Raw genomic sequence first — 56,821 nt, 5'->3', positions numbered from 1 at the left:
TCGCGGCGTAGCGGGTTCTTTCGGGGGACACGACGAAAAGGAGCAGACTTTAAATCAGCTTCTGGCCGAATTGGATGGATTTGATTCTCGCTCGGGCGTGGTGATTCTGGCTGCCACGAATCGCCCAGAGGTGTTGGATCCCGCGCTTTTGCGGGCCGGCCGATTTGATCGCCAGGTTTTGGTGGATCGCCCGGACCGAACAGGGCGGGAGCAGATTCTGCGGGTGCACTTAAAGAAGATCAAGGCGGATGAAGCTTTGAATATCGAACATCTGGCACATCTGACTTCGGGATTTACAGGAGCAGACATTGCCAACCTGATCAACGAGGCCGCCATGGTGGCGACTCGTCGCAAGGCCGAAACTGTCAGCGAAAAAGACTTTGTTGCGGCGATCGAAAGAATCGTGGCAGGCCTTGAAAAGAAAAGTCGTTTGCTGAATGAAAAAGAAAAAGCCATTGTGGCTCACCATGAAATGGGCCATGCCATTATGGCCTGCCTTTTCCCGGGCGTGGATAAGGTGCAAAAGATTTCAATCATCCCCCGAGGTTTGGGTTCTTTGGGATACACTATGCAGCGCCCGACAGAAGATCGGTATCTCATGACCCGACCAGAGCTCTTGGACAAGATATGTGTTCTTTTGGGCGGACGAGTCGCTGAAGAGCTGATCTTTGGAGAAGTTTCCACAGGGGCCTCGGATGACCTGGTTCGAGTGACCAACATCGCTGAAGCGCTCGTTACTCGCTATGGGATGAGTGAGGTTTTGGGCAATATCGTTTTTGAACAGCCCACGGGAAATTTTCTTGAAGTACCCGGAGCAGGCTATCGAAACCGCACCTACAGTGAAGAAAGTGCCACCGAGATTGATCAGGAGATTCGTCAGATTGTGGCGGCCTGTGCCTTGCGAACACGGGAATCTCTGGCGGCGAACTTAAAGATTCTCAAAAAAGGGGCCGCCCAACTTCTTGAAAAGGAAACTTTGGGTGAACTCGAAATCGAACTTCTGATGCGCGACCTGGTGGTTAAAAACGCCGCGGCCCCCCAAGGGCGGGACTTATCGGTTTTGCGTTGAGCCAACAGTATATCTGCCAGGCGCCTCGATGGTAAAAGATATCCATGTCGAAAAACCTCACCAAAGAACAAACCCGCATCCTCTGGCTTGCATCCCAAGGCCTCACGGAACCTAAACCCTTCGGTCAAGGCCCCAAAGCCACCGTTAAAGCCATCAAGCACTTGGGTTATGTTCAGATCGACACCATCAACGTGATCGAGCGGTCCCATCACCACATCTTGTTTTCGCGCATCCCGGACTACAAGCGCTCGCACCTGCACCAGGCGCAAAGCAAAGATAAGACGATCTTCGAGTATTGGACCCACGCCCTGGCGTACATTGCCACTGATGATTTTAAATACGTCATCAACGACATGAACCGCCGCAAGGCGAATCCTTCCGAATGGTATTCCTCTGTCACCGAAAAAGATGTGAAGGGGATTTTAGCCACTATCAAAAAACAAGGCCCCATCAGCATTCGCGATGTGACCGATGACGTGTTGGTTGAAAAAAATCACGCCTGGGCCAGTAAAAAGCCTTCAAAGAAATTCCTGCAATGCGGATTTAACGGCGGGGACTTGGTCATCGCCGAACGCCTAGGCATGCTTAAAAAGTACGACCTGACTGACCGTCACTTCGCGTGGGACAAGCGCCCGAAGGCCGCGACGCCGGCCGAAGTGTGCGAATACTACATTGACCGGGCCTTACGATCCCAAGGCGTTATCAGCCTTGATTCCGCAGCCTATATGACCAAAGCTCCATTCAAGAAAGAAATCCTGAAACGCATCGAAGCCCGGGTCAAAAAGGGGAGCTTGGTCCCTGTCCAAATAAAAGGCCTTGAAAAAGAAGCCTTCTGGATCGAAGCCGAAACGCTAGACAGCGAAATGCCCGAAGCCAACGACATGACCCACATCCTGTCGCCGTTTGACCCACTGGTCATTCAGCGCAAGCGCTTTCACATGTTCTTTGATTATGATCACCGCTTTGAAGCCTACGTCCCGAAGGAAAAACGCAAGTACGGCTATTTCGCCTTGCCGGTGATCATCGGGGATCAGGCCGTGGCTGTCATTGATCTCAAGACCGATCGCCAAAACCAAGAGCTTCTGATTCAACAATGGAGCTGGTTGGGTAAACACAAATCCAAGGCCAATAAAGAGAAAATCGAAAAAGAGCTTCATCGGTTCGAGAAGTTCCAGCTCGGAAAATAGCCTGTCCCGTCCGTCCTTTTTCTCGGACGGCTTCCGGATTTTCAGACGTTCTGGGGCTTAAAACGAAATAAAGCTGTCCTCAGGCCCCAATGACGGGGTCTTCACCTTGCAAAAGGGTCTTCCTGAAAAAAAGAGGAGACCCCATGAAGTCATTCATTCTGTTTGCCGCCACCATCCTTGCCGCGACGTCGGCTCGTGCCACCGGCCGATGTTCTATGGAAAATATATCCGTTCAACAAGCTCGCGACCGAGTTGCTTGGCTTAAACGCTGTATCGATGAAAACAACGGCGTCTTTCTGAACTTCACCCATGAAAACGCCAAATACTTTGGAGGCATGGTCAGAGCCAACGCCGTCATGATAGTCACAACAGCCAACTATCCGATTTTTGGTAATGAAGAACAGAACTGGGCGCCGGGGAAGTTGTGCCAAGTTCCCGATGGCGTGCGATTTATTGCCGTTTGTGAAACGTCGATAACCGAAAAGATCGTGATGCCCAATCCATTTACGCCACAGCCTGAAAAGAAGCCAGAACCCAAACCGCAGCGTCCTCCCAGAGATATTTGTCCCCCTCGCCTGTGTCAGTAAAAGGAGTATCAAATGAAAGCACTCATTCTTAACACCACTATTTTGCTGGCAGCCACTTCTGCCAAGGCCTCCTTCGAAAGATGCACGGTGGAACAATTGACGGTGGCTCAAGTAAAGTCTCGCATCGCCTGGTTGAATCGCTGTATCCAGGAAAACAACGGCTCTTTCCTGGAGCTCACCAAAGACAGCGCCCAGTACTTCAGTGTCAAGGAAGCAGGGACTGAATCCGAGTCGACCGCCACCGTGAACTATCCGGTCTTTGGAGACGAGGAACGCAATTGGGCGCCCGGGGAATTGTGCTTGGCCCCCGAGGACGTCAGGTTTATCGCGGTTTGCCAGTGGTCCGTGACTGTAAAGGTGGCTCCTGCTCCGGTGCCAGCTCCTCCGCCGCCTGCGCCGGCCCCAGAGCCAGTATCTTTTCCCAAAGAAGAACGGCCCCGAGCAGATATTTGTGTTCGTCTAAACTGTTAATGGAGAACTTATGAAGTCACTTATTTTTACAGCCACAATCTTACTTGCGACGGCTTCCGCCAACGCCTCTTTTGAAAGATGTTCCGTCGAAAAGTTGACGGTTCCCCAGATCCAATCCCGCATTGCCTGGTTGAATCGTTGTATTGATCAAAATAACGGTCAGTTCTTCGATTTTACCAAAGACCGCGCCCAATACTTCGGCGTGAAAACAGAGAAAACTTCCACAGAGTCGACCACCACGGTGAATTATCCGGTCTTTGGTGATGAAGAGCGAAACTGGGCTCCCGGTGAAGTCTGCCGAGTCCCCGAGGGTGTCAAGTTCGTGGCGGTTTGCCAGTGGTCGCTGACTGAAAAGTTGGCTCCGCCGCCCCAGCCACCACCGCCCAAAAAAGAAAAAGGATACTATCCACCGCCTAAACGCCACGAAGTCTGTCGAGTTCAAACCTGCTAATAAAATTTAACGGAGAATATATGAAAACGAATTTACTGAAAAAAATCAAACTAGGCATGGCCGCGGCCCTGATTACGGGCGCAGCTCCAGCCTCTGCGGAAACAATCACCAAACTTTCAGAACAGGGCTTTCTGGGTTCAGGTTTTGATTCCGCGACTCAAACCTTCAAAGTGCCTTGCGTGACGGGAACCCTTGCCTACGTGGGCAGTTCCAACGGCTATGTCGGCGTTGAAGCGGGTGTCAGTCAAGAACGCCTGCTGACAGAGTTGGGGATGGCGATCGGGGCGGATATCTCGTTGGATATTATCTCTGCTGGTGGGGCTGCAAACTTCACGGGCAGCACCGCCAACACCTCCAACTCGGTTTCTGCGGCCTACGTTATCAGTGCGGCCGGGAAAAACGCCGTTTTGCAGAACCTGACGCTCACCCAAGCCGGCAAAGATGCGGTCAGCAAAGGCAACGTCAAACAAGTTTGCGGTGACAGCTACATCCGCTCTTTGGCTTTGGAAGCAAAGCTTTTGATCAACGTGAAGTTCACTTTCACTTCCAGCGACTTGAAAGCCAACTTCCAGTCTGATGCAAATGCCAACATCATGGATATTATCAAGCTAAACGGCCGCATGAACGCGGCTGTTCAAAAATACGGCCGCGACGTGAAATTCACGGTTACCGCAGTTCAAGTGGGTGGAGATGTTTCAAAACTGGCTAATATTCTAAAGGGCGTTGAGACCTCTGAAGAAAAGATCAAAAAAGGCGTCACCGCCCAGATCTTTAAGTGCGATATCGAAAAGTACGAAGCGTGCTATGAGGCGATCTCTCAGATGATCAATTATGCGACTGAAGAGGGTGGTTTTTCGTCCCAGTTGAACAACATGACTTATCAGCCTCAGAAGTCTGACGGTCCGGCGTGGATGCAGTATGGTTACACCAGCTATGCCAACTCTGAAGCTCAGGAACTCAGCAGTGAAGTCACTGAAATCGGCGAAGACATCAAACAAAAAAGAAGATCCCTGGTGCGCCAGTACTTGAAGCTGAGCGCTGACTTGGGTCGCACTCAAGATTTACTGGATATCAGCATCGAGCATTCTGAAGAAAAAGCGCGTCTTCAAGCCCTTCAGACCGTGATTCGTGATAACTTTGACGTTGTTCAAAACGCGATCAAGATTTGCCGTGAAAATCCGGATTCTTGCGTGAATGCCTTTGTCAGTATGACTGAAAATCTAAAGTTCTATGATTCTCGTGAAATCACGAAAATGATGACCTTTGAAGACTATTGCGGCCTTTCCGACGAGACCTCGGTGACGAAGGAAACCGTCAAGGCGATCCGGGCAGCGGCAAAGGTGTCTGAAAAAATGAACTGTTCCCAGGCGTTCCGTTACCTGCAGGATCTTCATAAGTTGAATCTGGCCAACACCAAGATTTCTTCCTTGGAACCTTTGCGGGGCCTGAAGTCCCTGACGTCTTTGGATATTTCCGACAACGAAATATTCATGTTGGACGGAATTGAAAACTTGAAAAGCTTGGAGGTTTTGAACATGCACCACAACCGTGTGATCAATATCGACAAACTGAAAGAGCTGCCTAATCTGTCCCATGTGAACTTTGCCAATAACAACGTCAGCAATCTGTCGGCTTTGGCGTCCATGAGACTGATCTCTATTCGCGCTTACGGAAATCCACTGTCTGATAAATGGAATCATGAACAGCATGGCATTCAGAACCATGTTGTTACTAACAACCGTGCGTGCGACCTGCTACGCCAGACGATGCATCATCAGGGTGTGGATATCCGTCAGGCCGAAGCGCTGAACACGGCGCCGATCTTTAAGGTGCCTGGTCAGTTCGGCAACTCGAATGTGGAAGGCTGGTATAGCTGTGACATGGCTGTGGCGGCGGTGAAGACTGAACCAGACTTCTGGAAAAACTTGGCTCAATAGGACGATTTATGAAAGCTCAGGCACTTCTTGTGAAAATTCTAGCATTATCGCTTGCGGGGGTGTCCTTGCCAGCGTGGGGGCAGACGGTGCCCCGCGCGGAACAAGAGGCCTGGGCTTTGGGAACGGGTTATGACACCAAAACCAAAGAACCCCGCGCGCGCTGCCTCAAAGGACGGGTTCATTACCGGGGCCTGTCCGAAGGCCAACTGCAACTGACGACAAATTTGTCCTTGAACGGGATCAAATCGTCCCTGAGTGGCAAAGTCTCTGCCGAAATCGATGCCGTCGTATTAGGCGGCAGTGCTTCGGCTTATACGTCGACGTCCTACGAAGACGGCGCGATGGCGGGTTCCACCGGTTTTAAATATGAAATGCGCGGTAAAACGGCTGCGTTGATTGACTATGAGCTGACCGAAATTGGCAAAAACGCCCTGGCATTGAATGACCCCCAGGCTTTTGAAGAAATCTGTGGCAACAGTTTTCTGGATAGTGCTGACATGGGTGGGGTGCTGTTAGTTCATAATCGCCTGGATTTGTCTAAAAAGTACTTTCGTAACCAAATCGACATTAAAACCGAAGTCTGCGTGTTGGGAATTTGTAAATCGGATTCGGTGACAGTTGTGAATCAAAAGTTGCATGAAAACACTCTGATCACGACAACGGCCACGCAACTTGGTGGAAATAAAAGTCGCCTGCCGAAATTTGAAATTAAAAGCTGCCGGGTCGACAATGTTGAGCCCTGCCGGGATATCGTGAATCAAATTTTGGACTATGTGAAGGGCCCCGAGGGTTTTGCGGCCCAAATGGCATCTTTGGAATACAACGAAGCCAAGCTTGAGGAGTCTCCGATATTGCAATACAACCTGGATTCCTATATTCGAACCGGTCTGCTGCCATCTTATTGGAATTTAAGTGAGACCAGCGGCACAGACCCGGAACTTCTCGAAGAGCTTATCGAAGTCCAATCCTCCGTTCTTAAAAGGCAAGCAAGGGCCGAAATCCTGCTGGCGAATGCAGAGCTGGAAGTTAATCACCAACGCTCGGTTCAGCAGTATTTGAACTTTGCCAAGAGTGCCTCACGCAAGATCGCAGTTTCCATGAACCGCTGTCAGAAAACTCGGTCCTGTATTTTGGAAATTCGTGATGCCAAGAACCTTTATCAGCAATTGGTTGGACAAGACATGGTCCTTGAATTGCAAGATTCCGAGATGTTTAAAAGCGCGAGGTAAGGACCGGCTATGAAATATCTAAAATTGTTTCCAGTCTTTCTGGCATTTCAAATTCTGATCGGCTGTGGTCCGCAGTCGCGCAATCATCATATTGATTTTGACTATGATCAGGCCTTTTTGACGGAAACCCGTCGCAACATCCCTGACAATCTGGCTTTGGGGCGCAGCTACAACGTTTTGACCGGGGAAGTGGGGCGCGAGTGCGCAACCGGAAGCAAAGCCCCTCAAGGAGAGCTGGTTCTGAAAAACAGCCTGAATCGCAACCTGACTCCGGATCAAATTTATGAGTTGTTAGGATTTAACCAAGGGCACTATCCCAATCAGAAAACATTCTTTTCTGGCAGTTCCGTTGACAGGTTTTTGCTGCCGCCAAAAGAATCTTTTCGTCGGGTGTTCTTTTATAGCCTTTCTTTGCGGGGTCTTTCCGTCCATTTGGCAAGTGCTTATCTGAATGATTCCAATTGCCCGCAAGCCTATATCGAAAGTCAAAATCTGGGCGCCGATATTTTGGTAAAGGTGGACATGTACTTTCAAAGCCGTCAGGCGGCTGAGCTTTTTGAAAGCCAGGCCGATGGCAGTTCGCTTAAATCCTTGTTCCGTGTTTTGCAGCAACATAAAACCTTGGATGGATTTATGGTGTCTGCCCTGCAGTGGGGTGGGGATCCTCAACAGTTTATTGCATTTACCGCCCATGAACTTGACGGGCTGGCTCAGTGTAATATGCAGGCGGATTTAAACGCCTGTGCAAAGATTTATGAATCACTGACAAGCTATGCTCTGAACAAAAAAACCGGTTTGCTTCATCAGGTCCTGACCGGTGGAGCTTCGTCTTCGATTGTTTCCTTTGACTGGAAAGAACTAAAAAGTCCGCTATTCACCCCACAGGAAGAACAGACCCTGCAAAAGTTGAAAGTCCTTTCAGAAGAATATCACAAGCTGCAAGTGACCTCAGGGCAAATGGAAAGCTGGCAGAGCATCGTGTCCGTTCCTGGTGCTTATCGTGAGATGTGGGACAAATCCAAAGAAAACATCAATCAAGACAAGATTCAGATCGAGGATCAGGTCCTTGCTTGTTTTCAAAACCTGCAGACTTGTGATATCAACCTCAGGCAAAGTGTCGTGGCCTTTCCAAAGGTTCCGACTTTTATGTACTGGTGTCAAAACTCCAACGACAAAGTATTTCAAGCCTTGACGGATAAGTTTGCGGGAAGTTGTGCGGCGGCCTTTCAATACCTGAATGAAAGCCCACGGGTGGATCTGTCAAAAATGGAAATCGAACATCTGGATTTTCTGGAAAACCTGCCCGAAAAAGAAGTCATCAATCTAAAACGAAATAATATCTCAGATCTCACGGCGCTGCAGACAGTTCCCGGAGTCGGAACTTTGGATCTTTCAGAAAACTCGGTCGGGGACTGGGAAGCTGTTGCGGCGATTCGGGGGCTCAAGAATCTGGTGGTGAGCGAAAGTGACTTCTTGCTTTCCGTAGCAGCAGAAAAGTGCCCGGACTATAAAGTTTGGGCTCGCGGAAAAATCCTTGAGCCCCCATGTGCTAATTAAAGACGGATGCCTTCCGCAGCAACAGCTTCTTTTACGGAAGCGCGCTCTGCCACTTTAGTCATCAGACCTTGGATCGCCTTGTGGTTCGTGGTGTCCACATTCACAAGGTTGGTCCAGCGAAGAACGTTGTAAGCATAAGCATCCACAACCGAGAAGTTATCACCCAAAATGTAGGCGTTGTTTTGCAGGTGCTGATCCAATACGCCCAGACGCAATTGGACTTTTGCTTGGATCGCCGCTTTTGTTTCGTCGTTCATGTGTGCCGAGTTGAAAAGGGAACCAAGACCTTTGTGCACTTCTGTTGCGATGAAGTTCAGCCATTCCATCGCTTTGTAGCGTTCCATGGTGCCGAACTTAGGCAAAAGATTTTTCTCTGGAGCTTGGTCTGCGATCCATTGCAGAATCACCGCACCTTCCGTCATCAAATGACCGTTCGGAAGTTGCAGGGCAGGGATGTAGCCTTTTGGGTTTACTTTTCTGTAGTCGCCGCCAGCGTACTCTTTGTTTTTCAGGTCCACTTTTACAAGTTCGAAGTTCATGCCCGCTTCACGCAAGGCGATTTGAGAAGCCAGGGCACAGGCACCAGGAGAATAAAACAGATTCATTTTCAGATTCCTTTGCATAATAAATGCGTTTAAGCGTCAAATGTACCACTTACTGTTACATAAGGGCTTCCATTATTGCAACAATAATAGTAACATTAACGCTCCATCGATCCTTCAAAGGAGCATTCTTGAATACTCACTCACTTTTTCAGCCCTTCCAGTTTAAAGGACTCAGCCTTAAAAATCGCATCGTCATGGCGCCGATGACGCGTCAAAAATCTCCGAACGGTGTGCCGACAGAAGACGTCGCGAAGTATTATCAACGTCGTGCTGAAGGGGACGTCGGTCTGATTCTGTCTGAAGGGACCGTGATCAATCGCCCGGCTTCTTCCAATGAAAAAGACGTTCCGCACTTCTACGGTGAAAAACCCCTGACTCAGTGGAAAGAGGTGATCACTGCGGTTCACCAAGCTGGCGGCAAGATGGCGCCCCAGATCTGGCATATGGGAAAAATGAAACCCAGCGGATCGGGCTGGTTGCCCGCAGCACCCTTTGAAGGACCGGCCGAGATGACTGTGGAAGACATTCAAAACACCATCAACGCCTATGCACAAGCGGCTCTGGATGCAAAGAATCTGGGTTTTGACACCGTTGAGCTGCACGGAGCTCACGGCTATCTGATTGATCAATTCTTCTGGCCGGGAATGAACACTCGCACGGATCGCTTTGGTGGAAACACGATCGCCGCAAGAAATACCTTTGCCGTGGAAGTGGTGAAAGCCGTTCGCGCGAAAGTCGGCCCGGATTTCCCGGTGATCCTGCGCTTGTCTCAGTGGAAACAACAAGATTATAACGCCAAGGTCGCAACGACGCCGAAAGAGATGGAAGAATGGCTGTTGCCACTTTCTGAAGCGGGCGTGGATATTTTCCACTGCTCTCAAAGAAGATTCTGGGAGCCTGAGTTTGCGGATTCTGATTTGAACTTCGCGGGCTGGGCCAAGAAAATCACCGGCAAACCAACAATCACGGTCGGCTCTATCGGTCTGAGTGGTGGAGACTTCTTAAACAGCTTCCGTGGGCAGGGTGCCGAGGTCGGGGGCCTTGACGAATTGACCCGCAGATTGGATCGCGGGGACTTTGACCTGGTGGCTGTCGGCCGTGCGCTGCTCAGTGATCCGCAGTGGGTGAAGAAAGTAAAAGACGCCCGCACGGCAGAGCTGAAAGGCTTTAATCCGGCGGACCTTGCCGTTCTGACATAGGTTCTGGGCTTTGACATGCGAGCTCTTTCCGGTATGCTGACAGCAGCCAGGGAGCCGCATGACCAAGACTGAAGAAAAAATCAGAAGACTTTGCCCGGAAGTGGTGGCATCGGGCTTGGATCCGGTGTTCTTAAGCCAGATGCTGGATACGCGTTTTCTGGGGAACTTTTCGCTCTTTTCGGCGGCGGCGGATATTTTTCTGTACGAATATGCCGAGGAGCTTGAAGAGCTTCAGAATCTGATTGAAAATCTGGATCGCAAGAAAGCCTTTGCCGCGGCTCACAAGATCAAAGGGGCGATCTCGAATTTTCACCGCCCTGATGTTGCTGAAACGGCGCGAATTTTAGAGATCCACACCGATGACTGGAGTCATGAGCAGTTGAAAGCGCAGTTTGCGGTTCTTCAGGTGCAGATCCAGGAATTTGCGTTTGAATTAAAAATTCTAATGAGATCTTTTGAAGAGATTCAGGACCTGCCATGAAGCCATTAAACATTCTTGTGGCCGAAGATAACACCGTCAATCAACTGATCGTTCGTGGCATGCTGGTAAAGCTGGGTCATAACATCACCATGGTGGAAAACGGCAAACTGGCGGTTGAAAAACTTCAGACCTCTGAAATTGATTTGATCCTGATGGATTGCCACATGCCCGAGATGGACGGGTTCCTGGCCACGCAGACCATCCGTGCAAATCCCAAATTCAAAAATCTGCCCATCATCGCCATGACCGCCACCGAAATTGCTGAAGAAAAGGACCGCTGCGTGCAAGTGGGAATGAATGACTTCCTGGCAAAACCTCTGACCATGGCGACGGTCGAAGCTGTTCTGCGAAAATACATGAAAGTATAAGAGTCTCATTTTGAGGCGCCTTGGATGGATCAGTCTTTGCTTTTCTGAAAGCAAGGGCCTTACAAAATGCGTGAGATGCATTTTGTGCGTTTCCATCGTCTAAGGGATGTATGGTGCGTGCCCTAAAAGGGAAGACCATGCAAAAAGCCTTTGTGCTGATAGCGATTTTCATTGTGATGTTGACGTCGGGCCCGGTCCGAGCGGTCAACCTTTGTCAGGATGTTCTTTTTGATATTCCGGGTTTTCAGATCAAAGAAGCAGTGCTGAACAATCTACCGGTTTCCTTCCGCGCGGTTCCCTATAACTCACGGATGTATAAGGCCGAGCAGATTTTAGGCAATACCCAAGATGTGCTGCTGGGGTTTTCCGAATACGGTCATGCCTATGTGGTGGCTAACAAACTGCGCTTGGACGGGGATATTATCGGTCGGCAAACACAAGTTCGAGCGACAGATTTGCTGGATGCCGGTATCATCATCCGCATTCATTCTACAGCTATAGATCGGGTGAAACTGAAAGCCTTCAACGACAAGAACGGTTTGTCCTGCAGCAAGACGGCGTGCAAGGCGTTGGCAAAGACGGCGGGCCTTTACGTGGGGGGCAGCCGCACGGGATACTTTTCGCCCTACAAAATGCTGAATTCGATTTTGAAAAATGGAATCAAAGACGAGGATGGAAACAAAGTTCCTTTTGACGTCTATTATGTCGGTAACAAGTCCTTGAATGAAAGCGCCGCTCTTCTTGAAAAATCAGATGCCCGCATTACCAAAGAGATCGCAGTCAAGGGCGGGGTTATTTTGACAGGGACCTCGGTCACCGCCGTCACGCTGCTTTATGCTCTCGGTGTTCTTTAATTAAGTTATTGCCACTATCCGCTCCGGGGTTTGTGTTTCGTGGAATTCACGAGGCATAATCAAACCTCGTAGGAGCCTCTATGAATCAATTTATCTCTTGTTTGATAACAGGTGTTTTAATTGTTTTATCCTCGGTGTCTGCGCGGGCGGGGCAGGGGCCCTTGCCGTTGCCTGAAAAGGGATACAAAGTTTTTTCGCGCATTCAGTTTGTCGATCTGACAACTGAGCATCCAATACGCGACAGGGCGTTCGGGGACACGCTGGAGGTCAGCTTTAAATCGCAATTGGATCAGCTTTATCGCCTGCACAATCCCCCGGTTCGTCATTTACAATTCGTGGAGCGCCTGCCTCAGGCGGACTGTGATCTTCTTATCCGCGGCACCTATACACTGCGGGCTTTTGGCAATCGCGGGATGCATGCCACCGTCATGGTGGAAAATATCCGAACGGGTGAAACACAAAGTTTTGAAGCTGCCGGCGACGCCTTTGAAGTCACTGAAAGTTTGGCTTTGGATGTTTTCCATGAATTTCAGAAAACCCGGTTCCCCGTCGAGGCCAGGGTGTCGGGTCGAAACCTGACATTGTTGTTTAAGGGCGCGATTTATCGGCCCGCCGCCTCGAAGATTGCGGAACTTTACCGTCAGAGCCTTGTCGCCTGTGAAATGCGTGGGGGTCGTGTCAGCACCGAGAAAGAGCTGGTCGCCATTTCCACACTGGGGGATTACGGTGGCGGTGTTTCTGTTGGAAATGCGGGTGTGAGCAGTGACTACTGGTCCGTGGAAGCGGGGCGGGTTTATGTGGCGCCGTGGAGTCAATCCACCAGCGCCACCAGCTTAAATCCCACAGAGCAGTTGAATTATCTTTGCGTGCGATAGTCATTCAGGGGTTGAATCGACTCCGGAGCCATAAAGTTTTAGCAAGATGTTGCCTTCACTGGTTCCGATGTACATCTCGCCATAGTGCTCGCCCAGTGTTTTGGGTGTGAAGTACAAGTCGACCACACAGTACTTGTCCGGATCAACGGTGTCACCGCAGTTGGTTGTCGCCGCATACATTTCCCCGAAGATCGTCAGTTCATTGATTGTCAGCGGTTTGTCGCTGGGGGCGTTCAGTCCGATCTCCACCCAGACGGTTTCTTCCAGGTTGGCTTCGCCGAATTCAATACTCAGATAGCTGATGTCCTGCGGAGTGGGTAAGACGGTTTCTGCGGCGAAGGTAGGAAAGGCCATAAAGGTTGCCATTAAGAAGGCGCCAAGGGTTCTCATAACTCCTCCTGTTTTGTAGCCTTATTCTAAGCCCGGGCTCGTCATTTCGCAGTATGCAAGCAAACAGCGGTCTGGTACATTTTCCGGATCGAGGTTTGGTTTGGTCGGGTCATTAAAATATTTTGAGCTTTGGGCATTAAAGTTCAGTGCCTTTTTAGCGGGAAGTTTCTTCTGTTTTTTTCTGCAGTCCCAGTTTCAAATTCGCGCCGTTGTGGCGGCTGCTTTGACCGGATTTCTGGGGACCTTCATCCCGGACACCAAACGCATTGAAAAGACTCACGTTCACGCCACCATTTATATGGGGGCCTTTATCGCCATGGGTTCACGGGTGGTGGAGGCGGGGCCGTGGCAGATTCTGTGGGTGTCGATGCTGGGCTCTACGATCTATTTCCTGATCAGTCCTTATTTTAAAGGCATGGGCGGGCGTCTGGGGTTGATCGCCTTTATTTCATCTTTGCTGGGATGGGCGATGAGGCACTGGCTATGATGATCTTTCTGGTGATGCTGCTGTCGTTTTTGGGAGCAGAACTGACTTTTTTCTTTATTCATCGCTATCACGTCCCGACTGTGCGAGCGTCCAGTGGCCTGACGCTGGTCTTTGCCGGGTTTTTAGCCCTGCTCAATCTTCCCTTTGTCGGGGTTTTGCAGGCGGCCTTTTTCGGTGCCACCTTCGTCGGGATGACGGATCGGTCCCGCATGGGCTGGAAGCGGGTCTTTCTGGCCAGTCAGATCTATGGTCTGATCTATTTCTTTTTGATTCCGTTTGCCAGGGGGTTCGGCGGAGGTTTGGGAGCCGCCGCATTTGTTTCCATCGCGACGGTTTATTCTGCCGACAAGCTCTTGAGGAAGGCCCGATCGTCGGGTACCGTTAAGTGATGACTTCTTTTGTAAATCAAATTGCCTGGATCGAAGAAAACTTCAAAGAACTTAAACCTTCAGCCGAAGTTTTTCTGGATATGAAATACGCCACCAACGACAACTTTATGAATGTGGATATTTATAAGGGTTTTGATCGTTGTTTTGTTTCTCCGCTGGCCTATGAGATGTTCATGAAGGCCTGTGCGGTTTTGCGGGAAAAACATCCGGATTTGCAGTTTCTTATTTGGGATGCCCTTCGCCCGCGAAGTATTCAGGCACAGTTCTATGATCATCTGGCGGGAACGCCGTTTCAGAACTATGTTGCGGCTCCATATCCGGGTTCGCTTCACAATTTTGGCATGGCGATGGATCTAAGTCTGCAAACCAAAGCGGGAGTGGCGCTGGACATGGGCACCGGATTTGATGACTTCCGGGATTTGGCCCAGCCCAAATTAGAACAGCAGTTTTTGAAATCCGGCGAGTTGACGAAAGAGCAGTTGCAAAACCGTCTGCTGCTGCGAGGCCTGATGGAAGATCAGGGATTCAAAGTGCTGGAACATGAATGGTGGCATTTTAATGCCCTTCCCAAAGATCAAGTGCACGGCAAGCATCCGGTGCTGGAATAGGCTGCCGCAAAAGAAACGAAAACGGGAACCGTCCTTGGGTCCCGTTTTTTATTTCTGAAGAGGGTTCTTGTTTACGGATTTCTGAAAGAATTCAGAATTGTCAGCAGGGAGGTCAGATTGTCAGAAACTCCGCTCATCACGCGCATATTGTTGGCACTTTGTGGAGCGGTGATCACAATCTGGATTTCACAGTTGTTGAATCCGCGGTTGGTGACAGTGTAAATGCCAGATTCTTTGAAGTCCGTTGCGCCGCGAAGATCCAGCTCGTAGTTGCTCGGATCACGCACAATCACATCACGTCCACATTCAGGATTGGCAGAGAAGATCACTTTTTTTCCATCAGCAATCTTGATATCCATCACCGCGGTCATCATTCCAGACAATTTCAGAGAGCACATGCCTGAAGCCAGTTCTGCATCCGTGCAACGATTGTAGTCTTTCATTTCAATCTTTTCAGTGGGAGCACTGCCGTTTTGCAACGCCGTCAGCAAAGCACTTAAATTGTCTGCGTGAGCAGAAGTAGCGAAAGTGGAAGATACGATCATCATCAGGGCAGCGATTTGTTTTTTCATTTGAAACTCCTTAGTGTTTTTATTTTGCCGGCATCAGCGCCAGCGTTATGCAGATCTATAAAGCACCGGACGTGCCAGCCCGGTTTAGGGCTGGAAGTGCGTTTATTTTGATCTGACAAGGAGTCTGTCGGGAACCCGGCAGGCGATTCTGCCGGGGAATCGGTGGCTGCCGAAAGCCCGGCAGGGGGATTGGGACCCTGGAAGGACGGACTTTTTAAGAATAAAGCGGCTTGTAAGCGCCCTGGCGCAGATTGATGCCGTATTCCAGATAGGCTTTCATCGCGCAGGCCATTTGCGACCAGCCCATGCAGTTTTTGTATGAGCTGCTGATGCCCGCTTCATCTTCTTTCCAGCCGGTTTCATAGATCTTCACTTTGGCTTCTTTGTCATTCAAAGCTTCAAAAACAAACTCTGTCTTGGTGTTGTAGCCACCGGCTTCGGCCTCCCATTCGATCACAATCAGCTTGTCCTGGATGACTTGTTTCACCGGCACAGGGAAAGGACCCGGGAAGTCAGCAAATTCCCACTGCACGGTGGTGCCCTCTTTCAAGGGGGCTGAGGCGCCTGCGGTCGTGAAGTAGGCGCTGAGTTTTTTCGGATTGTAAACGGCATCAAATACTTCATTCACGGGCTTTTGAATGATGATTGAGACTTCAAACTTGGGAATCATGGTGACCTCCGGTATTTGCTGGAAGCCAAATTCTATCGAAGATTTCTTGGTAAAAGAAGCATTTGCCGCCAAAGGTGTGTGAATATTCACGGACAAACTGATTCCCCGAGGTGGCCGGAAAATCTAAAATGGAACCATGAAATCACTGCTGGGAATTATTCTATTTCTGTGTTTGTTCACGTTAAACGCTTTCGCGTTAGAACCGGCAATCAACATCGTCACTTATCATCCGCTGGGGTTTCGGGTGGATGACACCGAGCAAGGACAGCGGGTGCGTCGCCTGCTGGAAAAGATTCAGCAGTTGGGCGTCAAGGTTCTGATATTGAATGTCCGGGGACACATGATCACTGGAAAGGGCAGCGAGATCAACTCGGTGATTCCCGAATCCCTGCGCCCGGAGGAAGAGTTTCACATTCGCGCTTTAGCAGCTTACGCAAAACAAATGGGAATGGAGGTGGCTTTCAGACCCATATTGTTGGTCGTAGGACCGAAGGGGGAATTTCCTTACACCGAAAAAGGGGTCACTTGGTGGCATGGCAATATCGAGCCCAAAGATCCGGTCAGTTGGTTTAATAATTACTTCAAGTTTCATGAACGTTATATGATGTTAGCTGCCAGTGTCGGAGCTAAATGGTATTCGGTGGGCGCGGAAATGCATTCCATGACTTCCGGGTTGGGCAGTCGAAAGCCCAAGTGGCGATTTGGTTTTCCGGATAAATGGGTGACTTTTGTTAATGCCGCCAAAGAACGCCTGCATCCCCACGGCGTCGCTGTCACCTACGGAGCCAACTTCACCGATCAGTTCGTTCTGGAAAACGCCAAACGCACCTGGGGTGGGGAGCTGGAACAATGGCGCCATGATATCACCTTTAAACCCAAGAGCAGCAAAGAGACTCTTCATCAGAACAACATGCGTGAACTGTGGCGGTCTTTGGATTTTCTGGGTTTGGATTTTTATCGTTCTTTGGGAAAGAAAACGTCAAAGTATCCTGAAGCCTTCGAGGATCTGGCCAATCATTTGACGGTCCAGACGCGGGGGTTCGCCCAGCAAATTCAAAAAAGTGTTGAGCAGATCGCTCAGGCCACCGGCGTATCCAAAGAAGTCGGGTTGCAGGAAGTCGGCTATCGCAGTGTGGAAAAGTGTTTTGTTTCTCCTTATCACTATGAAGGGGGCACCGAGCCTATCAACTACATGCACCAGGCCGCCGCGTGGGAGGCTTTGCTGCGGGCCTCTGCAGAGTTTGGCCTTTACGGTGTCGGTATATGGCAGGTGCTGGTGGATGAAGACACGGACTTGCTGGAAAACCGGGGTTTTTCACCCTTGGGAAAACAACCCGTCAGTGAAGTCTTTCGTCGTCACTTTATAATTCAGTGATTCCAGTCGGCCAAAATACTCCAAGCCCGGCGATCCTCGATCTGGCTGTGATCATAGACATCGATTCCATAACCCAGGTCACGAATGGCCCACAGGGTTCGCTGGAACTCTTGCAGGGTCGGTTGCACCATGCTGTCCTGACCATACCAAGGTGAAATCTCAACATGCAGAATTGGCAGACTGCGACCGGCGACAAAACGGACAAAGTCCAACGAGGCTCGACGGGTCCATTCGGGAGTAAAAACAGCGCCGCCGTATTCTCCGGCCCATTGCTGCCATAAAAATTCGCCGACAATGATGTCGATCTTTTCAAGGCCCTGCAGATTTAAAACACTGTCAAAATCAAAACCCACTTGATCGCGGATTTGTTCAGAACTCATCAGGCGCCCGTTGGCATGGGCGGGCCAGGTATGCACCACTGCCGAGAGGATACCGTGTTCATGGGCCACTTTGGACATGATAGCCACAAGATCCGTTAAACCCTGAGCTCGGAATTTCAGCCAGGTCCCGTCACCAAGGAGCGCTTGAGGATAACGTCGTTTGAATTCGGCATTTGCGGCTGGGTTGTAGTCGGGCTCAGCCGTCCAGAAGCAGTCCACAGTGGGTTCAACGGCTTCGATCGCGTGCAGGTCCGGAAACTTCTGCAACAGATCGTGAACGTAGCCTTTGAACCACGCGCGATAGGCGGGATGCCAAGCGGAAAGATGGTGCGTGCGGGCGAAGGGCTTGTAATCAAGGCCATTGCGCATTTTGGAACGCCAGTCGGGATGCTCTTCCCAGAGTTTCTTAAAGTCATTGACGGGAATGACGGCAACGACTTTCAAACCTTGTGCGCGGGCGGTGTTATAGACCTCCAGAAAAACATTGTCTTCACCCAGATGTTCTTCAACTTCGGTGAAAGGATAAGTGGTGCGATAAAAGGACCCATGCAGGGGGCTGTAAGCATATAAAAACAGTGTGTTGGCGCCGGCATGTTGGGCCTGACTCACCACACGTCGGGCGATCGCCTCAATGGTCAGATTCGGATAAAGGCGGCTGAAGTAAGCCGGATCCACGCGCAAGCCCCGCATCGAAACATTTTGGGCGGAGGCGCTGAGAGCACTCAGGCCTACGAGCAAAGCTGTCAAAAGGGAGGCAAGGATTTTCATGTTTCACCTTAAAGTTTGTCGGCCAAAACTTCGAGAATGCGTTCTGAGGCTTTCCCGTCACCAAATGGATTTTTGGCCTGAGACATGCGCTCAAAGATTTCAGGCGTATCCAGCACCTGGGTTGCGGTGTCGTAGAAAGCCTTTTCCTGCAGGGGAATCAGCATCGAGGTGCCAGCCGCAATGGCTTCGGGCCGTTCGGTCTTTTCCCGCGCCACCAGAATGGGTTTTCCCAAAGATGGAGCTTCTTCCTGAACGCCGCCAGAGTCCGTGATGATCTTGTGGGCTTTTTCCATCAGATACACAAACGGGACATAGTCGATCGGTTCGCACAACCAGATTTTGCTTTCGCCCGGATTTACCGGAAGGCCTTTGTCTATCCACCGGGCCCGATCGCCGAAAATTTTGCGTGCCGAAGCGCGCACCTGCGGATTCATGTGCAGCGGGATCAGAATTTCGACATCCGGCCGTTCTGACAGGGCCACCAGTCCCTTCATGACTTCTTCCATGGGCGCACCAAAAGATTCGCGGCGATGAACCGTGACCAGAATCAGTTTTTTTAAAGGATCCAGGAATGAAAATCTTTCGTTCAATTCCTGATTATAGATATCTGACTTTTGCAGACGTTTGCGCACCTCAAACAAAGTGTCGATCCCAGTGTTACCTGTCACATAGATATCATCTGAAGGATAGTGCTCTTTCAAAAGATTTTCCCGTGAGGTTTCCGTCGGGGCGAAGTGGAACTTCGCCAGCAGGCCCGTGGCCTTGCGATTGAACTCTTCCGGGAACGGAGAGTTGATATCGCCGGAACGAAGTCCGGCTTCCACGTGGATGATCGGAATGCGATGATAGAAGGCGACCAGGCCTGCGATAAAGCAAGTCGTGGTGTCACCTTGGACCAGAATTCCATCCACCTTGTGATTCGACAGATAGTCATGCAGACCCTTCATCACGGATGTTGAAATGTCTGCAAGGCTTTGCCCTGGTCTCATCAAATCCAAATCGAAGTCCGGCTCGATCTGAAAGAAGTTCAGAAGAGGTCTAAGCATTTCCCGGTGTTGCCCGGTTGAGCCAACGATCACACGAAAGCGTGGATCGCGTTTGGCTTGCAGAATCAGCGGGGCCAGTTTCACAGCTTCAGGTCTTGTTCCAAATACGACGAGTAGTGTTTTCATGCGTTCAACCGTAGTGGCGCAGATTATTCGTTGGCAACTCCTATATACTTACAAGAGTTTAACTCTTCATTGTCGCGAAATTCATTTACCGTCTACTTCCCACGAACTCTTTGCGAAGGAATTGCGGATGACGTTTCGTTATATATGTTCACTTATTGTAATTGCATCTCTTTGTTGTGCATCTGCAAACGCCGATGAAGCTACGGATGTACTGGCTGAAAAAATGGTGATGAGTGCGAAGCCTGCCCCAAAGGGCTTTGTCGAGCTGTATTCCGAGAGCAGTTATTTCTATGACTACGACGTCGTCACCGACACACGCCTTCGCTATTACCATCCGGTCGCCGAGATTCTTTCGGCGAAGATCGCGGCCTATCTGGGAGCCAATGTTCAGTATCAGTCCTCGGGCGCAAAAGCGAAGTACTATGACAACACGGTGAATCCTCATCTGGGATTGCAGCTTCGTCCGGTCGAGTGGGCAAGCATCGGGGCCCAGGTGGGCTATCGCACGGTGATCGGCAATGACGAACAGCCCGCGGCGACGACGTGGGATCCACGCATGGTGGCTGCGGCAGGATATTTCTTTAATTGGCCGGTTCCCAAAGTTTTCACGGATGTTTATGGTGAGGCGTCCTATGTCCCACGTCTTTCCTCAACGCCAGTGTCAATTGCCTGGGTGAAGCAGGGCTATCGCTGGTCCCCTTTGAGCAAACTTAAAGTGGATGCCTATGGAGAGTTCTATGCGCGCGAAAGCCGCAGTGCGGATCTGGGCCCCACCATGACAGAGTGGCGTATCGGCGGGCGCACTGGATGGTTTGAAAACTCCTGGAATATGTCGGCGTTGATTTTCCATCCCCTGGAAAAACACACTCATAGTGGCGAGCTCGAGGGTTTGCTGGTCGTCGGGGGAATCTTCTGATGCAGTGGACTTGGGAATATCATGATGCTTTTTCTGTCTTGACGTGGCTAGTGGTGGTCGCGACAGCGGTGTTTATTCTGGATGATCTTTTTATTGATCTGGTGGCTTTGGTTCGCAGACTGAAGCCCGGGCGGCTTGATCAGTCGGATTTGCAGGTGATGAAGGCGATTGAACAAAAGAACATCGCCATCATGATCGCCAATTGGAAAGAGGCCGAAGTCATTGGCCCGATGATCCGCGGAAATGTGCAGGGAATTGAATATCAGAATTATAAGTTCTTTCTGGGTGTTTACCCCAACGACACCGCGACATGGGAAGAGGCCCGTAAACTTGAGCGCCTGTTTCCGGATAAAGTTGTCGTAGTTGTAAACACCCAGGCGGGACCGACCTCCAAAGGTCAAATGTTGAACGAGATCGCCCGGCAGATTCTTCAGTCCGAGAAGGTGACCGGGCAGGCAATGGATTTGTTCCTGCTTCAGGACTCAGAGGATGTCTTGCATCCGCACGCGTTTACCCTGATGAACTATCATAGCCGCGAGGCGGACTTCATTCAGATACCGGTGTTTTCTTTTGATGTGCCTAAGTCATCCTTGGTCGGGGGAATCTATATTGATGAATTCAGCGAATCGCACACGAAGGATCTTTTGGTGCGCCAAGAGCTGGGAGCGGCGATCCCGTCCGCCGGAGTCGGGACTTGCATGGCGCGAAACCTGGTCATGGGTATGATGGCGCGGCAGAACGGGCAGCTTTTAAAAGAAGATACTTTGACTGAAGACTATCACTTGGGAATTATCGCCAAACCCATGGGCTTTAAAAGTCGGTTCGTTTGTGCTGAATGGGTGAAGTCAGATGGGCAGAAAGAATTCATAGCCACCCGGGAATACTTTCCCCATCACTTTATGGCCAGCGTCCGGCAAAAATCCCGTTGGACCCTGGGGATCGCCTATCAGGGCTTTCACAATCTTCAGTGGAGCGGATCTTTGATAGACAAGTATTTCCTGCTGCGCGATCGGAAGGGTCCGGCTAACAGCATTCTGGTTGTATTGTCGATTCTGATATTGTTGGGGATGCTGGCCCTGCGTCTGCAAGGGGAGGCGATGCCAAGTCTGCTGCAAAGTCCGTTTTTTTCGGCCCTGTTGATGTTTAATGCGGTGGCCATGGGTCTTCGCATTGTGCAAAGAATGCGTGCGGTGCTACGGGTGAACGATTTCAGTCAGGCCCTGATGGTGCCGGTGCGCTGGGTGCTGGCAAATGTTGTCAATCTTTTGGCGTCACTGAAAGCTCACCGCATGTTCAAACAAAGTCAAAAAACCGGCGAGCGCCCGGTGTGGATCAAAACCGAACACAAGATGCCGGCTCACTTTGGTGTGGAAGGTGGGGCACCGATGCCATCAGCCCCCATGGCGGATGTTGAACTGGGTTGATCAGTTTAAAAGGCCGTCGATGATATCGGCGGTTTTTTTCTGACTGGAAGTCAGGAAACTGACATATTCATCGGTTGGCCGGCTATGAGTGGTGTCTGCCACGGTTTTGGCAATCACAAAAGGAACCTGCGCTTTTTCACAAAGATACGCAATAGAACAAGCCTCCATATCGACCAGCAAAGCATCAGCAAAAGTGCGCTTCAGTAATTCTTTGCGAACCGTTCCGCCGACAAACTCAGATCCCGACAAAACAGTGCCATGATGAACTTTGTAAGGTCCGCCTTTCAGAAGACCGCCGATCTTTTGATTCCATTGCGCTGAAGCTTTGATCTTCAGTGATTTGCGTTTTTCTGGTGGTAAGGATAGATGCAGTTCCCCACTGGCCATGTACTCCAACCCATGATCGGAAGAACAGATGGCGTCGTGCTGGATCACGTCCGTGGCGATGCAAATATCACCCAGCTTCAGTGCAGGGTCGATGGCTCCGCCCAATCCCAGCAGCATGACGACATCGAATTTATAATTGCTTAGAAACGACGTCAGAACTGAACTGGCATTGATGGGGCCGATGCCGGTCTGGGCGATAAGAATTTCTGATTCATTTTTTTGCAGCTTCCACACCGGAACCGCAAAAGGGGCCAAAGAAGTTTCAGACGTTGCTGGCAGGCCCGCAACGTCTTTAAGTTCTTCTTTCATGGCGGTCAGAATCAGAATTTTGACCATTAAGCCTTCTTGACGAACTCGGACTTCAAATTCATGGCGCCAAAGCCATCAATCTTGCACGCGATGTCGTGACCGTCACCACCGGATTGCAAGCGGATGTTTTTCACTTTGGTTCCGACTTTAACAACCGACGAAGAACCTTTGATTTTCAGGTCCTTGATCACCACCACGGTGTCGCCATCCTGAAGAATGTTGCCATTGGCGTCTTTGATAACCCCGTCATCGCTTGCTTCTTCAGCCGGGGCTTCGGCGGCGTGGGCGCTCCATTCGTGGGCGCATTCAGGGCAGACCCACAGGTTGCCGTCTTGATAGATATGTTCGGAATTGCATTTTGGACATTTGGATGCAGTACTCATAGGTCAGTTAAAACATATCAAAGCCGCAGAAGCTAGTACTTCGCGGTGATATTTTTAATCGTTCCGTCTTTGCGCATGGATTCCAAGGCGTTATTCAGGGCCGTGATAACAGATTCAGGAGTGCTGGGGTGAAAGGCCAGCCAGTAATCGGTGGCGTACAAGTAAGCCAGCTTCTTGTATTTGACGTTCCACTTTGCCTCATAGGACTTTTGGCTTCCGGTTGTCACGATGTCCAGGGGGATGCGGCCTTTCCTGAAAGCTTGCATGCGTTCGTCTTCTTCGCGATAGATCGTGATTTTAAAACCGTGCTTTTGCAAAAATTCAATAGGTGCATCGCCATATTGCCCCGCGACCGCATAAGACTTGAAAGTCTTAAAATCCGGGTGGGGCTCGAAGTGTGCGCTTTGCAGGCTTGCCAGATGGACTTCGTCTTTGACAATGGGGCCAACCCATTTAAAAAGCTTTTCACGTTCCTCAGTGCGGGAAGTGGAATAGACAAAGTGTTTTGGCTTTTCCAGAGCGGCTTTATACGCTCGGGCCCAAGGCCAAACGGTGAAAGTGGCTTTCAGCTTCGCGCGTTTAAAGGCTTCTTTCGCGACTTCGGTGGCCGAGCCTTTGACTTCGCCATTTTCCTGATAGTTGAAGGGAACAAAGTCCTCGGTCAACCCCTGATAGACAACCTCCCGGCCCTTGTGGCTGATAAACGGGGATTGAGCCTGCGCGACAGGTGTCGCAAAAAGGGCAGCAGCTAATAAAAACCTGGAAAGCTTCATTTGCTGACGGCTTTAAAACGGGCCAGCGGGGCCATGCGCGCTTTGTTCAAACTGAGATTGTCTCCATCCACGGTGTAGTTATCCACTCCTTGCAGAACTTCGGCGAAATTGTCTTCCGTCGGCATTTTTACGCAGAACTTTTTGGTGGAGGCGAGTTTAGAAATAAAAAGACGCTGCCCCGGAGTTTCTTCATAAGCTCCGGTGAAGCTGTTGCAGCCGTCGCTGCCGTTGACGCGGTTGTCGCCGCCATTGAACTGGATATAGACTTTCTGGGAATCGGCATTTGCGTATTTCACCGGTTGTCCCATCAGTTCGACAAGCTCCCAGCGGATGTCTTTGAAGTTGCCAGCAGGAGCCTGGTTGTTTTGCATGCTGATCTCCTCAGAGGTTGTTTCGCTGTGGGCACAGCCCCACATGGACAGACAGATCAAGGACAACAAGGTGATTTTATTCAAGGCAGATTCCTTTCTGACTCGGTGACATCTTTCATTTCATCGGTGGTGATGTCTTTGGAAAATAAATCCAAAGCTGACTGACCGACCTGTTTTGTATCATAGCGTGTATACCAGCCGACGGCAACGGCCCCGGCTACCGGGATCCAGCGCGAGATGCTTGCCCCCAGCATTCTTTGGGTGACTCGCAGGCCCAGTCTTTCACAGAGTCTTTGCACCATGCGAAGACGGGTTTTACGCAGGACATAGCGCTCACCCACGCGCACGACGATGTCGCGGAAAAGCTGGCTTGCGCCGTGCTTGAACAGACAAAACAACAAGGCTTCTCTGGTCAAAAATCCTGTTTTGCCATGGATGGCCGCAATATCAGAAACCATCTGGGCCTGGATTCTCCAGATCAAAAGCAAATCCGGCAGAATCGTCACCATGCCCAAGGGACCTGGCGGAATTGCCAAAGCGGCCGACACACTGGCGGCGCGCAAAGACGCGGAGTTGATCACTTGCGCTGAATCTTTGACGGGAGTGTTTGATGTTTGATGTGTTGAAGCGGGGATCTGACTGACCAGATCCAAAAGAGAATTGGCAATGCCAACGGCCGAGGATTTTCTTTGTGCCATAGCTCATCCTTCCGTTGAAGTTTGAGTACCTTCCGTAAGGATACGGCAAATTCCACGTAATTGCATCAGAGCTTTGGCAAACAGGCCATAAAATGCCCAAAAAAAGCGCAAGACAGGGCCAATTCGCTTTCAATTGATACTTGGGAATTGAAATCTGAGCAGGGCTCTGCGATGAAATCGCCATGAAGACAATTGTGACAGTTTTTCTTTCTTTGGGGCTGCTTTACGCCGGGGAATGTCGGGCGGCTTTGGGCCTGAATGATCTTTCCATTTTGTTGCCGCTGCCCGAGCGGGCGGATGATTCTGCGCAGTTGTCTCCGGTTTCCAGCGGGGCCCAAGGGGCGCTGCTGTCGTTAAAAACGTTTCAGGGAATCATTCAGCTTGTTCCGGAGCATCCTAATTTTAAAATATGGCGAGATCAGTTGAAGGTGGTGGCCGTCCGTATGGATCCTTGCTTTGTCGAAGGAGAGGGGCCTTTGCCATGCCGTCGCCAGATTCGTCTGGTGTGGCAGCCTGTGATCGAAGATTCGGACGGGGTAACCACCCGGGACGCGGCCATTCACAGTTTCTATGAATTTGATGAGGCGACGTTCGCTGTCCTCTGGAAGGACTGGCAAAGGCTGTCTTCGGGAAAATCCACCGATGCTTTGCAAGTCCATCCGCGCCTGAAGTCTGAAGGGCTGCAGGGACCTTACTGGAAATATTTGCGGGCATTGTTGTTAAAACACTGTGGAGAGAAAAATCTGATTCGCATGACAGCGATGAATGTCATGGCTGATGAGATGCTTTGGATCTTTTCCGGATTTGATATTGTGGATGGCGCCCCGAAAGTCATGAACATTCCACGAGTGCGCGGACAGACTCACGCGGTGACGCAGACGTCTTTTCAGTTTCAGAGTTTCACTGGCGGCATGACACCAAGACCGGAGGTTGCCAGCGGTTCCGATCAGGCCTTTGCTGAGCTGACCAGTGATTCCTATCGCTTTAAAAAATCGTATTCCGAAACCCAGGTGAAAGAGATGCTTTCCACGGTGTTTGAATATGAGAATCCGGAAAAGCACAATCCCGGCACATTGGATTGCGCCAGTTGCCATCTGGCGAATATGGTGCACCAGTGGGGCGAGGCCAACTATAAGCATTTTGACTGGAAGAATGAATTTAAAGCCGTTGCCTTTAAAAGTTCGTGGAATCTAGCCAACACCAGTAGAAATATCGTGCGGCCCAATCAGCTTCGCGCCTTTGGTTATTTTGGCCGTGAGCCGGCAATCTCCCAGCGTGTGATCAATGAAACGGCGGCGACTGCAAATTCGCTGATACGCTAGCGCAATTCCATGTTTTCAGCGGCCCTTTCTGCCAGGGCCGAAATTGTCAGCAGGGGATTTACGCCCACTGCGGTTGGAATCACTGAGCCATCCATCACAAAAAGTCCGGGATAGAGCGAACCATTTTTATGAAACACCTGTCCCAGGTGATTGACGACACCGGTTTGAACCGAGTCACCCATGCCGCAGCCCCCAAGGGGATGAACGGTGATAAGATTGTTTCCACCTAAAAGGGTTGATCGCGGATTTTTGACGTAGGTGGCGTCATTGACGGCGACATGCTGTTTTATTTTGGCGATCATTCGTTTGAATATCGGATCTTGTTGCACTCCCGGCCAGTGAACCACCGCGCGATTGGCGTGATCCAGTTGCAGGCGGCCTTCCGCCCGGTCATGCCCCATTCCAAAGTACACCATGGAATGATTCAGTGAACCTTTTTCCAGATCCTTGCTGTTGATAAAATCAATCCAGGCCCGATAGATTTTTGACGGCGATGTCTGGGCTTTGACGAAAGTGGTCAGGCGTCTTGCCAGTTGAACAAGGGCCCCGGGGATGTTGCCTTCTTCAATCAGATATCGTTCAAAGATATTTTTGCGCTGGCGGTATTCGGCGATCCCATAGATGGTCGCTCCAGAAATCATATCCGGGCGATAGATGCGGGCGGTGCTGTTTCCCAGCATATCGGTGGCTTGGCGTCCATTGAAGCCCAGGCCCAGCAAGTCGCCATTGCCTGAGAAATGCTGCCCCAGCAAAGGTGAGAGCTGCAGGTGCCCCCATTTCTGCGATCGCATCAGAATCTGATTTGAGCCCATGGTGCCTGCAGAAATAATCACGTTGCGGGCTTCAATGCTGAAAGGGTGTTTGTCCTGCCCTTGGATGCGCGTGCCCCGGACCAGATAGTTTCCCTGACGATTTTGTTCGATATGACTGACTTGCATCTGGGTGAAGATGCGCGCGCCATTTTTCTTGGCCAGGGGCAGATAGTTCATATTCAGCGTGTTCTTGGCCCCCGTGTTACATCCTGTGCTGCAGTTTCCACACATGTGACATTTGGGCTGGCGATCCCCCAAAGGTGTTTTATGACTGCCATGAATGTTGACGGCGATGTGGGCCCAATGAAAAGGGTCGCCCAGTTGATCGGTGCTGTTTTTGAGGTTGTTGGCTTTTTGAATGCGCATGCGGGCGGGGTCGTAAGACTGGGCGTTCAACATGCTTTCCACGCGGCGATAGTAGCTTTCAAACTGACCTTTGAGAGCGGCTTTTTTGATTTCTTCTGGCCAGCCCTGTTTTTTGAACATGTCGCGGTCCGGAGCAATCACAACTCCGGCATTGATCAGTGAAGTTCCCCCAAGTCCGCTGCCGCACATGACGTCGATGTCGCGATGGGTGTGATAGGAGTAAAGTCCCAGGGGGTGGCTTTCGCAGTACAGGTTTGATTTCATCTGCTGAAATGTTTCCGGGAATTCGCCGGGGACCCATTCACGGCCCCGCTCGAAGAGAGCGACCTGGTGATGCCGGCTTAAACGCGCGGCCATCACGGAGCCTCCGTACCCTGACCCAATGATCAAAACTTCATAGAAGTTTTCAAGCTCGGCGGGAGAGTCAGCCAAGCGCGTATAGTTCATGGTCAGATGGACGTTTTGGGTTTTGGGTTCCGCGGCCGCTTGTTCGCTGCGGAAAAATCCCAGTGCACTGGCGGCAAGAGATGACTTCAGAAAGGATCGTCGTGAAAATTTGGATTTCACCCGGGGCCCCCTTTTGAAATCAGGGTAGGGGCGGTCGGGACTGTTGGGAATGGTGGTTTTGGATTCCTGCCAACTGTCACCGGTAACGGGTCCAGTTGGTTGTCAGGACTCAATTACTGCAAAAAGTTTTGCGACAGTTTCTGACGGAAGATCTGCAAGGCCTGACTGTAATCGCCCAGATCTTTGATCACCGTGTGAGCGTGGTCTTTGGAGGGTTCCACGAACTGGTTGTGCATGGGGCGCACTTGCAGTTCAAACTGCTTGCGAACCCCTTCCGGAGTTCTACCGCGTTCATGCACGTCACGTTTCAGACGGCGTTCAAAGCGCAGTTCCTCCGGGGTGTCAAAGAAGATGGCTTCATCCAGTTCCATGCGGACTTCCTGCGAGTGCAGAATCAAAATGCCGTCGATGATGATGACTTTCTTGGGTTCGCCCAGCAGGGTTTCTTTTTTACGGGAGTGGGTGACAAAATCATAGATCGGGATGTTCAGCCTTTGACCGGATTTCAGGGCGCGCAACCCTTCGGCCAAAAGACCGAAATCCAGACTGGAAGGATGATCGAAGTTCACCGAACCACCGTCGCCGTCAAACTTCGCTGATTGATCGATATAGTAATTGTCCTGATAGATGATAGAGCAGTTGTCTTCGCCCAGTAGCTGTTGCAACTCTTTGGCGAAGTGGGTTTTTCCGGAACCACTGCCGCCAGCGACACCGATGATGTGAGGTCTTAACATAGCTCATCCCCTGTGATCCGGGCAGTTTCCATATTCACAGGGGGAATATCAACTGCGCCGGGCAGGGGATGAAGTAATTGCCGGACTGTCCAGAAAGTGGACAGGGCAAAATCTAATAGATCAGCTCCATGGGAACATTGGCATTCATAGGTGTGTTTACGCCCAGTTCGCCTTGCAGGCCTTCACCCCAGCATGCCACGCGACTGGATGTTGTGGCGCAGGTGGTGCCGGATCCGGTAGAGACCTGGGTTGGAGTTCCCCACGCCGATGGCATCGATACCGGAGTCGGTATTGATTGATCTCCCGCCGCGCCACCAAGACCCAGACGACCGTTCGAATTCAGTCCCCAGCATTTGACCAGGCCGTCACCGATGCCGCAGGCCATTTGCTCGCCCACGGAGATCGAGGTGTAGGTGGTTGCCACGTCCACATTCGCGGGCGTTGTGACATTGTTTCCATTGGTTCCGTTTCCGACGTTACCGAAGCTGTTTTCTCCCCAGCACTTCAATGCATTGGAGGTCGTGATCCCGCAGGTGCTCGTGGACCCTGCGGAGACAGTGGCATATTGAACTCCTGAGTCAATCAGCACCGGGGAAAGAGACGACGTCGTCGAACCATTCCCCAGTTTTCCACCCAGATTATTACCCCAGCATTTCAACTGGTCAGCCGTGGTGATGGCGCAAGTGTGGGAGGCGGCGGCAGAAACAAATCGGTAGTTGGTGCCGGCATCAACTGTAACCGGAGTGCTGCGATAGGTGGTCGTTCCGTCGCCGAGTTGACCCGCGCTGTTGGAGCCCCAGCACTTCAAGACATTCGAATTCGTGATCGCACAGGCATGCATATTTCCGACGGACATTTGCATATAGTAATCACCACCTGCCAATGCTTCGGGATAGGTGACCGTTGCCGTCGTGCCGTTACCGACCTGCCCTTGAGCATTCTGGCCCCAGCACTTGATATCGCCGGCCATAGAAAGACCGCAGGCAAAATCCGCGCCCATTTTAATGTAGCTCCAGTCAGCCCCGGCTGGGTTCACATAGGCGGGAATATTGGAGGGCCCATTCAGGATGCGCCCGCCGTTGTTGTTACCCCAGCAGAAGGTTCCATAAGGAACTTTCGCGCAGGCTCCGTTGAATGCTGACACGTTGATGTTTTCGGCCCCCATCGCCAGAGGACCACGAACATTGATGTTGTAAACGCCGCTGGTCAGACCTGGCGCCGTCGCACTGAGTGGCAAGGAAACAGGTTGCATGGTTTTTATATAGAACGGCAAAGAGTACTGGCCGCCGAACAAAGTCATGTTGGGGCTGGCAGAGGTCATACAAGAGCTCTCGGTGTAGAACTCGGTATTACCCGGACTCAAGGTCACAGGCATCTGCGATGGGGCCATAACGGCTGTGTGCTGAGAGTTGACCAAAACAGCTTCGTAAGCGGAATTGTAACACTGACCACGTCTTGGTCCATCGCGGTGTCCGCGCACTTCAAAGCCCCAAGGCACGTTGGTGCCCCCACCGCGATAAACGGATTGGGTCAAAGACAGATATCCTGAACCGGACATGGTCAGGGAATTTTGCCCTTGGGCTCCGGTCATTTTTAGGAAAACATTTGTGCCATAGGTATGAGCTGCAATTGTCGCCGCTGTGATCGCTGTCGTACAATTGGAATCACTGTAAACGGTCAGTCCGCTGGAAGGTGCCAGTGTGATTGTGGCCGGCAAAGAGCTGTATTCATCAGTCCCGGTGACATAACGACGTTTGATGGTAAATGGATAACAAAGGTCCGGCAGGATGGACCGTGCGCCGACTAGGTCAAAGCCTTTGTCGCCAGAGCCGACATTTTGGAAGTTCGCCGTGGGAGTGCTGAGCACGGCAGAAGAGGACACAATCGACGTGGCGATCAGCAAAGCTCCGGGCGTATCGGGTGCTTTCACCACAATATCTTTGAAGGACTGACCGGCAGGGATCACCGCTGTACCGTAGGCGCCGACGTTTTGCTGACATTCATTGAAGGAAGGATAGATTTCCAACGGAGCACCATTGGCGGAAACCGAGAAGACAGTGTCGGTGGCCAATGAGCCATGGCGGTTTTGAGCATCACGCAGGGCCACGCCGAAGCTGCTGCAAGAGTAAGTCGTCAGCGTGTTGGGCGGGAAGTAGTCTTTTTGAATTGCCAGGATTGTGGGGATGACGCTGCCGCCTCCACCGGGGCCGTCGTCAGGGAAGTCCGGGCCGTCACAGGAATCAAACCACTTCTCGGGATCGAAAGTGATGTCGATGTCGATTTTCTTTTCTTCGCCAGCGACCAAAAGCAGCTTGCCGACTTCACCCAAAATATAGGGTTGGGATAAAGCATCGCCGGGACCGGAAGTGCCCTTAAAATCTTTGCAGGTGCCTTCCGGAGCATAGAATCCAACCACAGTGATCACACGGTCTTTCCCGGAGGTGACGTCCATGGAGATAGAGCCTCCGGCTGGAACTCCGCCCACCCATTCGCCAATAAATTTCGGAGTCATGCTGCCATCGTCACGAGTGCAGACGTTTCTTCTCATGGCAGCTTCTGGCCCGCTGGCGCCAATGATGTAACAGTTAATCGGGCGATCCCCGGTGAAACCTGTGGGCACGGGTCGGGTGCTTCCACTGCTGGTCATGGCTTCGACTTTGGAGGAAAGGGTTTGTGTGCTGGGGAAGGTGATCTTCACCTTGGACGATTCATCCAAAGAAAGGCGATCGCACGCCGTCAGCGCCCAAAGAGCCATAATCAGAATAACATGATGTTTTTTCATACTGATCTTGTCGGCTTTTTGTCAGGGGCTCTAAATACTGAAAATCACGTCCCACTTTCAGGCACTCTGCAAAGTCTCTGAATGGGTCTGGGAAATTTCAGAACAGAAAGGAACATTGCAGAACACGCCCATTGTCCAGTGTTGGTTCTGAGACCTCGGTCTAAAACCGAGACGGGTGACAAAGTGTTTTTCTAATCCAAGAAATTCTCATCTAAACTATAGAAGTACTTAACAATTAGAGGATGGCGTAAATGGCTAAAGTCGTTGGCTTTGTTTGTTTCTTATTGTGTGTTCAGGTTCATGCCGCTGACAAAATGTATGGTGTCTTTATGGTGGTGAAGGGTGGCGTGCAGATTCACACGGAGGGCAAAACTGCTCCCGCCAAAGTGGGTGCCAAGGTTTATGAAGGGGATAAAGTCGTTACTGCCGCTGATTCCCGCGCCAAAATCGTGATGTCTGATCGCAACGTTCTGAATCTGAGTCCGGACACAACAATCGAAATCACTCAATATCAGAATGACGCCGCCACTGGTAAAAAGAATGTCGAGATCAAACTTTCCGGCGGTAAAATTCGCAGTAACGTCGAACAAACCTATGACGGCGAAAAAAGCAAATTCCAGATCAAAACTCCAACTGCCGTCGCCGGTGTGCGGGGAACTCAGTTCCAGGCAGGATTTGACGTGAAAACTCAGATGACGTCGATTGTGACCTTCAAAGGGGCCGTGTCTTTGGCGGCCGTGAATGCACAGGGAAAAATGGTCGGCAGTCCCGTGATGGTTAAAAAAGGTGAGATGACCACGGCGGCTCCGAATGCCGCGCCAGAGCCGCCGAAGGCTTTGCCAAAAGAAGAGATGAAACAAATTGACGGTGACTCCGTGGCTTCGACGGTGACTCCGGGGACGGAGACGGGCGCTGCGAATGCAGAGGCCGGAGCTGTTGCTGGCGGTAACAACCGTGATGTGGCATCAGAAGCCCCGGTGGCAGGTGCTGACAAACCGGCAGCGCCGACCTCTATGATTGACAGCAAGGACATGGATTTGGGGATGGCTCAGGAAATCAAGCCGATTGCGGCTCCGGTGGTCGCTCCGCCGACGGTGGTGAAAGCTCCGACTCAGGACACCTTAAAGGACGTCACTCGCACCATCAATGGCAAAACCAAGGTCGTCATTACCCCTCGTCCGCGTTAATAACCACTTCAACCATCGAGAATGCAGCGTATGAAACTGGCAGCTTTGGGTTTAGCAGGAACCTTGATCGTGAATTCAGCCTATGCCTTGGATGCACGAATCTCTCAGACACAATCTTTGGAAATCGAATTGCAGGACAGTGAGGGCGGCGCTGACGCCCGTCCTTTGCGTGTGCGCGACAGCGAATCGGGCAAGATGGCTCAGGTGATGCTGAATCGCCGTGGCGGTGCTGCGGGTCCCTTGACAGGATTCTTCATCATTCAGTTCTTTATCGGCGACAATCGCCCGCGGGTGCTGGAGTTTTCAGCCCCTGGAAAACCACCTTACTATGCCTATGCGATTCCGGGTGAAACTGTTCAGCGCATTGTGCTTTTCAAGTCGGCTGATGACCTGGCAAAGTTCGTGGCTGCCAACGAAAAGAAGCAGGTGGTAAAGCCGGTGGCGGCAGCCCAGGTGATGTCTCCGCAAAATATCCGCAAACTTGAAAAACAGGATCGTGAACAAAAGCGCATTCAGGAAAAAACTCAGCTGATGCTGGAAGAAGAGCAGGCCAAGCAAAGAGCGGCCATGCTTGAGCAGCAGGCGGCAATGACGGCGGCGGAGAAAAAGCGTAAAAAAGACGAGGCCACCGCTTTGGTGAAAGAGGCCGATAAGTTCTATGCCCAGAAAAACTACGTCGAGGCCGAAAAGAAGTACGCCGCTGCCGTGGATCTGGATCCTGAATCAGATTCTTACTATTATCGCTATGGTGTGACTCTGTACAAAGTCGGAAACTACAACAAGTCTTTGGCGACCCTTTCCATGGCGGATGTACCCATGGAGATGTCCTTGGAAAAAGACTACTATGTGGCTTTGAACCATTTGAAGCTCAAGGACTATGACAAAGCCCGGAAAAAGCTGATTGAAATTCGCTCTGAAAATGACCCGGCCTTGAGCCCCACGGCGTCTTTCTTTGCCGGCAATATCGAAATGCAGCAGCAGAAATTCCCGGAAGCCCGCACCAGCATGGAATACGTTTTGGATAATTCCCAGGACCCTCAGATGGATCGTGCCGCCGAGGATCTGCTGGCTCAGATCGACAAAATGCAGTCTTTCTATGAAAGCAAAAAGGAAAAGTACCGATTCACCGGCTTCATCGGGGCGATCTATGATGGAAACGTCTTGAATGTGGCAGAAAATAACGTCAGCACGGATGTGAAGGCCTATCGCCTGAACTTTGGCGCCAGTGCTTTGGCGATTTGGAACCGTACACCGACTTCGGACTTTGGAACCCAGATCGGCGTTTCGGACTACTACAGTACGGATACAAGCTTTAAAGACAACGCGACTTTGCAAACAGCCGATCCTTTGCAGTTTGACCTGAGTCTTCCATTTCATAAAGAGTTTGAATATGCCAAGCGTTCGTTGAACTGGGAGCTGGTGCCAACCTACAAGAGCATCTTCATGAGCCCGACCGGAGGCACGCGTAAAGAGGCCATCAGCTCTTTGGGAGTGAACACGACCTTGTCCGCTCCGATTCAAAGCGATGTTTTGATGGCCGGCCGCTTGGATGTGTCCCATGAGCGGTCCTTGCTGGCGACATCGGTAGGGGATGATGACCAGACCGCCCTTCGCTATGGATTCACACTGCTTCCGACGTGGATTTTGGATTTAAAAGGCGAAAAGTCGCTGACGCTGGACGCCTCTTATCTGATCAATCAGGCAGAAGGCCGTAACTACCGTTACAAGCGCGCCGCCCTGGGATTGACGTATGCCTTTCCAGCATGGTGGAAGTTCAATGGCAGCTTGCGTGGCGAGTATTCCAGCCAGAACTATGACGAAGCCACCAGCCCGCGTATTGATACGAACCCCATTGTGACGGCAGCTTTCAATAAGGATCTTAAGCGCAACGTGAATATGCTGCTGAGTCTGCAGTACAATGTCGGGGACTCGGATGAGGACTCTTACGACTACAACAAGTTTGTGGCGACCAGTCTGTTCACCTTCACTCACAGCATTCTGGGTAAATAAGAATGAAAAAGCCACCTGCAAGGTGGCTTTTTTTATTTCGTTTTCATGACGTAAACACCGTCCCAGTCCTGAGGCGGTGGAGAATCCATATACTCCTGACAACGTTCGATATAAAGTTCGCTGACGGGCTCCTCGGAGCCCCAGTTGCCTTGCGCTTTTTCAAAGACCTGTTTGGCCTCTGCAAAACGTTTTTGATGATACAGTTCGTATCCCGCCTGGAATGACGTCATCAATTCAGCCGTTTTGGCTTTGGCCGCGCCCTCACAGACCAGTTCAAAGATGCGCACGGGTTCAAGTTTGCCTTTGACTCGCACGCGGTCGATTTCCCGCGCCGTGAAAGTGTCTTTGACATCATTGTAGGTGAATTCACTGATCACAATGCGGGTGCCGTATTCTTTGTTAATACCCTCAAGTCGCGAGGCCAGGTTTACCGAGTCACCCATGACCGTGTAGTTCTGAACGATGTTGGAACCCATGTTTCCCACGCTCATTTCGCCGGTGTTGATGCCAATTCCGATATCAATATGCGGAAGCCCTTTGTCCGAGAACTCTTTTTGCAGTTCTTTCAGTTTGACCAGACTTTCCAGGGCACAGCGGCAGGCATGGGCGGCGTGATTCGGGTCCTTCACCGGGGCGCCGAAGAAAGCCATGATCGCATCACCCATGTATTTGTCGAGCGTACCGCTGTTTTTAAAGACAATGTCGGTCATGGGGGTCAGATAAAGATTCAGCACCCGCGACAGTTCTTCCGGCGGCAGTTTTTCTGAAATCGTCGTAAAGCCGCGGACGTCAGAGAAGAACGCCGTCATGCGCTCACGACGACCACCCAGTTTTAAGTTCGCCGCGTCTTTTAGTAGTTCATCCACAACCGCCGGGGAGACGTATTTAGAGAAGGTCGATTTAAGTTCCTTCTTTTTCTTTTCCTCGGTGAAGTATTTAAAGACCTGAATCGCACCAAAGCCCGCAAACGCGCAGGCATAGATCAGGAAGGAATGAATCAAGAGGTTGTGCTTGATAAAGATCCACAGATCCAGAGCGCCGATCACCAGAATAAAGACGACAAAGCCCAAAAGCGACGACAAGGACCCTAGAAGTGCCCAGGCCACAGCGAGCGCCGTTCCACCGACAAATAGAACCACCGGCAGCCATTGGGCCTCCTGATTCCACTGTTTCAGGAAGTGCTTGTCAAAAAGGTTTGCCAGCATGGTCAGATGCAGTTCCGGTCCCGGATAGTTGGCCTCTAAAGGCGTGTTACGCAGATCGTACAGCCCTACAGCGGTGGCACCTACAATCAGGCTGCGGTCTTTGAAGAATTCTTTTTTATCGTATTCTTTGGTTTGAATCACCAGTTGTTTGGATTCCTGATTCATCACACTGGTGGTGACTTTTACGGTCGGCTCGTCGTTGAACAGCTCTTTGGCTGAAACATACGGCAGGGACATCTGACGGCCATAATAGTTGATCAGTAACTGGCCCGAGCCGTCCACCGGATAACTTGCAATTTTAACTTCCGGTTCTTTCGAGGTGTCGTAGATATTGAACTGATCCAGGCTTTTTTCGCCATCTTTGGCCGTCGCCATCTTCAGCTCAGCACGATACGGGCCGGACAGAAGAAAGCTTTGCAGGGCCATGGACGGAATGAAGCTGGTACCCAGTTTATGACCGGAACGGAAGAACAGGGGATAGCGGCGGACATAACCGTCGGCGTCCAGTTGCGCAATAAAGCTGGAGGTGTAAGTCGCCGGTGTTTGCAGTTCCAGCGTGTTCGGAGTCCATTCGCCGTATTGCGGGATCGGATGGGTTTTATAGGATTTACGTATGCGCGACCGCAGGTCCTCGAACTTCAGGTTTTTTAGATCGGGCGCATCGGCCACCACGTCATGATAAAGTGTTTCCACCTGACCGATGTTTTCCGGGGACAGGAAGATGTCATGTTTGGTCAGCCAGGTTTTGCAGTATTCAAACAACGCCATGAACTGACGGGCTTTCAGATTGTTCTTTTGGAACGTGGAAAGCTCTTCAGGGGATTTTTTACCCAGGCTTTTTAGCAGGTCATTTTGTTCACGCTCCTGAATGGTTTGAAACAGGGTCGCGAAGAGCGGGGCCCAGTTCAAGTCGTCAATCGCGTGAGTTTCTTCATCAATGGCAAAGCTCGGGTTGATTTTAACCAGTTGGTCACCCCCCGTGGCCAGGAACGCCTCGGCAACGCATAGATCCTGGTGCGGTTGGAAGTCGACCAGATTTTCACTGAAGGTCCCCAGAACAATGCGGTCCGGGTTGTCACTGATGACTTTGGCAAAAGCGCTGTCGGCTTGGGGATTTGATGTTTCCGGCTCGGCGAAGATCACATCGAAGCTGACAGACTTGGCTCCCAGCTTCAGCAAGTTGTCAGTCATTTCCGCGATCATTTCTCGGCTCCATGGGAAGCGGCCGATTTCGCGGACCGAGGCATCATCAATGGCGATCAAAGCCACCGGAGCCTGACTTTGAGAGGGCGGGCGGATTTTATATTTGATATCGTTAAAGCGCAGATCCAGGACCTCAATGCCCTCCAGGAAAGGGCTGTAAGGGCGCTGGATTGCGGGCGTATCCACGTACTTAAAATAGTGGAAACCAAACCACATAAAGAGGGCCGACACGGTGATGCCAATCAGGATGCTGATCTTTTCTGTTTTCATGCTGCGTATTCTTCTATTGCCCTGTTAAGTTAATAAGCTGAACACTTCCCAGGCTGTCGGTGACAGACAACTGTATGGCCCCGACGCCTTCCGCAGTCACATTGATGGAACTGCCGTATTCAGAGTAGTAGTGGCTTGCGGCACCAGACACCTTCTGAACGGTGTACGGAGGCACGCCACCTTGGATGTAAAGTGTGATTGAGTTGCCAACCAAAACAACGGGATCAGGGACCGGAATGATCAAAGGCATAATCACCGGATTAATGGATAGCTTGTCTATCACATCCCAGTTGTATCCATGGGTTCGCTCGGTGTGTTCGGAATAGTAGCTGACTTCCGCCATCTGAGGGCTTTTGACCTTCATGTAAATCGTCCTGCTGCTTTCGCCGCCGGCAATGCTGTAGTTGTTAGAATTATAGCTGCAACTGCTGCTGTCGTAGAACTCCACTTGAGCCCCCGAGCTGCCAACTTGAACGATTGTTGTAGGGGAAAATTTCAGTAGCTGACCCGCAGGCACGGTCACATCCTGGTCCGAGGCATTTCTAGCAACGAATTCCAGAGCCTGACAGGCTCCGACGGCCGGGTTCAGGGTTGAACCGGCAGGCAGGCGAATCGCCAGGTGATGAACCAGAGGAGAGTTGTTAATCGTGATTTGTGCGGTATAACCAAAGCCCTCGGCTTTGAGAGTGGCATTGGCAGGCATCTCGGTGCCGACTTCGATAGCAAATTCGGCGATGGCTGAGTTGCTGTAGGTTAGCTGGCTGACGGGGGATCTGCTGGTGCAATTGTTCACCAGTCTTGTGCCCGAAGGAAGGGTGTAGGCGGTTGTCCCATCCAATTTATACCAAGAGAAGTCCACAGTGCCAGATGTCTGGACCGACTGACTGGAGTTGGTCAGACGCACCATCATCGGGAAACATCCGTTTTTGAAAAGTTTCATTTCGGTCGGAGTGCCTGAATACCAGTTGGAGGAATTCATAGCCATCTCAATCTGACTGACCGTCGTCGGAGCATCACTGACGGAAATGTAAAGTGGAGAAGGAGGAGTGAGCCCACCCGTATTGCTGTCAACACTGATGTTGTAAGACTGGGCGATGGGGCTTTTCGTATAGACAGAGGCGAATTGAGTGCCGGCCGGCATCGTCACATTCAGACTGGAGACGGCGGTGGTGCTGCAGGCAGCATCAGTGTGCAGGACCGCAGGTCCGCCAGAGCTGAGGGTTGCCGTCACACCGTTTGCATTTAGAATACTGCCTGTCGTGGTGGTCAGCGAGATATCCACGCGACGGCATTCGTTTACCGCAGGCTGAGAGCTTTGATTGTACTGACTGCTACCGAGATGCAGGTTCATGCCCGTTGCTGGCGATGCAGAGAAAGTCCATGCGCCGAAAGCCACCTGCGCACCAAAAGGTGTGTTGTTTTTACTCAGGCAGACGATGTAGTTGGCGTATTGTTCGGGAGTAAACCCAATGTTTCCGGCGGTGAATCTGATGGAGTCACCAGCGCCTGCGGGTAAGGCATTGGTTCTTAGCAGGGCCCAGCCCTGTTTGCGCAACTCGTCCGGTTCGCAGCGGTTGTCATAGCCCATCGGGGCGTAATTGCTTTGGGTCGACTTGTAAATCTGATAGCTGGTGATTGATTCTTTAATCCCCGGCAAAAGAGAGATATCAAAATAGGGACCATTGATATTGGCGCCCTGCTTGGAGGTGCTGCGATAAACTGTCAGACCATCCTGAGACTTTTCTCGAACGGCCGCCAGTCCGCCGCGCAAGCCGGACATGCTTTCAAATGAATCCCACAGCTCATTTCCGTAGTTCGAGTTGTCCAGGATCAAGTAGCGATTGAATTCTTCGCTCAACGACAGGGAAGAGCACGCGCTGATGTCCAGACCTCCGATGATCGAAGCAAAATTAGCGGAAGTCTGCGGGGCTGTGCCCGTAAAGAAGGCCTTGATCGGCACGACATTTAAAACAGAGTGGCTCAGGTATTTGTTGCCGAAATAGATGTCTCCGTTATTTTTGGTGGTTTTACTGAACGAGCAGACTTTTTTATCATCCAGTAAAGACGGCTGAGCAGCGAAGAAGCCCATGAATCTGTTGTCGACTCCGCGATCCTGCCAGTAGTTCGTGTTGTTCACCCATTTTCTTTCCGAGTGCGCTGGCATGCGAATGCGCATCAGATGTTTTGAAACTGGCAGGGACTCCAAAGTCCACTGATTTCCCAGAAGGGATCCGTCAGGCAGCACGTAATCGACAGGCACATTTTTGAAAACAGTGGCTTCAAACCAGCCCCCCAGAATGTGACGGCGATCCACGACGATGCCGGGCTTGCCAGCAGGGCGGTAAACCATCTTCAATTCGCCGGAAGGGCCCTGATTGGCCCCTGTCAGGTAGCGGCCATAAACACGGCCTTCTTCTTCCGGCTGGGTGCCGCTGAGGTTATCCAGTGGGACCTCCGCAGAATCAGTTCCACCGATCAAAGTTTTTGTGACATCGCCATAGTAGATGATCGCATTGTCATCGTTGCTTCCAGTGCCATACGCCGCAAGCACTTGAATCAGTCGATTGTTGCCGGAAGGGATTTCCAGAGTCACTTCCGAGGGAAGAGTCTGGCTGTCGTGGGAATCCAAAATCAATGTGACCGGCTCTGCCATATCTGCAGCGGTGACTTGCACGGCAATGTGCTTCAGCGCGGAAACGGATTGAGCACCGGCTTTTCCGGAAACTGTTTTGGGAAGCTTCAAAGATACTTTGCTGTCTTCAACGGCCATACGATCACAGGCGCTCAAAAAGAAGGCCATTGCAAGGATCGAAGTGACGTGCTGAATATTTAATTTTTTCATGAACTTAGACTCCACGGCGTGTAGGATTTTATCGGCTTTTTTGCAGGGAATCTGAAGAAATCTCGGGCTCAAATAAGTCTCAAGATGTCTCAAACTGAAGCACAGTTGCCACTTTGGTCCGGGAGTAGTAAGTTCTTGTAATGTCTGAAGAGAAAAAGCCCTACGAATTGCTGGGTGGCGAACAAGTCCTGCGCCAACTTTGCAAAAGATTCTATGAAATCATGGACACCGTTCCGGAAGCCAAAGGCATCCGCGACATGCACCCGGGAAACCTGCAAGGATCCGAGGAAAAACTGTTTATGTTTTTGTCCGGGTGGCTGGGGGGACCGGGGTTGTTCGTTGAAAAGTACGGACACCCCAGACTGCGCATGCGCCATTTTCCATTCAAGATCGGAAAGTCCGAGCGCGATCAGTGGATGATGTGCATGGTGCAGGCGTTCGACGAGTTGCAGATTGCTGAACCGCTGCGCAGTGAGCTTTTGCATTCACTGCTGCGTCTGGCGGATCACATGAGAAATGTCGAAGAACCAGAGTTTTCGGAAGGCGCGGATTAAAGTCCGCGCACGCGTTCAATCATCTTCATCAACGCGGACATCTGGGCGCCGGATTTGCTGACGTAATCAGGCCCGGTGAAGCCGAACCAGTCCCAGCACGCATAAGGATTACCGCGATTGTCGCGGGCTGACTGCGGATAAAGCACAACGATGTTATTGGTTTCAGCCCAGTCGTTATAGCCAGCCAAAGTCGCAAACTTGTCTTGAATAAAATCCGGATTCATCTGGCAGCCATGCAAGGCCACGTGCAGTTTGCAGCGGGCGCCTTGTTCACAAGCCTCGGGAACATAGATCCATCCATCGCGATATAACGGAGTTTTGCTGTCGCCAAAATCAGTCTGCGTGAACTTGTGCAGGTTTTCCGCCACTGCAATTCCCCGTGCTTTCAAATCGGTATACATCTGCGCAAGAATGTCGCCGGCCGTATCAAAATTGCATTTCAAAAGCCATGGCAACGCCGCCATCGAACAGGGCCCCCCGCTGGCCAGGGTCGGGAAGCCGTGAGCAGTTTCTGGAGTCGTCACACGGTGAATTTGATTTTTTGGAACGAAGCTTTCATAAAACTCAATCAGCTTGTCACTGTTACCCAGCTTCACCACGGAATCTTTGGGGCTGGCGAAAATATAGATGCGGTGATCTTTGAGGTTTTCGAGGGAATCAATGTCACCTTGGCCTGACAAGTCGCGGGCTTTTTCAATCATCAGACGGCTGTCGATTTTTTCGGGGCTTCCCATGCACTGGGACTGGGCTTTCTTGGAATCTCCTTCAGAGCACCAGTAGACACCCCCGGCAACGGCACCCGCTCCGGAAAAGACTGACGAGAAGGCCACATCCATTTGCACCGCCATAAAGCCGCCGGAGGATACTCCGGAGATGGTGATGCTGTGGGGATCGATATTGTAACTTTTTAAATTCTCGGTGGCAGGATCAGAAGCCTGAATGCAAAACGGCACAAGCATCGCGCATAATGTTTCAAACATGATGACCTCCTGATAAAGAAATCACCCCGAATGAATCACGGAATTTGCTGGACTGTCGAGAAGAAAAAGCCCCGTTCTGTCAGAAAGGGGCTTTAGAGTAATTGCTTCAAGGACCTAAGCCTCTACTTGTAAAGGTATGAAGCTGAAATTTGTGACGTTCACCAACCCGCGGTCGGTGAGCTTCAAGGTCGGAATCACCGGCAAAGCCAGGAAAGCCATTTGGATGAACGGTTCATCTAAATGGACTCCCAAGGATCGGAAGGCGGTTTTAAGGTCGGCGATGCCGTCTTTGATTTCTTCCGCGCTCTTGAGGCTGAGAAGACCCGCGATTGGCAGTTCCACCAGGGCTTTGATTTCACCCTGATCAGCCACGGCAAAGCCGCCGCCAGATTTGATTAATGTGTTCACTGCCAGGACCATGTCCGCCGGGTTGGTCCCGATGACCATGATGTTGTGAGAATCATGCGCCACAGAGCTTGCAAGCGCGCCGCTTTTTAGCTCCATGCCTTTCACCAGCCCCAAAGCCGGAGGCAAACCTTTGCCATAGCGTTCGATGTTGGCCATGTAAAGCACATCGCTTTCAGCAAACTTTTGCCCGTCAAAAGCCACGGTCAGATGCTGGGTGATGATTTCGTGAGGCACGATTTCAATCACGTTGTAAACACCCGGAAGCAGATTCACGGTCAGTTCTTTTTCCGTCAGTGGGGCCCGCTTCATGGTGTTTTCAAGCGGCGGCTGGGAGGTTTGCAGTTTTTCTTGCAAAGAAGCCCCCAGATTCAGTTCAGAAACAAACTTCCCACCGATCATCACGTCCTGAATATCGACAGCTTTCAGGTCCTTCAAGAAAACCAGATCGGCTTTCTTGCCCGGAGCCACCAGCCCCAGACGTTTCAAACCAAAATGGCGGGCGGCGGAGTAAGTCGCCAGACGGTACGCCACATGAACAGCGACGCCGTGTTTGTTGATCAGTTCTTTGATCAGATAGTTGATATGACCTTCGTGGGCAATTTCAAAAGGATTGCGATCATCGGTACACAGCAAACACTGCGGGGACGAAAACTCATTCACCAGCGGAGCCAGGGTGCGCAGGTTCTTGGCAACACTTCCTTCGCGAATGATCAGGCCCATGCCTTTTTGCAGTTTTTCGCGGCCTTCTTCTAGCGTCACCGTTTCATGACAGTTCTGGATTCCCGCCAGAAGGTAAGCATTCAAGGCTTTGCCGCGCAAAAGCGGGGCGTGGCCATCCATGTTCAGATCATCAAAGGCTTCAATCTTGGCAAGGACTTCTTTGTCAGCGTGAATCACGCCGGGGAAGTTCATCATTTCCGCCAGACCCAGCACCGAAGGATGATCCTTGAAGGACTTCATTTCTTCCAATGGGAAATCACTGCCTGTGGTTTCAAAACCCGGCAGGGCCGGAACACAGGACGACATCTGCACAAAAAGATTCTGGTGCATCAGTTCAGAAGAACGCAAAAACCAGCTAAAGCCTTTGCCGCCCAGGACGTTGGTGATCTCGTGGGGATCGCAGATGGCCGTGGTGGTTCCCAGCGGCAACGTCGCTTTTTCAAATTCAAAAGGCGACATCATCGAGGATTCAATATGCAGGTGACCATCAATGAACCCTGGAGTCACAAAGGCCCCTTGGGCATCCCAAGTGCGGCGGGAAGGCTGGGTTTGATACTCCATCCCCACGCCGACGATGTGTTCACCACCGATGGCAATACAGGTGGGATAGATGTCGCCCGTGATCACATCGAGCATCTGCACATTCGTGATCAGCAGATCCAAGGTGCCATCGCCCCGGGCTTGGGACAGACGGGCTGGCAGCAGGTCGGAGGCGATCTTTTGGGTTTTCTTGTTGCTTAAACTCATAGAACCAAATCCCTTGTTTTAAGAATCTGCGCCACAATACTGAAGGCGATTTCCACCGGCGCGTTGGTGCCGAAGCTTTCTCCCATAGGGCAGTGGAACTTGTCGAGTGACTCTTGAGCAATGCCGGCATCAATCAAGTCCTGGCGCAGGCGGCGCGCTTTTTGGTCGCTGCCGATGTTGCCGACATAACTGAAGCGATCACGCTGTTTCATGACTTCCACCAAAATTGGCAGGTCAGTGCCGTGGCCCATGGTCATCAAAGTCACAAAGGACTTTTCCGGAATGCGGGAAACAAGTCCCTTCATGTCTTCGGTGCAAAGAGTGGTCAGGCGACTCGAGGCTGGAAGTTTGTCGATCCATTCCTGGCGCGGATCCACGCACGTGATCTTGCAATCCAGGCGTATCAACAGACGCACCAGTTCCTGGGCAATGTGGCCGGCACCGAACACCCAGATATTGAACGGATGGTTGTATTCAAAGAACTCAAAAAAGAAGCTGACCACACCACCGCAGGTCATGCCGATATCTTTTTGCAGATTCCAGTCGGTGTATTGATGCGCAACCTTTTCGCGGATCATTTTCTGGGCTTCTTCAATCGCGCGTTTTTCCACTTTGCCGCCACCGACTGTGCCAAACTCCAGCCCGTCGGCCGACACCAAGGCACGTGCGCCCACGTCCTGAGGGGAAGATCCCTGTTGTTTTACCAGAGTGACACTAACAAAAGATTTGCCGGCGTCCTGCAGGGATTTCATCGCAGACAGATAGTCTTCAAAGTTCATTTTACTCATGACGGGCGATCTCCATCAGCATCTCTTCCGGGGTGGCCGGGGACTTCAGGGTCGAAATCAGGCCTTTACTTTTGGCATTGGCGGCGTCTTTTAACGCCGTCCACACGCTGATCCCAAGTAAGAACGGCGGTTCACCCACGGCTTTGGAGCGGTGGACGTTTTCGCGGTTCTCGTGGTTTTCAATGAACTCGACATTAAACACCCTTGGCGTGTCTTGTACGTTCGGGATCTTATAAGTGGTCGGGGAGTGGCTTAAAAGTTTTCCCTCTTTATTGTGGAAAAGCTTTTCAGAAGTCACCCAGCCCATGCCTTGAACGAACGCGCCCGTCACCTGACCCTTGTCGATACCCGGATTGATTCGGCGGCCCAGGTCCATCAGGATGTCGGTGCGAAGAACTTTATACTCACCTGTGAACAGATCCACCTGCACTTCACTGACGGCAACACCGTTGGTGAAATACTTAAACGGCGTTCCTTGGCTGGTTTTTTTGTCAAAACCAAGGCCTTCGGTTTTAAAGTGAGCGTACTCACCCAAAGACAGACGGTTGAAGTAAGCTTGTTTAACAGCGTCAAGCCAAGTCATGGATTTGCTGGAGGGTTTGTGGGTCAGAAGTCCGTTTTCAAATTGGAATTCTTCAAATTTCAACTTGGATTCGTCCAATGGCGGGCACTCGGCGATATCATTCATTGGTGTGCCAGCCAGGATGTTTTGGAACAACCACGCCAGACGTTTCTGAATGCCGACTGCGGCCTTCAAAGCTGCCGCACAGTTGATGTCAGACCCACTGGAGGCCGCCGTAGGTGACGTGTTGTGGTTTTTCTCGGTCGAGGTTGCCATGACTTTAACGTCATGGGCTGGAATACCAAAGGCGTGAGCAACCACCTGCTGGATCTTGGTGTTCACACCCTGACCCATTTCAGTGGCTCCGGTGGAAACCTGCACGGTGCCGTCTTTATGAACGTTCACCGAAGCATTTCCCTGATTCAGGAAGCGTGCAGTAAACGCAATACCGAACTTGGTCGCTGTCATGGACAGACCCCGCACCGCGGTTTTGCTGCTGGCATTGAAGGCGTCGATTTCTTGACGGCGCTTATCATAGTCCGATGACTTTTTAAGATCGGCAAAAAGCTCTGGCAGGGGATTGTGTCCCAACGCCTGACCATAGTGGGTCACGTTGTTGTGATCTTTTTGATAACAATTCAGTTCGCGGATCGCCAGGGCATCTTTTTTCAGGTGCAGGGCCATGTCTTCGATAATGCTTTCGATGGTCATCGTCCCTTGCGGGCCCCCGAAACCACGGAAGGCGGTGTTGGAATAAAGATTGGTGCGAACCACGGCACCTTCGATGTGCGCGGCGGGCAGATAGTACGCGCCATCAACGTGGAACATCGCTCGATCCAGGATCGAGCTTGAAAGATCGGCGTAAGCGCCCCCATCGGCGTAAAGGTGCGCCTTCAAAGAAAGAATGCGTCCGTCATTATCAAAACCCACTTCATAGTAGTTTTTGAACGGATGGCGTTTTCCGGTCATCATCATGTCGTCGTCTTTCGACAAACACAAACGAGCCGGGCGTTTCATTTTTCTTGCGACCAGAGCTGCCATCGCCGCAAATGGGGCGGCCTGACTTTCTTTGCCGCCAAAGCCGCCACCCATGCGTTTTACGATACAAACGACTTCATGCAGGCTTAAGCCCAAAGCTTCGGCCACCACGTGCTGGGTTTCAGTCGGGTGCTGGGAGCTGGCGTGAACTTCGATCTGTCCGTCTTCCATCGGGTAGGCGATGCAGGCGTTGGATTCTAAATAGAAATGCTCCTGACCGCCGCACTCAAAGGCGCCTTTAAGGCGGTGCGGGGCTTTGGCCATTGCGGCGTCGGCATCGCCGACTTTGAAGGCGTTGGCTTTATAGATGAAACGATCCAGTTTAATGGCTTCATCAATCGTGAAGACGCCATTTTCTTTTTCAATTTCAAATTGCACGTGTTTTTTTGCGCGCAACAGATCTTCCATGTCGGTACCGACCAACAGCACTGCCGGCTCGTCATAGTGGCCGATCTTGTCGGCAACCAGAATGGGCTGTTCCGGAACAATGGTGCCCCAGGAGTTGTGGGAAAGATCTTTGGCCGTGAAAGCGGCCAAAACTCCACGGCACTTCAGGGCTTGGGAATAATCAATAGACTTCAGGCGACCGGCGGCCGCGGGAACACCCACTGGCAGCACCAAGACTTCGCCCGCCATCATCGGGCGGTCGTCGATAAACACACTGCCACCAGTGACGTGGCCCCGGGAAGAATCATGAGGGATGTTTTGACCTACGGACATGCTGTCATTTCCTGTTGAAGTTCAATATGGCATTTCTTGAATAAATTCTCGGCGACTTTCAGACGGTATTCATCCGTGGCGCGAAGATCGGAAATAGGCTTGATCAAGGTGCGAACCTTTTCACCCATTCGTATAAAGGTGTCTTCGCTGAAAGCCTGACCCTTCATTGCGGATTCAATGTCACTTAAACGAACCACGGTCGGGCCGACACCGCCCATGGCGATGCGGGCGTCACTGATGGTATTGCCATCGACTTTTACCAAAGCGGCAAAGGTCACCGCAGAAATATCCAGATCCTTACGCAGGGACACTTTAAAGAACTTGGACTTCCATTCAGGTCCGGGCACCGGGATCAGGATGCCTGTGGCAATCTCATCCGCAGTCACGTCAAAGACCTTGTAGGCCTTATAAAACTTTGGCAAAGCCACTTTGCGAAGACCTTTGGTGGACTGCAAGTGCACTTCCGCATCCAGCGCCAAAAGGGCAGGGATGCTGTCACCAATCGGGGAGCCGTTCATGACGTTACCGACCAGAGTGCCTTGATTTTTAATTTGCGGTGAAGCGAAGATGCGCAGCAGGCGCGAAAGCTCTGGCAGTTTGTCTTCCAGGAAGTTTTCCAGGGCTGTCAGGGTGACGCGGGCTCCGACCCACACGCCGTCAGCGGTCATTTTGATTTCACCGGTGTCGGTGATCTTGTGCAAGCTCATCACGTCATCCATGAAGGCTTTGCCTTTGTTGTGCAAAACGCCCAAATCAGTGGCGCCGGCCACCAGACGAGTTTGTGGGGATTTGGATTTTTGCTCTGTCGCCACCTGGAAGTTCGCCGGGGCGGTGAATTTCTTGGCGCCAGCTTCAATCATCAAAGAATCAGAGACCAGAGGTTGGAATTGTTTTTTCTGACTGTCCGTCAAGTACTTGGCGGAAAGGGACTTCCATTTTGACAGATCCAGATTGGTCGCAGCCGCCAGGATCGGTTCATAGCCCGTGCAACGGCACAGGTTTCCGGTCAGGAAGTTGCGGGCTTTTTTCTCGGTGATGGCTTTTCCAGAACACGCGCTTTTTTCTGCCAGTGATGACAGCGAACACACCATGCCCGGCGTGCAGTAACCGCACTGACCGCCGTGGAATTCGCGCATCTTGTTTTGCACTTCGCTTAAGTCTTCCTGTTCGGAAAGTCCTTCCACCGTGACCAGTGATCCCATGTCGAAAAGGTACATCGGGGCGATGCAGGAATTGATGGCTTGGAATTCAGACCAGGTGTTGTTTTCAAGTTTTGCCGAAAGCACCGTGCAGGCACCGCAGTCGCCTTCAGCGCACACCACTTTCGTTCCCGGAAGGGAGCTGTGATAGCGTAAATACTGGGCTAGCGGAAGAAAGGCTTTTTCGCCGGAAATGCGGTGTTCAGCGCCATTGATAAAGACATGAATTTCGTTGCGAATTTTGTTTTCAGACATCTAAATTGGTTCTCATAAAAGGGGTCCCATGACAATAGAATTTCCCTTATGAGTTTAGCCCTTTTTGGGGGCCTCAATGTCCTCAAAAATTCAAATGTGAGCCGCCCCGGGGGCCCTTATCGATTAAAAAGGGCTTTGAGTGTGGCCAGCGTGACGCGGATCGCTGGACTTTTTGCCCGTTTACTTCTTAGTCAAAGTAAAACGCATCAATGAGTCGCCTCTTCCATACACCTTAATTTTCAGTTCATCTTCTTTTTTCAGATTCAAGGATGATGTGACGGTATTGTTCGGTAGACACCGCTTCATTTTATCTTCGTTCTTGTCATCAAGATCGTCTTTGCCAGCATCAGGTTTTGCAGGCGCTGGGGATTTGCAGAACTGCTTTGGGAAAACTAATACTTTGCCGTTAATAGAAATCTCCGCCCTTACTGCACGCTGATGGCTGGAAACGTTTGTCATTGTCAGTGTGTAGTTACCATCCTTCACGGAGGGCCTTAGGGAAAGTCCTGAAACTGTTTTGCCAACCATGTTAATGGAATCATAGGAGCCGGTCTCTTGCAGGCCTTTATCTGTCAGAGTGAATACTCTGGTTGGGCTGCCGTCGTTGGAGTAATCGAAGATCATCAATTTACCCTGGACGGGTTTGTCGGTGATTAGCACGGATCGAAGCTTCTTAGTCGTAACCCCATTTAAAGTTTGTGTCGGAGTTGAATCGATAAGCTTCGCTCCATCCCATCTAAAAATAGAGGGAGATCCGACTTCTTTTCCATCAAGGATTTGAACAACTATTTCCGGTTTCCCATCCTGGTTAAAGTCCTTTGTTTCAAGGGATAAGCATGAGTGAATGGACGAGCTTGTGGAGAAAGTAACTGGATACTTTTTAAAACTTCCTTTTGGACCTTCTTTAAAAACAAGCAAACTGCAGTCAAGTGTTGTTGTCTTCAGGAGCACAACGTCATAAGGCAGCTTAGTTGGCCCATCAAGTTTGACTGACAATTGGTCGGCCACAACCCCGTCATTTATGGTTCGAGTGGCTCCTGTTTCTGGGTCTTTTGTAAGTGTAGCAGGAATATTTGCACTCAGGATCTTGTCTGGGACAAGCGCAGATGCATGCTGGGAGATCAATAGTATGATTGAAGCTAAAATTAAATTAGTCACTTCGTACTCCTATTTGGATACAAATGGATTAGCTGCAACTGGTTCATATTTTGAAATGTGTGACCAGACTTTGGCACCATATGAAGACGTGCTCGAAATATCGATACGTGTGATATAAGGGCCAGCGTTGTACATTATGAATCCTCTTTTCCAAGCATCTCTAAAGACGGTAAAAGAGTCAAAAGAAGCATTTTCTTTATTCTCGTTTCCATTTGATTTTCTGAAAACGAAAGACAAGAAGGTGGTTCCGTATTGCAGGTTTGTTGGAAGGGAGAATAAGTCCAACGGATTTCTTCCTGTAGAATCTGCATTTAAATAGTTTGCAAATTTTCTGTTTGCTACAGTGGAATAAAGAGGTTGCATTAGCCCGTAGCTTGAAGCAACTATTTAAACACCATTCGGCCGTCCCAGACAGGCGCTTGGGCGGGGAGCTGGGTGTTGGGATTTCCGTCCCAGAAGAACGATTTGAAGTACGGTGCCATCGAGTCCCGCAAGGCTTCACGGGACTGACGGTTCTGTTCCGTCCACGCAAATCGAGCAAAGCTGGGCTTTTCGGTTTCGAAGTTCCCCAGGTAGAACATCGCATCCATGCCGTGCACAGCGCCAAAAACTTCTTTCCACGGCGAGGGGGTTTCTTTCCATTCAAAGGAATAGCGATAGGTCTGCGGGTTGTAAGCTTTCACTGCCCAGAAGATTTCTTCCATCGTCATCTGCATCGCCACGGACCCCGCGGCAGTGCTGGAATGGTACAGAGTCACCTTGTCGTCTTTGATAAGGTCTTCCTCTTTCAGGTCCGCCGGAGGATTCTGAATCAGGGACCATAGCTCTTTGTCGGTGGGCTTGATCAGGGCGCCGCCCAACAGATAGGTTGCTTCATCGGTGGTTAAACCCAGGATCAGCGGAACGCGGTGGAAGCTTCCGAATAAGATTCCCTCCACTCCATGCGGGAAAACGGCGTCATCTTTGAAATGCTGAAACGGCACAATGTATTCTTGAGCCTGCACCAGTTCTTCGGTGGTGCGGGAATACAGGAACTGACGGATCCACTTGGTGCCCTTAGCTAGCAGATACGCTTCCGCGTGGGATTTTCCTTTCACCAAGCCGGCATTGACGACCAGATTTTCTATGAAGTCTTCTGAGCGGGTTTCCGCCACCCAGCGTGGATACGCATTCGGCACACCGGCAGAACAAACCGCACGGTGGAAAAGATCTTTGGAAAGGGGCGTTTGCAAAAGACCCCATACATTCATGCAGCCTGCGGATTGACCCATGATGGTGATGTTGTCGGGATCTCCGCCGAAGCTTTCGATATTGGCGTGAATCCATTTCAGAACGGCGACCAGATCAAGAGTCACATAGTTGCCAGAACTGTCCCACTTGCTGCCTTTGTTCAAAGCCTCATGGGCCAGCGCGCCCAGCATGCCCAGTCGATAGTTGGCACTGACAAAGACAACGTCTGAAGAAGAAGCCAGCCACGCGCCATCATAAAGAGGATCGGCAGAAGTGCCTTTGAAGTTGGATCCACCGTGAATCCACAATACCACCGGGCGTTTTTTCGCCGCGACGGGTTTCCATAGATTCAGATACAGACAATCTTCGTTGCCGACGGGAGTTCCAAATTGTTCCGGTGGAACGTTGGCAAAGAAATTTCCTTTTTGAGGGCAGGCGACAGGAAGTTTTGTGGCGTTGAGAGTGCCGAACCAAGGGGCCGGGGATCTGGGCGCTTTCCAGCGAAGATAACCCACCGGCGGTTCTGCATAAGGGATTCCAAGAAAGGCTTCGGTGTTGTGAGCAGTACGAAGGCCTTGGATTTTACCATCAGCCACGCGCGCGAGAGGGGCTGCTGCGTGGGAGTTGAAAGTCCAGCAGGTAAACAAGACCAGCAAAAGAGCAGAGTAAGCAAGTGATCGCATGGGGCCTCCGTCAATTTCAGTCTTAGCGAGCTTCGGAGGATCTTCCAAGAATAAAGAAATCGAATTTCATAAAAATCATGCAGGCTTGGCAAGTTCTTTTAAAAAAATCGGTAATTACCGTCGAGGAAGAAATGTTCGGGGGCAATAATTTCCCCTCTGCAAAGGTCCGAAAAAAGGCCAGTTCCAAAGTGGGTCGCCGAGAGTCTTTGAGCATTGGGAAAAAACAGACAACGATTGATACAGGTTTTGAAGGATTCAAGACCAGAGGGGAATAAAATGAAAATGAACCATCTTGTTATCGCAGGCCTCATGATGATGTCTGCTCCAGTATTCGCGAAATCTGGCTCTGTAGGGGCTAAAATCGTTGGTGGCGTTGAAGCTTCCATCGGTGAGTTCCCATATATCGTGTCTTTGCAGAGCAGCAGCCATTTCTGCGGCGGTTCCTTGATCAAGAAGAACTGGGTATTGACAGCAGCTCACTGTGTTCGTGGCGGCACGGTTAAAAAAGTTGTGATCGGCTTGCATGACCGTACAAATGCGGTGAATGCAGAATCCATCGCTCCAAAAAGAATCATCGCTCACCCGAACTACAATGCACGCACAATGGAAAACGATTTTGCATTGATCGAGCTTTCTCAGGATTCTTCTTACGCTCCAGTGGCGTTGAACCCGGCTGAAATCACTCTTCCAACGGATGGCTCTGAAGTTTTGACGACTGTGGCTGGTTGGGGTGCAACTCGTGAAGGTTCTTACTCTTTGCCGACAAAACTGCAAAAAGTGGACGTTCCATTGGTTTCTACAGCAGCTTGTAACAAAGCTTACAACAACGGCATCACGGACAGCATGATCTGTGCTGGTTACGAAGGTGGTGGTAAAGACTCTTGCCAAGGTGACTCTGGTGGTCCATTGGTAGCTCAAGACGAAAACAATCAGACATATCTGGTTGGTGTTGTGAGCTGGGGTCAAGGTTGTGCTCGTGCGAACTATTATGGTGTTTATGCCAAAGTTAGCAACGCGATCGAGTGGATCAACAATACCGCTCAATAATTCGATTTAAAAATTGAATTCAAAAGAGCCCCTGGGGAAACCCGGGGGTTTTTGTTTTTTTGGTAAAGGAAATCAGCGACAGCTTTGGGCCCATTTTTTCAGGTCCGCCGAAGACGACTGCGCCGGATTAAACCAGCGGGCTTCTTCAAACTTCCAGACAAAGTCCATGCGGTGAGTGTTGTAGACGTTGACATAGTGAAGGCCGTCGCAGATTCCTTCAAGACCCTTATCTGTGACATACCAGTCTGAGTGATAGGCTGTCATTTCCGTGCGCTGTTGCTGCGAATCCTGGCAGGTATAGACGCAGCTCCATTTGCGCTGGGTGCCGTACCAGGTTTTTTTGTACAGTTGATACTTTTTGGAATACGGATCGGCGATACAACTGCAGGCATCGGCAAAAGCCGGCGCTGTAAACTGAAGAGCCATAAATGCTGTAAGAATCCAGAACATCATCCGCATCCCTCGAAAGAATGCAAGAGCAGTTCCGGCCTGGGATGAAACCAGGCAGATTTAGGCTGTCTATAAAATCGACGGTGCCGTGCCGGGACCTATTTGTCGTGATGTTTGGAGGCATTGTAGGCCTTGCGACCGGCCCGGTGTTGCAGGACGTGGGCGGATGTTTCAAGCAGAGCACAGGACAGTTCCGCGCAGCGATCCAGCAGTTCCTGAGCGGCTTCCGTCAGAGCCTGAGTCTGTTGCACGTAGCGCACGTTGTACTCCATGTTTTCAGAGCTCCACCCCAGGGAATGAGCGATAAAAGGAAACGGCGGCAAATGATAACCGAGCTCCGAGAAGAAGCCCATCATGTGACCCGCGACGGCCTGCACGTTGTCCTGGCCTCCGGTGATAATGAATCCCGCGACCTTGTTGCGAATCAGTTGGTTGTTTTTGATGGTGATTTGATTCTGAATGCAGTTAAAGCGTTCGGCCATTTTATAATACAATGAACTGGCCGAACCCCAGCGAATCGGGGTGGCCACGATCATCACATCCGCCCAGTGAATTAGATCTTCATACACGCGATCCAACTGGTCGGTGGGATCCATCTGCGTGATGGAACAGGGCCAGGTGCAGGCGTGCGCACTTTTGGAATAGAAGCCCTCGCAGTGGCGAAACTTCAGTTCGCGGATTTTTTGCAGACGCGTTTCATAGCCTTTGCTTTCGGCGTGCTTCAGGGTTTGTTCCAGTAAAAGCTCCGAGGTTGAAACTCGCGGATGGGCGTTGTCCATGACGGTGGTGGAAATTCCCACCACCCGCAGCGGGCCGGGTTCGCGCTGCACTTTGCGGGTCAGGGGATGAGGTTCGTGGGGCATGCGTCCTCGCGCCGTGGCGCTGGCCAGGTCCACCCACAGTTCGCCATTTTCGGTTTTTAAATTATAGACGGGCACATGATCGGCCTCATAGCCGGGCTCGCCCAATCCGGTGCGATAGTGGAATTTATAGTAGTGCCAGGGGCAGACTACGTAGTCGCCCTCAAGCTGACCATCACCCAAAGGGCCACCGACGTGATTGCACACCCCGGAAATGGCGGTGAATTCGTTGTCTTTAAAAATCAGAGCCAGCTTGGTCCGGTGAACTTCGATCTGCTGCAGGTTTTTCTTCTGCAGCAGATCGGTCGGACCCAGCTTGTGCCATTGAGGTTGTGACATGTCTTTATTGGAACCAAAAAGATTGGTTCAGGAAAGAAGTGTCAGTCGGATCTGATGAAGGTCAAAGATAAGGCAGGATGCGGGTGATGCGCGTGACATCTTCGCCGCGACAGCCTGTGCTGGTACAGCGGTTGGAAACAGTGCAGGACCCTTGGTAAACGAAGTCAGTGTCACCCCGGACCAAGATGCCTTCGATGACCCCGGAAGAATTAAATACTGCGGAGCCTGAGTTTCCTCCATAGGTATCCAGATTTGCGACGAAATGTTCGGCTTCCGTGGCACTGCGCACTTTGGCCCCGGCGGCGATCTTGGTGGGAAGCCCTACCGGGTGTCCAATCACAACCAATGAGGCTCCGACTTTGACGCTTCCGCTTTTGCGGGTTTTCAAAACGGCATGGTTGTTCACAGGGCGATCCAGTTTAATCAGCGCAAAGTCGGACCCGGTTGCCAGCACTTCGCTGTGAATGATTTCAGCGCAGCGATAGACTTCGGTGGATGGCACTTCACGCGGCTGAACTCCGGCTGATTTTATGGCGTAACCAAAGACGAAACGGGTTTCGCTGCAATCACGCACCGATCGCACGCAATGACCGGCGGTGGCTATGACGTCGGGCGCCACCAAGGAGCCTGAACAGAAGGCGGCATTTTCCTGTTCTCCGAAACGTTCCGAAGCGCAAAGGTTGTAAGATCTGCGGAAAGTTTGAGCAGAGATGCGTGTGATCTCTGCGCCTTCCTGTAAGTTTTCTTCCTTGATCAACGCCACTGTCGAGTCGGCCAAACGCCTTTGTAAAGTTGATTTTACTTCATACAGGTCTTTGCGGTTGTCGCTGCCATAGATGACTTTTTCCTGCAGCTCCGGGGTTTCTTGCGGGGTGACGACCGAGGTTTCACCCGGAGTGCTGTTTTCGCAGGCACTTAAAAACACTAATAAAGAAAAACATAAAACTGTTTTTTGCATCCGTTATCTTCCTTTGATGGGGATTGGCGGGACGGCCCTGTCCCGGTACTGCATGACCCCGAAGAAACAGGAAAAGGTTAACCCGGCGGCCGTTTTTTGGGTCTTATCATAGGGGAATTTGAGCATTCCTATATTCTTGGTGGAACACTTTCCGGCCTAGGGTGGACCCGGCAGGGTTGCTCTTAAGGCAGGGGATCAACAAAATGGGTGGTACGGAGAACGAAACATGTTGGCGGAGACTATGACCCAGGATGCGGATATTAGAGATCGTTTGGCGAAGGTTCTTGAGAGCGTAATTCAAGAGATGACTTCCTGCTATGAACAGGTGGAAGTGACCTTTGCAGCAGGCGACAAGACAACAGTGTATAAAGTGACGGTGCCGCAGGAGTATCGCGGAAAGTTGATCGGATCTCAGGGGAAGAACATCACTTCGCTTCGTAACATTATCGGGGCAATGGCTGGCAATCACGGCTTTCGCGCGATCATAGAGCTCGTAATCTGAACCTGTCGCAGCGTTCCCTTTGTTTATCGTACGGAACTCTTCGTCTATTTTAACCTTGCAACTTTGGTATTAAATGTAAAAAATCCCTCATGTCGGTGGGGGATTTTGTGTCTAATCAATTCGGTGCCCTTTTAAAAAACAAACTTGAGGAAATTCAGAAAAAGAACCCTCGATTTTCCTTCCGCTCTTTAGCAAAAAAAGTAGGCATTTCACCCGGCTGTTTGAACGAGCTGATGCACGGCAAACGTCCTTTGAGTGAATTTTACGCCAACAAGATCGTGCTGGGGTTGGAGCTGGGGGCAGAGGAACGCAACGAAGTTTATTCTTTGATCTCTACGCGTTCCCGTAAATTTGCCGCGCAAAAAACTTTGGCTGAAAAAGAGCTGGAGCTGATTGCCAGTTGGGAGCACTTTGCCATCCTGAACCTGATCCGTATGAAGACCTTCAAGCCGGACCCGGAGTGGATTGCTGAACGCCTGGCGCTGCCGTTGGAGAAAGTTCAGCAAAGTCTGGATCTGCTTTTGGATCTGGGCTTTATCAAGCGCAAGGGCAATTCCATCGCGCGTTCCGTGGCCAGTCTTGCCACCACTACCGATATTCCGAGTGAAGCCCTGGTTCAGGCCCACGTGTCTGACATGCACAAGGCCATCGAGGTTCTGAAAAGAACTCCGATCGACCGCCGTGATTATTCGGCTATCACCATGGCGATCAACCCGCACAAAATGGAAGAGGCCAAGAGTTTGATTAAAAAATTCCGCCGTAAACTGTCCATGCTGGTTGAAGAGGGTGACATGACCGAAGTGTACAATCTGAATATCCAGTTCTTCCCCCTGACTGTTGCTGAAAGTGAGAAAGCGCTATGATCAAAAAAAACTTGTTACCCCTGATTCTGTTTTCATTTGCGGGGTCGCTGGCACACGCCGCATTTATCGGTGGTGATGAAAAAGGCAACGGCGGCAGCGTCATTTATTGCGAAGGCCGTGTGGAACATCAGCGTTATGAAGTTCTGGATCTGTTTGAGGCCCGCGAGATTCAGACTTTTGAAATGGATGTTATTGAAGGCCCTGAGTATAAAAAAATCCTGCGCCAGATGATTGCCCGCATGGGGGAAATCAATCCAACCCGTGCAATTTTGTACACCTCGTTTCTGGAGACTTTTGATCGTGAAGCTTTGTTCCTGAAAGGCACCGAGTTCACTGATATTCCGGACCGTGGCTGGGGCGCTTTGCCAAAAGGTTGCATCCTGGTTCAGGGGGCTGTTCAGTATAAACGCCCCAGCATCAAGGGGCATCGCTATTATTTCAATAAAGATGTCTGGGATCGCATGACCAATACCCAGCGTTCTGCTCTGGTGTTGCATGAGTTCATCTATCGTGAGGGT

Annotated in this window: 55 protein-coding genes (2 of these 55 cut by a window edge); 28 read left to right on the top strand and 27 right to left on the bottom strand. The window is 51.0% G+C overall.

Annotated features, from left to right (window positions below):
- The 8 genes from ftsH to ACZ520_RS12560 form a co-directional block, all read left to right on the top strand.
- Positions 1–1,069, top strand: the 3' portion of a protein-coding gene (gene ftsH, locus ACZ520_RS12595) for an ATP-dependent zinc metalloprotease FtsH (RefSeq protein ID WP_088566795.1). It extends 785 nt beyond the left edge of the window; only the last 1,069 of its 1,854 coding nucleotides appear in the window; its start codon lies off the left edge, out of view; the stop codon is at positions 1,067–1,069.
- A gap of 44 nt (positions 1,070–1,113) precedes the next feature.
- Positions 1,114–2,256, top strand: coding sequence for a winged helix-turn-helix domain-containing protein (locus tag ACZ520_RS12590; protein WP_464125865.1), 1,143 nt, complete (start codon positions 1,114–1,116; stop codon positions 2,254–2,256).
- Between the two features lie 143 nt (positions 2,257–2,399).
- Positions 2,400–2,843 carry a hypothetical protein gene (locus ACZ520_RS12585; RefSeq protein ID WP_464125863.1) on the top strand — a complete coding sequence of 148 codons (444 nt, stop codon included), beginning with the start codon at positions 2,400–2,402 and terminating at the stop codon, positions 2,841–2,843.
- A gap of 12 nt (positions 2,844–2,855) precedes the next feature.
- Positions 2,856–3,314 (top strand): hypothetical protein, encoded by a 459-nt coding sequence (locus ACZ520_RS12580; RefSeq protein ID WP_464125861.1) that lies wholly within the window; start codon positions 2,856–2,858, stop codon positions 3,312–3,314.
- A 10-nt stretch (positions 3,315–3,324) separates the two neighbouring features.
- On the top strand, positions 3,325–3,765 hold the full coding sequence (locus ACZ520_RS12575; RefSeq protein ID WP_464125859.1) for a hypothetical protein: 441 nt from the start codon (positions 3,325–3,327) through the stop codon (positions 3,763–3,765).
- Positions 3,766–3,785: 20 nt separating this feature from the next.
- Positions 3,786–5,702, top strand: coding sequence for a leucine-rich repeat domain-containing protein (locus ACZ520_RS12570; RefSeq protein ID WP_464125857.1), 1,917 nt, complete (start codon positions 3,786–3,788; stop codon positions 5,700–5,702).
- 8 nt (positions 5,703–5,710) lie between these two features.
- Positions 5,711–6,931: a hypothetical protein gene (locus tag ACZ520_RS12565; RefSeq protein ID WP_464125855.1), complete on the top strand. Its 1,221-nt coding sequence runs from the start codon at positions 5,711–5,713 to the stop codon at positions 6,929–6,931.
- A gap of 9 nt (positions 6,932–6,940) precedes the next feature.
- A complete protein-coding gene (locus tag ACZ520_RS12560; protein ID WP_464125853.1) occupies positions 6,941–8,488 on the top strand; it encodes a hypothetical protein in 1,548 nt (515 codons plus the stop codon).
- On the opposite strand, the gene gstA is transcribed toward ACZ520_RS12560, so the two are convergent.
- Positions 8,485–9,093 (bottom strand): glutathione transferase GstA, encoded by a 609-nt coding sequence (gene gstA / locus ACZ520_RS12555; protein ID WP_416480304.1) that lies wholly within the window; start codon positions 9,091–9,093, stop codon positions 8,485–8,487. The genes ACZ520_RS12560 and gstA overlap by 4 nt on opposite strands.
- A 128-nt stretch (positions 9,094–9,221) precedes the next feature.
- Here gstA and ACZ520_RS12550 point away from each other — a divergent pair, with 128 nt between their 5' ends.
- From ACZ520_RS12550 to ACZ520_RS12530, 5 genes are all read left to right on the top strand, one after another.
- Positions 9,222–10,292, top strand: a complete 1,071-nt coding sequence (locus ACZ520_RS12550) for an NADH:flavin oxidoreductase (RefSeq protein WP_417868714.1) — start codon at positions 9,222–9,224, stop codon at positions 10,290–10,292.
- A gap of 58 nt (positions 10,293–10,350) precedes the next feature.
- Positions 10,351–10,773, top strand: coding sequence for an Hpt domain-containing protein (locus ACZ520_RS12545; protein ID WP_088564720.1), 423 nt, complete (start codon positions 10,351–10,353; stop codon positions 10,771–10,773).
- The gene (locus ACZ520_RS12540; protein ID WP_088564721.1) at positions 10,770–11,141 is read left to right on the top strand and encodes a response regulator; all 372 of its coding nucleotides are present in this window, start codon (positions 10,770–10,772) and stop codon (positions 11,139–11,141) included. Before ACZ520_RS12545 ends, ACZ520_RS12540 begins: the two co-directional genes overlap by 4 nt.
- 137 nt (positions 11,142–11,278) lie before the next feature.
- On the top strand, positions 11,279–11,995 hold the full coding sequence (locus ACZ520_RS12535) for a hypothetical protein (protein WP_464125849.1): 717 nt from the start codon (positions 11,279–11,281) through the stop codon (positions 11,993–11,995).
- A gap of 80 nt (positions 11,996–12,075) precedes the next feature.
- Positions 12,076–12,870 carry a hypothetical protein gene (locus ACZ520_RS12530; protein ID WP_464125847.1) on the top strand — a complete coding sequence of 265 codons (795 nt, stop codon included), beginning with the start codon at positions 12,076–12,078 and terminating at the stop codon, positions 12,868–12,870.
- On the opposite strand, the gene ACZ520_RS12525 is transcribed toward ACZ520_RS12530, so the two are convergent.
- Positions 12,871–13,260, bottom strand: a complete 390-nt coding sequence (locus ACZ520_RS12525) for a hypothetical protein (protein WP_198298053.1) — start codon at positions 13,258–13,260, stop codon at positions 12,871–12,873.
- A 211-nt stretch (positions 13,261–13,471) separates the two neighbouring features.
- On the opposite strand from ACZ520_RS12525, the gene ACZ520_RS12520 reads away from it, so the two are divergent.
- From ACZ520_RS12520 to ACZ520_RS12510, 3 genes are read left to right on the top strand one after another with little or no spacing between them, the layout of a single operon-like run.
- A complete protein-coding gene (locus ACZ520_RS12520; protein WP_374030716.1) occupies positions 13,472–13,747 on the top strand; it encodes a hypothetical protein in 276 nt (91 codons plus the stop codon).
- Positions 13,744–14,136: a hypothetical protein gene (locus ACZ520_RS12515; protein ID WP_374030715.1), complete on the top strand. Its 393-nt coding sequence runs from the start codon at positions 13,744–13,746 to the stop codon at positions 14,134–14,136. Before ACZ520_RS12520 ends, ACZ520_RS12515 begins: the two co-directional genes overlap by 4 nt.
- Positions 14,136–14,744: a M15 family metallopeptidase gene (locus ACZ520_RS12510; protein ID WP_374030714.1), complete on the top strand. Its 609-nt coding sequence runs from the start codon at positions 14,136–14,138 to the stop codon at positions 14,742–14,744. Before ACZ520_RS12515 ends, ACZ520_RS12510 begins: the two co-directional genes overlap by 1 nt.
- Before the next feature lie 71 nt (positions 14,745–14,815).
- Here the strand turns inward: ACZ520_RS12510 and ACZ520_RS12505 are convergent, their stop codons facing one another.
- Together ACZ520_RS12505 and ACZ520_RS12500 are read right to left on the bottom strand one after the other, a co-directional pair.
- Positions 14,816–15,316 (bottom strand): hypothetical protein, encoded by a 501-nt coding sequence (locus ACZ520_RS12505; RefSeq protein ID WP_464125844.1) that lies wholly within the window; start codon positions 15,314–15,316, stop codon positions 14,816–14,818.
- 214 nt (positions 15,317–15,530) lie between these two features.
- Positions 15,531–15,986, bottom strand: a complete 456-nt coding sequence (locus ACZ520_RS12500; protein WP_088564730.1) for an SRPBCC domain-containing protein — start codon at positions 15,984–15,986, stop codon at positions 15,531–15,533.
- Positions 15,987–16,122: 136 nt separating this feature from the next.
- Here ACZ520_RS12500 and ACZ520_RS12495 point away from each other — a divergent pair, with 136 nt between their 5' ends.
- Positions 16,123–17,361 carry a glycoside hydrolase family 113 gene (locus ACZ520_RS12495; protein ID WP_464125842.1) on the top strand — a complete coding sequence of 413 codons (1,239 nt, stop codon included), beginning with the start codon at positions 16,123–16,125 and terminating at the stop codon, positions 17,359–17,361.
- Here ACZ520_RS12495 and ACZ520_RS12490 read toward each other — a convergent pair.
- A complete protein-coding gene (locus tag ACZ520_RS12490; protein ID WP_464125840.1) occupies positions 17,355–18,509 on the bottom strand; it encodes an alpha-amylase family protein in 1,155 nt (384 codons plus the stop codon). The genes ACZ520_RS12495 and ACZ520_RS12490 overlap by 7 nt on opposite strands.
- A gap of 8 nt (positions 18,510–18,517) precedes the next feature.
- A complete protein-coding gene (gene wecB / locus ACZ520_RS12485) occupies positions 18,518–19,681 on the bottom strand; it encodes a non-hydrolyzing UDP-N-acetylglucosamine 2-epimerase (protein WP_416480314.1) in 1,164 nt (387 codons plus the stop codon).
- A gap of 127 nt (positions 19,682–19,808) precedes the next feature.
- Here wecB and ACZ520_RS12480 point away from each other — a divergent pair, with 127 nt between their 5' ends.
- Together ACZ520_RS12480 and ACZ520_RS12475 are read left to right on the top strand one after the other, a co-directional pair.
- Positions 19,809–20,597 (top strand): hypothetical protein, encoded by a 789-nt coding sequence (locus tag ACZ520_RS12480; RefSeq protein ID WP_157678740.1) that lies wholly within the window; start codon positions 19,809–19,811, stop codon positions 20,595–20,597.
- Positions 20,597–22,021: a glycosyltransferase gene (locus tag ACZ520_RS12475; protein WP_464125837.1), complete on the top strand. Its 1,425-nt coding sequence runs from the start codon at positions 20,597–20,599 to the stop codon at positions 22,019–22,021. Before ACZ520_RS12480 ends, ACZ520_RS12475 begins: the two co-directional genes overlap by 1 nt.
- Here ACZ520_RS12475 and mtnN read toward each other — a convergent pair whose 3' ends face one another.
- From mtnN to ACZ520_RS12450, 5 genes are read right to left on the bottom strand one after another with little or no spacing between them, the layout of a single operon-like run.
- Positions 22,022–22,744 (bottom strand): 5'-methylthioadenosine/S-adenosylhomocysteine nucleosidase, encoded by a 723-nt coding sequence (gene mtnN, locus ACZ520_RS12470; RefSeq protein ID WP_464125835.1) that lies wholly within the window; start codon positions 22,742–22,744, stop codon positions 22,022–22,024. It abuts the gene before it with no gap.
- Positions 22,744–23,100 (bottom strand): zinc ribbon domain-containing protein YjdM, encoded by a 357-nt coding sequence (locus ACZ520_RS12465; RefSeq protein WP_464125833.1) that lies wholly within the window; start codon positions 23,098–23,100, stop codon positions 22,744–22,746. The genes mtnN and ACZ520_RS12465 overlap by 1 nt, the downstream gene beginning before the upstream one ends.
- A gap of 32 nt (positions 23,101–23,132) precedes the next feature.
- A complete protein-coding gene (locus ACZ520_RS12460; protein ID WP_417868695.1) occupies positions 23,133–23,873 on the bottom strand; it encodes a substrate-binding periplasmic protein in 741 nt (246 codons plus the stop codon).
- Positions 23,870–24,328 carry an META domain-containing protein gene (locus ACZ520_RS12455; protein WP_417868693.1) on the bottom strand — a complete coding sequence of 153 codons (459 nt, stop codon included), beginning with the start codon at positions 24,326–24,328 and terminating at the stop codon, positions 23,870–23,872. Before ACZ520_RS12455 ends, ACZ520_RS12460 begins: the two co-directional genes overlap by 4 nt.
- Positions 24,325–24,942 carry a hypothetical protein gene (locus ACZ520_RS12450; RefSeq protein ID WP_464125830.1) on the bottom strand — a complete coding sequence of 206 codons (618 nt, stop codon included), beginning with the start codon at positions 24,940–24,942 and terminating at the stop codon, positions 24,325–24,327. The genes ACZ520_RS12455 and ACZ520_RS12450 overlap by 4 nt, the downstream gene beginning before the upstream one ends.
- A gap of 182 nt (positions 24,943–25,124) precedes the next feature.
- Between ACZ520_RS12450 and ACZ520_RS12445 the strand changes: the two genes are divergently transcribed.
- Complete coding sequence (locus ACZ520_RS12445; RefSeq protein WP_464125828.1) at positions 25,125–26,264, top strand: hypothetical protein; 1,140 nt, start codon at positions 25,125–25,127, stop codon at positions 26,262–26,264.
- Here the strand turns inward: ACZ520_RS12445 and ACZ520_RS12440 are convergent.
- The 3 genes from ACZ520_RS12440 to ACZ520_RS12430 form a co-directional block, all read right to left on the bottom strand.
- Positions 26,261–28,009: a GMC family oxidoreductase N-terminal domain-containing protein gene (locus ACZ520_RS12440; RefSeq protein WP_464125826.1), complete on the bottom strand. Its 1,749-nt coding sequence runs from the start codon at positions 28,007–28,009 to the stop codon at positions 26,261–26,263. The two genes, ACZ520_RS12445 and ACZ520_RS12440, sit on opposite strands and share 4 nt — an antisense overlap.
- A gap of 113 nt (positions 28,010–28,122) precedes the next feature.
- Positions 28,123–28,743 carry a uridine kinase gene (gene udk / locus ACZ520_RS12435; RefSeq protein WP_464125824.1) on the bottom strand — a complete coding sequence of 207 codons (621 nt, stop codon included), beginning with the start codon at positions 28,741–28,743 and terminating at the stop codon, positions 28,123–28,125.
- Between the two features lie 112 nt (positions 28,744–28,855).
- Positions 28,856–31,525, bottom strand: a complete 2,670-nt coding sequence (locus ACZ520_RS12430; protein WP_464125822.1) for an RCC1 domain-containing protein — start codon at positions 31,523–31,525, stop codon at positions 28,856–28,858.
- Positions 31,526–31,776: 251 nt separating this feature from the next.
- On the opposite strand from ACZ520_RS12430, the gene ACZ520_RS12425 reads away from it, so the two are divergent.
- Together ACZ520_RS12425 and ACZ520_RS12420 are read left to right on the top strand one after the other, a co-directional pair.
- Positions 31,777–32,712, top strand: coding sequence for a FecR family protein (locus ACZ520_RS12425; RefSeq protein ID WP_464125820.1), 936 nt, complete (start codon positions 31,777–31,779; stop codon positions 32,710–32,712).
- A 30-nt stretch (positions 32,713–32,742) separates the two neighbouring features.
- The gene (locus tag ACZ520_RS12420) at positions 32,743–34,722 is read left to right on the top strand and encodes a tetratricopeptide repeat protein (RefSeq protein WP_464125818.1); all 1,980 of its coding nucleotides are present in this window, start codon (positions 32,743–32,745) and stop codon (positions 34,720–34,722) included.
- Between the two features lie 32 nt (positions 34,723–34,754).
- Here the strand turns inward: ACZ520_RS12420 and ACZ520_RS12415 are convergent, their stop codons facing one another.
- A complete protein-coding gene (locus ACZ520_RS12415) occupies positions 34,755–37,400 on the bottom strand; it encodes a CHASE2 domain-containing protein (protein ID WP_464125816.1) in 2,646 nt (881 codons plus the stop codon).
- A 13-nt stretch (positions 37,401–37,413) separates the two neighbouring features.
- Positions 37,414–40,242, bottom strand: coding sequence for a hypothetical protein (locus tag ACZ520_RS12410; RefSeq protein WP_464125814.1), 2,829 nt, complete (start codon positions 40,240–40,242; stop codon positions 37,414–37,416).
- A gap of 140 nt (positions 40,243–40,382) precedes the next feature.
- Between ACZ520_RS12410 and ACZ520_RS12405 the strand changes: the two genes are divergently transcribed.
- Positions 40,383–40,796 carry a group II truncated hemoglobin gene (locus ACZ520_RS12405; protein ID WP_416480326.1) on the top strand — a complete coding sequence of 138 codons (414 nt, stop codon included), beginning with the start codon at positions 40,383–40,385 and terminating at the stop codon, positions 40,794–40,796.
- On the opposite strand, the gene ACZ520_RS12400 is transcribed toward ACZ520_RS12405, so the two are convergent.
- The 8 genes from ACZ520_RS12400 to ACZ520_RS12365 form a co-directional block, all read right to left on the bottom strand.
- The gene (locus ACZ520_RS12400; protein ID WP_464125812.1) at positions 40,793–41,776 is read right to left on the bottom strand and encodes an extracellular catalytic domain type 2 short-chain-length polyhydroxyalkanoate depolymerase; all 984 of its coding nucleotides are present in this window, start codon (positions 41,774–41,776) and stop codon (positions 40,793–40,795) included. The genes ACZ520_RS12405 and ACZ520_RS12400 overlap by 4 nt on opposite strands.
- 114 nt (positions 41,777–41,890) lie before the next feature.
- Entirely contained in the window at positions 41,891–43,651 is a 1,761-nt protein-coding gene (gene adeD, locus ACZ520_RS12395) for an adenine deaminase (protein WP_464125810.1), read from the bottom strand.
- Entirely contained in the window at positions 43,648–44,439 is a 792-nt protein-coding gene (gene xdhC / locus ACZ520_RS12390) for a xanthine dehydrogenase accessory protein XdhC (protein ID WP_374033541.1), read from the bottom strand. The genes adeD and xdhC overlap by 4 nt, the downstream gene beginning before the upstream one ends.
- On the bottom strand, positions 44,432–46,759 hold the full coding sequence (gene xdhB, locus ACZ520_RS12385; protein WP_464125808.1) for a xanthine dehydrogenase molybdopterin binding subunit: 2,328 nt from the start codon (positions 46,757–46,759) through the stop codon (positions 44,432–44,434). The genes xdhC and xdhB overlap by 8 nt, the downstream gene beginning before the upstream one ends.
- The gene (locus ACZ520_RS12380) at positions 46,750–48,213 is read right to left on the bottom strand and encodes a xanthine dehydrogenase small subunit (RefSeq protein WP_464125806.1); all 1,464 of its coding nucleotides are present in this window, start codon (positions 48,211–48,213) and stop codon (positions 46,750–46,752) included. The genes xdhB and ACZ520_RS12380 overlap by 10 nt, the downstream gene beginning before the upstream one ends.
- Positions 48,214–48,393: 180 nt before the next feature.
- A complete protein-coding gene (locus tag ACZ520_RS12375) occupies positions 48,394–49,371 on the bottom strand; it encodes a hypothetical protein (protein WP_088564752.1) in 978 nt (325 codons plus the stop codon).
- Positions 49,372–49,380: 9 nt separating this feature from the next.
- Complete coding sequence (locus ACZ520_RS12370) at positions 49,381–49,734, bottom strand: hypothetical protein (RefSeq protein WP_464125803.1); 354 nt, start codon at positions 49,732–49,734, stop codon at positions 49,381–49,383.
- Positions 49,735–49,754: 20 nt separating this feature from the next.
- Positions 49,755–51,284: a carboxylesterase/lipase family protein gene (locus tag ACZ520_RS12365; protein WP_464125801.1), complete on the bottom strand. Its 1,530-nt coding sequence runs from the start codon at positions 51,282–51,284 to the stop codon at positions 49,755–49,757.
- A gap of 77 nt (positions 51,285–51,361) precedes the next feature.
- On the opposite strand from ACZ520_RS12365, the gene ACZ520_RS12360 reads away from it, so the two are divergent.
- A complete protein-coding gene (locus tag ACZ520_RS12360) occupies positions 51,362–51,559 on the top strand; it encodes a hypothetical protein (RefSeq protein WP_011165027.1) in 198 nt (65 codons plus the stop codon).
- A gap of 1 nt (position 51,560) precedes the next feature.
- Positions 51,561–52,331: a S1 family serine peptidase gene (locus ACZ520_RS12355; RefSeq protein ID WP_464125799.1), complete on the top strand. Its 771-nt coding sequence runs from the start codon at positions 51,561–51,563 to the stop codon at positions 52,329–52,331.
- A gap of 72 nt (positions 52,332–52,403) precedes the next feature.
- On the opposite strand, the gene ACZ520_RS12350 is transcribed toward ACZ520_RS12355, so the two are convergent.
- From ACZ520_RS12350 to ACZ520_RS12340, 3 genes are all read right to left on the bottom strand, one after another.
- Positions 52,404–52,757 (bottom strand): hypothetical protein, encoded by a 354-nt coding sequence (locus ACZ520_RS12350; RefSeq protein ID WP_464125797.1) that lies wholly within the window; start codon positions 52,755–52,757, stop codon positions 52,404–52,406.
- Between the two features lie 122 nt (positions 52,758–52,879).
- Positions 52,880–53,980, bottom strand: a complete 1,101-nt coding sequence (locus ACZ520_RS12345) for a Rieske 2Fe-2S domain-containing protein (protein WP_374033535.1) — start codon at positions 53,978–53,980, stop codon at positions 52,880–52,882.
- 61 nt (positions 53,981–54,041) lie between these two features.
- Positions 54,042–54,938 (bottom strand): trypsin-like serine peptidase, encoded by an 897-nt coding sequence (locus ACZ520_RS12340; RefSeq protein WP_464125794.1) that lies wholly within the window; start codon positions 54,936–54,938, stop codon positions 54,042–54,044.
- A 226-nt stretch (positions 54,939–55,164) separates the two neighbouring features.
- On the opposite strand from ACZ520_RS12340, the gene ACZ520_RS12335 reads away from it, so the two are divergent.
- The 3 genes from ACZ520_RS12335 to ACZ520_RS12325 form a co-directional block, all read left to right on the top strand.
- Positions 55,165–55,440 (top strand): KH domain-containing protein, encoded by a 276-nt coding sequence (locus ACZ520_RS12335; protein ID WP_088564757.1) that lies wholly within the window; start codon positions 55,165–55,167, stop codon positions 55,438–55,440.
- 107 nt (positions 55,441–55,547) lie between these two features.
- Positions 55,548–56,303 (top strand): DUF4423 domain-containing protein, encoded by a 756-nt coding sequence (locus ACZ520_RS12330; protein ID WP_374033533.1) that lies wholly within the window; start codon positions 55,548–55,550, stop codon positions 56,301–56,303.
- Positions 56,300–56,821, top strand: the 5' portion of a protein-coding gene (locus ACZ520_RS12325; RefSeq protein WP_374033532.1) for a hypothetical protein. The gene runs 738 nt beyond the window's last position; 522 of the gene's 1,260 nt are visible here — the first part of the coding sequence; its start codon is at positions 56,300–56,302; the stop codon falls past the right edge of the window. Before ACZ520_RS12330 ends, ACZ520_RS12325 begins: the two co-directional genes overlap by 4 nt.

Source organism: Bdellovibrio sp. BIS2, assembly GCF_055398295.1.
This window is presented reverse-complemented; position numbering and strand designations above follow the sequence as displayed.

Excerpts from the sequence above, each read along its gene's own strand:
- ACZ520_RS12590 (WP_464125865.1), top strand. The coding sequence starts at position 1,114 with ATGTCGAAAAACCTCACCAAAGAACAAACCCGCATCCTCTGGCTTGCA.
- ACZ520_RS12585 (WP_464125863.1), top strand. The coding sequence starts at position 2,400 with ATGAAGTCATTCATTCTGTTTGCCGCCACCATCCTTGCCGCGACGTCG.
- ACZ520_RS12580 (WP_464125861.1), top strand. The coding sequence starts at position 2,856 with ATGAAAGCACTCATTCTTAACACCACTATTTTGCTGGCAGCCACTTCT.
- ACZ520_RS12575 (WP_464125859.1), top strand. The coding sequence starts at position 3,325 with ATGAAGTCACTTATTTTTACAGCCACAATCTTACTTGCGACGGCTTCC.
- ACZ520_RS12570 (WP_464125857.1), top strand. The coding sequence starts at position 3,786 with ATGAAAACGAATTTACTGAAAAAAATCAAACTAGGCATGGCCGCGGCC.
- ACZ520_RS12565 (WP_464125855.1), top strand. The coding sequence starts at position 5,711 with ATGAAAGCTCAGGCACTTCTTGTGAAAATTCTAGCATTATCGCTTGCG.
- ACZ520_RS12560 (WP_464125853.1), top strand. The coding sequence starts at position 6,941 with ATGAAATATCTAAAATTGTTTCCAGTCTTTCTGGCATTTCAAATTCTG.
- gstA (WP_416480304.1), bottom strand. The coding sequence starts at position 9,093 with ATGAATCTGTTTTATTCTCCTGGTGCCTGTGCCCTGGCTTCTCAAATC.
- ACZ520_RS12545 (WP_088564720.1), top strand. The coding sequence starts at position 10,351 with ATGACCAAGACTGAAGAAAAAATCAGAAGACTTTGCCCGGAAGTGGTG.
- ACZ520_RS12540 (WP_088564721.1), top strand. The coding sequence starts at position 10,770 with ATGAAGCCATTAAACATTCTTGTGGCCGAAGATAACACCGTCAATCAA.
- ACZ520_RS12535 (WP_464125849.1), top strand. The coding sequence starts at position 11,279 with ATGCAAAAAGCCTTTGTGCTGATAGCGATTTTCATTGTGATGTTGACG.
- ACZ520_RS12530 (WP_464125847.1), top strand. The coding sequence starts at position 12,076 with ATGAATCAATTTATCTCTTGTTTGATAACAGGTGTTTTAATTGTTTTA.
- ACZ520_RS12525 (WP_198298053.1), bottom strand. The coding sequence starts at position 13,260 with ATGAGAACCCTTGGCGCCTTCTTAATGGCAACCTTTATGGCCTTTCCT.
- ACZ520_RS12515 (WP_374030715.1), top strand. The coding sequence starts at position 13,744 with ATGATGATCTTTCTGGTGATGCTGCTGTCGTTTTTGGGAGCAGAACTG.
- ACZ520_RS12510 (WP_374030714.1), top strand. The coding sequence starts at position 14,136 with ATGACTTCTTTTGTAAATCAAATTGCCTGGATCGAAGAAAACTTCAAA.
- ACZ520_RS12505 (WP_464125844.1), bottom strand. The coding sequence starts at position 15,316 with ATGAAAAAACAAATCGCTGCCCTGATGATGATCGTATCTTCCACTTTC.
- ACZ520_RS12500 (WP_088564730.1), bottom strand. The coding sequence starts at position 15,986 with ATGATTCCCAAGTTTGAAGTCTCAATCATCATTCAAAAGCCCGTGAAT.
- ACZ520_RS12495 (WP_464125842.1), top strand. The coding sequence starts at position 16,123 with ATGAAATCACTGCTGGGAATTATTCTATTTCTGTGTTTGTTCACGTTA.
- ACZ520_RS12490 (WP_464125840.1), bottom strand. The coding sequence starts at position 18,509 with ATGAAAATCCTTGCCTCCCTTTTGACAGCTTTGCTCGTAGGCCTGAGT.
- wecB (WP_416480314.1), bottom strand. The coding sequence starts at position 19,681 with ATGAAAACACTACTCGTCGTATTTGGAACAAGACCTGAAGCTGTGAAA.
- ACZ520_RS12480 (WP_157678740.1), top strand. The coding sequence starts at position 19,809 with ATGACGTTTCGTTATATATGTTCACTTATTGTAATTGCATCTCTTTGT.
- ACZ520_RS12475 (WP_464125837.1), top strand. The coding sequence starts at position 20,597 with ATGCAGTGGACTTGGGAATATCATGATGCTTTTTCTGTCTTGACGTGG.
- mtnN (WP_464125835.1), bottom strand. The coding sequence starts at position 22,744 with ATGGTCAAAATTCTGATTCTGACCGCCATGAAAGAAGAACTTAAAGAC.
- ACZ520_RS12465 (WP_464125833.1), bottom strand. The coding sequence starts at position 23,100 with ATGAGTACTGCATCCAAATGTCCAAAATGCAATTCCGAACATATCTAT.
- ACZ520_RS12460 (WP_417868695.1), bottom strand. The coding sequence starts at position 23,873 with ATGAAGCTTTCCAGGTTTTTATTAGCTGCTGCCCTTTTTGCGACACCT.
- ACZ520_RS12450 (WP_464125830.1), bottom strand. The coding sequence starts at position 24,942 with ATGGCACAAAGAAAATCCTCGGCCGTTGGCATTGCCAATTCTCTTTTG.
- ACZ520_RS12445 (WP_464125828.1), top strand. The coding sequence starts at position 25,125 with ATGAAGACAATTGTGACAGTTTTTCTTTCTTTGGGGCTGCTTTACGCC.
- udk (WP_464125824.1), bottom strand. The coding sequence starts at position 28,743 with ATGTTAAGACCTCACATCATCGGTGTCGCTGGCGGCAGTGGTTCCGGA.
- ACZ520_RS12430 (WP_464125822.1), bottom strand. The coding sequence starts at position 31,525 with ATGAAAAAACATCATGTTATTCTGATTATGGCTCTTTGGGCGCTGACG.
- ACZ520_RS12425 (WP_464125820.1), top strand. The coding sequence starts at position 31,777 with ATGGCTAAAGTCGTTGGCTTTGTTTGTTTCTTATTGTGTGTTCAGGTT.
- ACZ520_RS12420 (WP_464125818.1), top strand. The coding sequence starts at position 32,743 with ATGAAACTGGCAGCTTTGGGTTTAGCAGGAACCTTGATCGTGAATTCA.
- ACZ520_RS12415 (WP_464125816.1), bottom strand. The coding sequence starts at position 37,400 with ATGAAAACAGAAAAGATCAGCATCCTGATTGGCATCACCGTGTCGGCC.
- ACZ520_RS12410 (WP_464125814.1), bottom strand. The coding sequence starts at position 40,242 with ATGAAAAAATTAAATATTCAGCACGTCACTTCGATCCTTGCAATGGCC.
- ACZ520_RS12405 (WP_416480326.1), top strand. The coding sequence starts at position 40,383 with ATGTCTGAAGAGAAAAAGCCCTACGAATTGCTGGGTGGCGAACAAGTC.
- ACZ520_RS12400 (WP_464125812.1), bottom strand. The coding sequence starts at position 41,776 with ATGTTTGAAACATTATGCGCGATGCTTGTGCCGTTTTGCATTCAGGCT.
- adeD (WP_464125810.1), bottom strand. The coding sequence starts at position 43,651 with ATGAGTTTAAGCAACAAGAAAACCCAAAAGATCGCCTCCGACCTGCTG.
- xdhC (WP_374033541.1), bottom strand. The coding sequence starts at position 44,439 with ATGAGTAAAATGAACTTTGAAGACTATCTGTCTGCGATGAAATCCCTG.
- xdhB (WP_464125808.1), bottom strand. The coding sequence starts at position 46,759 with ATGTCCGTAGGTCAAAACATCCCTCATGATTCTTCCCGGGGCCACGTC.
- ACZ520_RS12380 (WP_464125806.1), bottom strand. The coding sequence starts at position 48,213 with ATGTCTGAAAACAAAATTCGCAACGAAATTCATGTCTTTATCAATGGC.
- ACZ520_RS12370 (WP_464125803.1), bottom strand. The coding sequence starts at position 49,734 with ATGCAACCTCTTTATTCCACTGTAGCAAACAGAAAATTTGCAAACTAT.
- ACZ520_RS12365 (WP_464125801.1), bottom strand. The coding sequence starts at position 51,284 with ATGCGATCACTTGCTTACTCTGCTCTTTTGCTGGTCTTGTTTACCTGC.
- ACZ520_RS12360 (WP_011165027.1), top strand. The coding sequence starts at position 51,362 with ATGCAGGCTTGGCAAGTTCTTTTAAAAAAATCGGTAATTACCGTCGAG.
- ACZ520_RS12355 (WP_464125799.1), top strand. The coding sequence starts at position 51,561 with ATGAAAATGAACCATCTTGTTATCGCAGGCCTCATGATGATGTCTGCT.
- ACZ520_RS12350 (WP_464125797.1), bottom strand. The coding sequence starts at position 52,757 with ATGGCTCTTCAGTTTACAGCGCCGGCTTTTGCCGATGCCTGCAGTTGT.
- ACZ520_RS12345 (WP_374033535.1), bottom strand. The coding sequence starts at position 53,980 with ATGTCACAACCTCAATGGCACAAGCTGGGTCCGACCGATCTGCTGCAG.
- ACZ520_RS12340 (WP_464125794.1), bottom strand. The coding sequence starts at position 54,938 with ATGCAAAAAACAGTTTTATGTTTTTCTTTATTAGTGTTTTTAAGTGCC.
- ACZ520_RS12335 (WP_088564757.1), top strand. The coding sequence starts at position 55,165 with ATGTTGGCGGAGACTATGACCCAGGATGCGGATATTAGAGATCGTTTG.